Source organism: Streptomyces sp. F001, from assembly GCF_004187715.1.
Lineage (GTDB): Bacteria > Actinomycetota > Actinomycetes > Streptomycetales > Streptomycetaceae > Streptomyces > Streptomyces flavusporus.
Genome location: NZ_QZWF01000020.1, coordinates 1 through 57,671, shown reverse-complemented (window position 1 = coordinate 57,671; position 57,671 = coordinate 1). Strand labels below are relative to the sequence as shown.

At 70.2% G+C, this 57,671-nt stretch carries 46 protein-coding genes and 4 pseudogenes (1 of these 50 running past the window's edge); 31 read left to right on the top strand and 19 right to left on the bottom strand.

Annotated elements, in window-relative coordinates:
* Both StrepF001_RS36765 and StrepF001_RS36760 read right to left on the bottom strand, forming a co-directional pair.
* On the bottom strand, positions 1 to 396 hold the beginning of the coding sequence (locus StrepF001_RS36765) for a dihydrodipicolinate synthase family protein (protein WP_129802509.1). 774 nt of this gene lie to the left of the window's left edge; 396 of the gene's 1,170 nt are visible here — the first part of the coding sequence; it begins with the start codon at positions 394 to 396; its stop codon lies beyond the left edge, outside the window.
* 84 nt (positions 397 to 480) lie between these two features.
* Positions 481 to 639: an Arc family DNA-binding protein gene (locus tag StrepF001_RS36760; protein ID WP_129802508.1), complete on the bottom strand. Its 159-nt coding sequence runs from the start codon at positions 637 to 639 to the stop codon at positions 481 to 483.
* Between the two features lie 29 nt (positions 640 to 668).
* On the opposite strand from StrepF001_RS36760, the gene StrepF001_RS36755 reads away from it, so the two are divergent.
* Positions 669 to 1,871, top strand: coding sequence for an RNA-guided endonuclease TnpB family protein (locus tag StrepF001_RS36755; RefSeq protein WP_129802507.1), 1,203 nt, complete (start codon positions 669 to 671; stop codon positions 1,869 to 1,871).
* Positions 1,872 to 1,905: 34 nt separating this feature from the next.
* On the opposite strand, the pseudogene StrepF001_RS36750 reads toward StrepF001_RS36755, so the two are convergent.
* Positions 1,906 to 3,041 (bottom strand): annotated as a pseudogene (locus tag StrepF001_RS36750) (Gfo/Idh/MocA family oxidoreductase).
* A gap of 307 nt (positions 3,042 to 3,348) precedes the next feature.
* Between StrepF001_RS36750 and StrepF001_RS36745 the strand changes: the two are divergent.
* A pseudogene (locus StrepF001_RS36745) lies at positions 3,349 to 4,392 on the top strand (LacI family DNA-binding transcriptional regulator).
* 157 nt (positions 4,393 to 4,549) lie between these two features.
* On the opposite strand, the gene StrepF001_RS36740 reads toward StrepF001_RS36745, so the two are convergent.
* Positions 4,550 to 5,398 (bottom strand): NAD(P)H-binding protein, encoded by an 849-nt coding sequence (locus StrepF001_RS36740; RefSeq protein ID WP_129802506.1) that lies wholly within the window; start codon positions 5,396 to 5,398, stop codon positions 4,550 to 4,552.
* Between the two features lie 138 nt (positions 5,399 to 5,536).
* Here StrepF001_RS36740 and StrepF001_RS36735 point away from each other — a divergent pair, with 138 nt between their 5' ends.
* The 7 genes from StrepF001_RS36735 to StrepF001_RS36705 all read left to right on the top strand — a co-directional run bounded on the left by StrepF001_RS36735 (position 5,537) and on the right by StrepF001_RS36705 (position 12,006).
* Positions 5,537 to 5,935 (top strand): helix-turn-helix domain-containing protein, encoded by a 399-nt coding sequence (locus StrepF001_RS36735; protein ID WP_129802505.1) that lies wholly within the window; start codon positions 5,537 to 5,539, stop codon positions 5,933 to 5,935.
* Positions 5,936 to 6,008: 73 nt separating this feature from the next.
* Positions 6,009 to 6,455 (top strand): nuclear transport factor 2 family protein, encoded by a 447-nt coding sequence (locus StrepF001_RS36730; RefSeq protein WP_129802504.1) that lies wholly within the window; start codon positions 6,009 to 6,011, stop codon positions 6,453 to 6,455.
* 158 nt (positions 6,456 to 6,613) lie between these two features.
* Complete coding sequence (locus StrepF001_RS36725; protein ID WP_129802503.1) at positions 6,614 to 7,213, top strand: dihydrofolate reductase family protein; 600 nt, start codon at positions 6,614 to 6,616, stop codon at positions 7,211 to 7,213.
* Between the two features lie 77 nt (positions 7,214 to 7,290).
* Positions 7,291 to 8,241, top strand: a complete 951-nt coding sequence (locus tag StrepF001_RS36720; protein ID WP_129802502.1) for a helix-turn-helix domain-containing GNAT family N-acetyltransferase — start codon at positions 7,291 to 7,293, stop codon at positions 8,239 to 8,241.
* 31 nt (positions 8,242 to 8,272) lie between these two features.
* The gene (locus StrepF001_RS36715; RefSeq protein WP_129802501.1) at positions 8,273 to 9,073 is read left to right on the top strand and encodes a sugar phosphate isomerase/epimerase family protein; all 801 of its coding nucleotides are present in this window, start codon (positions 8,273 to 8,275) and stop codon (positions 9,071 to 9,073) included.
* A 336-nt stretch (positions 9,074 to 9,409) separates the two neighbouring features.
* Positions 9,410 to 11,239, top strand: a complete 1,830-nt coding sequence (locus tag StrepF001_RS36710; protein ID WP_129802500.1) for a glycoside hydrolase family 3 protein — start codon at positions 9,410 to 9,412, stop codon at positions 11,237 to 11,239.
* 131 nt (positions 11,240 to 11,370) lie between these two features.
* Entirely contained in the window at positions 11,371 to 12,006 is a 636-nt protein-coding gene (locus StrepF001_RS36705; RefSeq protein WP_129802499.1) for a hypothetical protein, read from the top strand.
* 34 nt (positions 12,007 to 12,040) lie between these two features.
* On the opposite strand, the gene StrepF001_RS36700 is transcribed toward StrepF001_RS36705, so the two are convergent.
* The 5 genes from StrepF001_RS36700 to StrepF001_RS36680 all read right to left on the bottom strand — a co-directional run bounded on the left by StrepF001_RS36700 (position 12,041) and on the right by StrepF001_RS36680 (position 19,823).
* A complete protein-coding gene (locus StrepF001_RS36700; RefSeq protein WP_129802498.1) occupies positions 12,041 to 13,459 on the bottom strand; it encodes a S28 family serine protease in 1,419 nt (472 codons plus the stop codon).
* A 95-nt stretch (positions 13,460 to 13,554) separates the two neighbouring features.
* Positions 13,555 to 13,947, bottom strand: a complete 393-nt coding sequence (locus StrepF001_RS36695) for a hypothetical protein (protein ID WP_206307054.1) — start codon at positions 13,945 to 13,947, stop codon at positions 13,555 to 13,557.
* An 80-nt stretch (positions 13,948 to 14,027) separates the two neighbouring features.
* Positions 14,028 to 17,798, bottom strand: a complete 3,771-nt coding sequence (locus StrepF001_RS36690; protein WP_129802497.1) for an ABC transporter ATP-binding protein — start codon at positions 17,796 to 17,798, stop codon at positions 14,028 to 14,030.
* A gap of 77 nt (positions 17,799 to 17,875) precedes the next feature.
* Entirely contained in the window at positions 17,876 to 18,892 is a 1,017-nt protein-coding gene (locus StrepF001_RS36685; RefSeq protein ID WP_129802496.1) for an esterase-like activity of phytase family protein, read from the bottom strand.
* 76 nt (positions 18,893 to 18,968) lie between these two features.
* Positions 18,969 to 19,823, bottom strand: a complete 855-nt coding sequence (locus tag StrepF001_RS36680; protein ID WP_129802495.1) for a serine hydrolase — start codon at positions 19,821 to 19,823, stop codon at positions 18,969 to 18,971.
* 139 nt (positions 19,824 to 19,962) lie between these two features.
* Here StrepF001_RS36680 and StrepF001_RS36675 point away from each other — a divergent pair, with 139 nt between their 5' ends.
* The 4 genes from StrepF001_RS36675 to StrepF001_RS36660 all read left to right on the top strand — a co-directional run bounded on the left by StrepF001_RS36675 (position 19,963) and on the right by StrepF001_RS36660 (position 22,871).
* Positions 19,963 to 20,334, top strand: coding sequence for a hypothetical protein (locus StrepF001_RS36675; protein WP_129802494.1), 372 nt, complete (start codon positions 19,963 to 19,965; stop codon positions 20,332 to 20,334).
* A 133-nt stretch (positions 20,335 to 20,467) separates the two neighbouring features.
* Positions 20,468 to 21,061: a TetR/AcrR family transcriptional regulator gene (locus StrepF001_RS36670; RefSeq protein ID WP_129802493.1), complete on the top strand. Its 594-nt coding sequence runs from the start codon at positions 20,468 to 20,470 to the stop codon at positions 21,059 to 21,061.
* Positions 21,058 to 21,900, top strand: coding sequence for an alpha/beta hydrolase (locus StrepF001_RS36665; RefSeq protein ID WP_129802492.1), 843 nt, complete (start codon positions 21,058 to 21,060; stop codon positions 21,898 to 21,900). Before StrepF001_RS36670 ends, StrepF001_RS36665 begins: the two co-directional genes overlap by 4 nt.
* A 167-nt stretch (positions 21,901 to 22,067) precedes the next feature.
* The gene (locus StrepF001_RS36660; protein WP_129802491.1) at positions 22,068 to 22,871 is read left to right on the top strand and encodes an endonuclease; all 804 of its coding nucleotides are present in this window, start codon (positions 22,068 to 22,070) and stop codon (positions 22,869 to 22,871) included.
* 84 nt (positions 22,872 to 22,955) lie between these two features.
* Here the strand turns inward: StrepF001_RS36660 and StrepF001_RS36655 are convergent.
* The 5 genes and pseudogenes from StrepF001_RS36655 to StrepF001_RS36635 all read right to left on the bottom strand — a co-directional run bounded on the left by StrepF001_RS36655 (position 22,956) and on the right by StrepF001_RS36635 (position 30,925).
* Positions 22,956 to 23,808, bottom strand: a pseudogene (locus StrepF001_RS36655) (maleylpyruvate isomerase family mycothiol-dependent enzyme).
* A gap of 755 nt (positions 23,809 to 24,563) precedes the next feature.
* The gene (locus StrepF001_RS36650; RefSeq protein ID WP_240797829.1) at positions 24,564 to 26,573 is read right to left on the bottom strand and encodes a transposase; all 2,010 of its coding nucleotides are present in this window, start codon (positions 26,571 to 26,573) and stop codon (positions 24,564 to 24,566) included.
* 178 nt (positions 26,574 to 26,751) lie between these two features.
* A complete protein-coding gene (locus StrepF001_RS36645; protein WP_129802490.1) occupies positions 26,752 to 28,437 on the bottom strand; it encodes a thiamine pyrophosphate-binding protein in 1,686 nt (561 codons plus the stop codon).
* On the bottom strand, positions 28,434 to 29,402 hold the full coding sequence (gene speB / locus StrepF001_RS36640; RefSeq protein WP_129802489.1) for an agmatinase: 969 nt from the start codon (positions 29,400 to 29,402) through the stop codon (positions 28,434 to 28,436). The genes StrepF001_RS36645 and speB overlap by 4 nt, the downstream gene beginning before the upstream one ends.
* Positions 29,403 to 29,467: 65 nt before the next feature.
* Entirely contained in the window at positions 29,468 to 30,925 is a 1,458-nt protein-coding gene (locus tag StrepF001_RS36635) for a sodium:solute symporter (protein WP_129802488.1), read from the bottom strand.
* A 183-nt stretch (positions 30,926 to 31,108) separates the two neighbouring features.
* On the opposite strand from StrepF001_RS36635, the pseudogene StrepF001_RS36630 reads away from it, so the two are divergent.
* Together StrepF001_RS36630 and StrepF001_RS36625 are read left to right on the top strand one after the other, a co-directional pair.
* Positions 31,109 to 32,808 (top strand): annotated as a pseudogene (locus tag StrepF001_RS36630) (PucR family transcriptional regulator ligand-binding domain-containing protein).
* A 76-nt stretch (positions 32,809 to 32,884) separates the two neighbouring features.
* The gene (locus StrepF001_RS36625) at positions 32,885 to 33,673 is read left to right on the top strand and encodes a phosphatase (protein WP_129802487.1); all 789 of its coding nucleotides are present in this window, start codon (positions 32,885 to 32,887) and stop codon (positions 33,671 to 33,673) included.
* Here StrepF001_RS36625 and StrepF001_RS36620 read toward each other — a convergent pair.
* The 3 genes from StrepF001_RS36620 to StrepF001_RS36610 all read right to left on the bottom strand — a co-directional run bounded on the left by StrepF001_RS36620 (position 33,666) and on the right by StrepF001_RS36610 (position 36,434).
* A complete protein-coding gene (locus StrepF001_RS36620; RefSeq protein ID WP_129802486.1) occupies positions 33,666 to 34,538 on the bottom strand; it encodes an acyl-CoA thioesterase II in 873 nt (290 codons plus the stop codon). The genes StrepF001_RS36625 and StrepF001_RS36620 overlap by 8 nt on opposite strands.
* 35 nt (positions 34,539 to 34,573) lie before the next feature.
* On the bottom strand, positions 34,574 to 35,731 hold the full coding sequence (locus tag StrepF001_RS36615) for an acyl-CoA dehydrogenase family protein (RefSeq protein ID WP_129802485.1): 1,158 nt from the start codon (positions 35,729 to 35,731) through the stop codon (positions 34,574 to 34,576).
* A 112-nt stretch (positions 35,732 to 35,843) separates the two neighbouring features.
* Complete coding sequence (locus StrepF001_RS36610; protein WP_129802484.1) at positions 35,844 to 36,434, bottom strand: TetR/AcrR family transcriptional regulator; 591 nt, start codon at positions 36,432 to 36,434, stop codon at positions 35,844 to 35,846.
* A gap of 86 nt (positions 36,435 to 36,520) precedes the next feature.
* Here StrepF001_RS36610 and StrepF001_RS36605 point away from each other — a divergent pair, with 86 nt between their 5' ends.
* The 14 genes from StrepF001_RS36605 to glmS all read left to right on the top strand — a co-directional run bounded on the left by StrepF001_RS36605 (position 36,521) and on the right by glmS (position 54,005).
* On the top strand, positions 36,521 to 38,137 hold the full coding sequence (locus tag StrepF001_RS36605) for a carboxyl transferase domain-containing protein (protein ID WP_129802483.1): 1,617 nt from the start codon (positions 36,521 to 36,523) through the stop codon (positions 38,135 to 38,137).
* Positions 38,138 to 38,145: 8 nt separating this feature from the next.
* A complete protein-coding gene (locus StrepF001_RS36600; RefSeq protein ID WP_129802482.1) occupies positions 38,146 to 40,062 on the top strand; it encodes a biotin carboxylase N-terminal domain-containing protein in 1,917 nt (638 codons plus the stop codon).
* Positions 40,059 to 41,006, top strand: coding sequence for a hydroxymethylglutaryl-CoA lyase (locus tag StrepF001_RS36595; RefSeq protein ID WP_129802481.1), 948 nt, complete (start codon positions 40,059 to 40,061; stop codon positions 41,004 to 41,006). Before StrepF001_RS36600 ends, StrepF001_RS36595 begins: the two co-directional genes overlap by 4 nt.
* A gap of 6 nt (positions 41,007 to 41,012) precedes the next feature.
* Positions 41,013 to 42,173 carry an acyl-CoA dehydrogenase family protein gene (locus StrepF001_RS36590; RefSeq protein ID WP_129802480.1) on the top strand — a complete coding sequence of 387 codons (1,161 nt, stop codon included), beginning with the start codon at positions 41,013 to 41,015 and terminating at the stop codon, positions 42,171 to 42,173.
* 102 nt (positions 42,174 to 42,275) lie between these two features.
* Positions 42,276 to 43,178: a hypothetical protein gene (locus StrepF001_RS36585; RefSeq protein WP_129802479.1), complete on the top strand. Its 903-nt coding sequence runs from the start codon at positions 42,276 to 42,278 to the stop codon at positions 43,176 to 43,178.
* Between the two features lie 404 nt (positions 43,179 to 43,582).
* On the top strand, positions 43,583 to 44,629 hold the full coding sequence (locus StrepF001_RS36580; RefSeq protein WP_129802478.1) for an ABC transporter substrate-binding protein: 1,047 nt from the start codon (positions 43,583 to 43,585) through the stop codon (positions 44,627 to 44,629).
* Between the two features lie 138 nt (positions 44,630 to 44,767).
* A complete protein-coding gene (locus StrepF001_RS36575) occupies positions 44,768 to 45,658 on the top strand; it encodes a siderophore-interacting protein (protein ID WP_129802477.1) in 891 nt (296 codons plus the stop codon).
* Positions 45,659 to 45,812: 154 nt separating this feature from the next.
* Positions 45,813 to 47,255 carry a lysine decarboxylase DesA gene (gene desA / locus StrepF001_RS36570; protein WP_129802476.1) on the top strand — a complete coding sequence of 481 codons (1,443 nt, stop codon included), beginning with the start codon at positions 45,813 to 45,815 and terminating at the stop codon, positions 47,253 to 47,255.
* On the top strand, positions 47,239 to 48,516 hold the full coding sequence (locus StrepF001_RS36565; protein WP_240797828.1) for a lysine N(6)-hydroxylase/L-ornithine N(5)-oxygenase family protein: 1,278 nt from the start codon (positions 47,239 to 47,241) through the stop codon (positions 48,514 to 48,516). Before desA ends, StrepF001_RS36565 begins: the two co-directional genes overlap by 17 nt.
* A complete protein-coding gene (locus tag StrepF001_RS36560; RefSeq protein ID WP_129802474.1) occupies positions 48,513 to 49,061 on the top strand; it encodes a GNAT family N-acetyltransferase in 549 nt (182 codons plus the stop codon). Before StrepF001_RS36565 ends, StrepF001_RS36560 begins: the two co-directional genes overlap by 4 nt.
* Complete coding sequence (locus tag StrepF001_RS36555; RefSeq protein ID WP_129802473.1) at positions 49,058 to 50,827, top strand: IucA/IucC family siderophore biosynthesis protein; 1,770 nt, start codon at positions 49,058 to 49,060, stop codon at positions 50,825 to 50,827. Before StrepF001_RS36560 ends, StrepF001_RS36555 begins: the two co-directional genes overlap by 4 nt.
* A gap of 116 nt (positions 50,828 to 50,943) precedes the next feature.
* On the top strand, positions 50,944 to 51,828 hold the full coding sequence (locus StrepF001_RS36550; RefSeq protein WP_129802472.1) for a DUF4429 domain-containing protein: 885 nt from the start codon (positions 50,944 to 50,946) through the stop codon (positions 51,826 to 51,828).
* Between the two features lie 86 nt (positions 51,829 to 51,914).
* On the top strand, positions 51,915 to 52,172 hold the full coding sequence (locus StrepF001_RS36545; RefSeq protein WP_129802545.1) for a hypothetical protein: 258 nt from the start codon (positions 51,915 to 51,917) through the stop codon (positions 52,170 to 52,172).
* A gap of 15 nt (positions 52,173 to 52,187) precedes the next feature.
* Complete coding sequence (glmS, locus tag StrepF001_RS36540; protein WP_129802471.1) at positions 52,188 to 54,005, top strand: glutamine--fructose-6-phosphate transaminase (isomerizing); 1,818 nt, start codon at positions 52,188 to 52,190, stop codon at positions 54,003 to 54,005.
* A 173-nt stretch (positions 54,006 to 54,178) separates the two neighbouring features.
* Here the strand turns inward: glmS and StrepF001_RS36535 are convergent, their stop codons facing one another.
* Both StrepF001_RS36535 and StrepF001_RS36530 read right to left on the bottom strand, forming a co-directional pair.
* Positions 54,179 to 54,745: a GPR1/FUN34/YaaH family transporter gene (locus StrepF001_RS36535; protein ID WP_129802470.1), complete on the bottom strand. Its 567-nt coding sequence runs from the start codon at positions 54,743 to 54,745 to the stop codon at positions 54,179 to 54,181.
* A gap of 150 nt (positions 54,746 to 54,895) precedes the next feature.
* Positions 54,896 to 55,423: a universal stress protein gene (locus StrepF001_RS36530; protein ID WP_129802469.1), complete on the bottom strand. Its 528-nt coding sequence runs from the start codon at positions 55,421 to 55,423 to the stop codon at positions 54,896 to 54,898.
* A 399-nt stretch (positions 55,424 to 55,822) separates the two neighbouring features.
* Between StrepF001_RS36530 and StrepF001_RS36525 the strand changes: the two genes are divergently transcribed.
* Entirely contained in the window at positions 55,823 to 56,092 is a 270-nt protein-coding gene (locus tag StrepF001_RS36525) for a hypothetical protein (RefSeq protein WP_129802468.1), read from the top strand.
* A 377-nt stretch (positions 56,093 to 56,469) separates the two neighbouring features.
* Positions 56,470 to 57,671 (top strand): helix-turn-helix domain-containing protein (locus tag StrepF001_RS36520; protein ID WP_129802467.1); only part of this gene is annotated, 1,202 nt, incomplete at its 3' end.

Sequence of the window (57,671 nt, the reverse complement as noted above, 5' to 3'; positions counted from 1 at the left end):
CAGGCTGTAGGGGTACCCGATCTCGGTGACGGTCAGCTGGTCCGTGCCCACCCCGCACGCGATACGACCGCCCACACTCCGGGCCTCCGCTGCCGACCGCCGGATCAGCTCGGCCGCGCCCGCCCAGTCCAGGCCCATCCCGCGCTGGGCGGTGTCCATGGCCTCGGCGACGCCGAGCCCGTGGGACCACAGGTGGCAGCGGAAAGCGAGGGTGGCGTCCCAGTCGACGGCGGCGGGTGAGTCGGGTGACACGTCGGCGTACGGGTCGGCGACGACGTGCGCCGCCGAGAAGACCGTACGGGAGGTGAAGGGCGCGCCCGGAATGAGGGCTAGAGACTCCTGGCGGGGCTCGTACGCCCGCAGGCCACCCTTGAAGGTGGGGAGTTGGATGGTCACCGGGAACCTCCGAGGTTGGCTCGGCCTTCAGGCCGGAGGGGAATCGGGTCCCTGCAGAGCAGGGAAGGGAAAGGCGAATCGCTGTTAGCGCGATTCGCCGTCCGCCTCAGTAGCGGCGCGCTCGCCTTCCAAGCGATACACGATCTCGGAGTTGAGAGACCGGCGGGCGGACTTGGCCTGAGCAACCAGCCATTCGTGAAGGCCGGCGGGCAGCCTGAGCGTGATGCGTACTTCATGGTCCATGACCTCAACTGTAGTGCTAGCGTGGTGTCATGACGACACCAAAGTCGGCTAGAGAAACCGGGCATGCCCGGTACACCTACCGGCTTCGTATGTCCTCGACGGCTCGCGCGGCGCTTCGCGCAGAATGGGACCGGTGCCGGTGGCTCTGGAACGAGTGTGTGGCCCGGTCGAAGAAGGCCTACGCCGGGGGTGAGCCGTGCGGCCCGGCCCGGTTGGACCGGATGCTGACCGAGGCCCGGTCGATGGCACCGTGGTTGGCTGAGGGTTCTTCGGTGCCGCAGCAGCAGCTCATCCGGGACTTCGGCAAGTCCCGCGCGAAGGCGCAGAAGGACATCAAGGAACGGCTGCCGGTACATCGTCGGGCCGGAATGCCGAAGTACAAGACGAAGCGCGAAGCCTTGCCGACGCTGAACTACACCCGGCGTGGGTTCCGGCTGAAGGGCAATCGCCTGCACCTTGCGGGCGGGATCGCGCTGACAGTGGTGTGGTCGCGGGACCTGCCCGCAGACCCTTCCTCGGTGCGGGTATACCAGGACAGCGTCGGGCACTGGTACGCCTCGTTCGTCGTGCCCGCCGAGGTGCAGCCGCTGCCGGAGACCGGCCGGGTGCTCGGGATCGACTGGGGCGTGAAGGAGACCGCGACCACCACCTCGGAGGCCCACGACCTCCCGCACGCCCAGCACGGGAAGAAGGCCCAGGCCAAGCTGACCCGGTACGACCGGATGATGGCCCGCCGCAAACCGAAGAAGGGGCAGGCCGCCTCGAAGGGCTACCGGGAGGCGAAGAAGTGGCGGGCGAAGACCTACGCGAAGATCGCCCGGCAGCGACAGGACACGGGCCGCAAGTGGGCGAAGAAGGTCGTGACCGACCACGATGCCATCGCCGTGGAGGACTTCAAGCCGAAATTCCTCGCCAGGTCCTCGTTGGCGCGCAAGGCGGCGGACGCCGCGATCGGTGCCACGAAAAAGGCCCTGATTGAGATGGGCCGCAAGCACGGACGGGATATCCGTCTGGTGCATCCCGCGCACACCACCATGGACTGCGCGTCGTGCGGAGCGAGAACCAAGCACGCACTTCCTCTTTCGGAACGCATATACACCTGCACCGTGTGCGGAGTCGCGTCCTCCAGGGACAAGAACTCCGCCCGCGTGATGCTCGCCCGGGCTGGTCTGAACCCGGCTGGTGTCGAGGGCGTAAGACCTCCGGGAGCGCAGCTCCCGGAGGCAGCCTGAGCCAGGAATCCCCTCCCTGAAGGGAGGGGAGCGGTCAAAGCGCGATCTCCGGTACGTCGATACGGCGGCCCTCGGCCGTGGACTTGAGGCCCAGCTCGGCGAGCTGGACACCACGGGCGCCGGCGAGCAGGTCCCAGTGGTAGGGGGCGTCGGCGTAGACGTGCTTGAGGAACAGCTCCCACTGGGCCTTGAAGCCGTTGTCGAACTCGGTGTTGTCCGGGACCTCCTGCCACTGGTCGCGGAAGGAGTAGGTGGCCGGGATGTCCGGGTTCCAGACCGGCTTGGGGGTGGCGCTGCGGTGCTGGACGCGGCAGTTGCGCAGGCCGGCGACCGCCGAGCCCTCCGTGCCGTCCACCTGGAACTCGACCAGCTCGTCGCGGTTGACGCGCACGGCCCACGACGAGTTGATCTGGGCGATCGCGCCGCCCTCCAGCTCGAAGATGCCGTAGGCGGCGTCGTCGGCGGTGGCGTCATAGGGCTTGCCGTTCTCGTCCCAGCGCTGCGGGATGTGGGTGGCGGTCAGGGCCTGGACGGAGCGCACCCGGCCGAACAGTTCGTGCAGGACGTACTCCCAGTGACGATGCCGCCGCCGTCCTCGGCGCGGTAGTTCCAGGAGGGGCGCTGGGCGGGCTGCCAGTCGCCCTCGAAGACCCAGTAGCCGAACTCGCCGCGCACGGACAGGATCCGGCCGAAGAAGCCGCCGTCGATGAGCCGCTTGAGCTTCAGCAGGCCCGGGAGGAAGAGCTTGTCCTGGACGACGCCGTGCTTGATGCCCTTCCCGGCCGCCAGGCGGGCCAGTTCCAGGGCACCCTCGAGTCCGGTGGCCGTGGGCTTCTCCGTGTAGATGTGCTTTCCGGCCGCGATCGCCTTCTTGATGGCCTCCTCGCGGGCCGAGGTGACCTGGGCGTCGAAGTAGATGTCCACGGTGTCGTCGGCGAGGACCGCGTCCACGTCCGTGGAGAGGTGTTCCAGGCCGTGCCGCTCGGCGAGTGCCTTGAGGGCGTGTTCGCGGCGGCCGACGAGGATCGGTTCCGGCCACAGCACGGTGCCGTCGCCGAGGTCGAGGCCGCCCTGTTCGCGGAGGGCCAGGATGGAGCGGACGAGGTGCTGGCGGTAGCCCATGCGCCCGGTCACACCGTTCATGGCGATACGCACCGTCTTGCGTGTCACGTCGTTCCCTTCGTGGGCGTCTGGTCCGCCCCGTCGATCGTCTGGATTCCCTGGATTCACTGATGTCACCGGTGCTACTGGTAAGCCGTACAGCAAGCGCTTTCTATCCCATGAGAAGCTAGCCTCTGACCAGCGGTCGAGACAAGGCCGTGACCGTCTCGAGTTGTTCGAGGGGGCGAACAAGTGGGGTTCCGGGCCTTATGGTCTGCACGAAACCGTGGCCCGTGCACTGCACGTGTATGACGACGTACGAGCACCGCACGTGTACGACGACGTACGACAAGACGCGCGACCGGAGGACGACGAGATGACGGTGACCCTGGCGGACGTGGCGGCCCGCGCGCAGGTCTCGCCCGCGACGGTGTCGCGCGTGCTGAACGGGAACTACCCGGTGGCCGCCTCCACCCGGGAGCGGGTGCTCAAGGCGGTCGACGAGCTGGACTACGTGCTCAACGGCCCCGCCAGCGCGCTCGCCGCCGCGACCTCCGACCTGGTCGGGATCCTGGTCAACGACATCGCCGACCCCTTCTTCGGGATCATGGCGAGCGCGATCCAGTCCGAGATCGGCGGGCCGGGCGGGCGCGCGGGCGGTGAGCGGCTGGCCGTCGTCTGCAACACGGGCGGCTCCCCGGAGCGCGAGCTGACCTACCTCACCCTGCTCCAGCGGCAGCGGGCCGCTGCGGTCGTCCTGACCGGCGGCGCGATCGAGGACGCCTCGCATGTGGCGGCGGTCTCCGCGAAGCTGCGGAAACTGACGGACGCCGGGACGCGGGTGGTGCTGTGCGGCCGGCCGCCGGCGCCGGACACGTCCGCGGTCGCGCTGACCTTCGACAACCGGGGAGGGGGCCGGCAGCTGACCGAGCACCTGATCGGCCTCGGCCACCGGCGGCTCGGCTACATCGCGGGCCCGGAGGAGCGCACCACCACCCGCCACCGCCTGGAGGGGCATCGGGCGGCGCTGGAGGCGGCGGGGATCCAGGAGGACCCGCGCTGGACGGTCCACGGCCGCTACGACCGCCGGTCCGGCCACGAGGCCACCCTGGAGCTGCTGCGCCGGGACCCGTCCCTGACGGCCGTCGTCGCCGCGAACGACTCCGTCGCGCTGGGGGCGTGCGCGGCGCTGCGGGAGTCGGGGCTGCGGATCCCGGAGGACGTCTCGGTGGCCGGCTTCGACGACCTGCCGTTCAGCATCGACGCGGTGCCTTCACTGACGACGGTACGGCTGCCGCTCGCGCAGGCGGGGCGCGGGCCGGGCGGATCGCCATGGGGCGGGAGGAGCCGCCGCCCGGGGGATCGCGACGGTGCGGGGGAGTTGATGGTGCGGGGATCTTCGGGGGTGCCGCGGGAGTGAGGCGTGCCGCCCCGGGGAAGGGGCGGCTTTCCAGCCAGGTCACCTCGATGGTGCAGGAGGAAGGCGAGGGATGGGTCTGCGACTTTCCCCGCGCCTTCTCCGACAGAAGCCGGCGACGGGCGGTCCGGCGGACTGAAGGCCGGCTGAAGGGCAACGCCTATCGGAAGGCGGCGACGTGGCGCCGCGCCCAGTCCGCGAACGTGCCGGGCGTACGGCCGAGGACCCGCTCGACGTCGGGGCTGATCCGCTGCTCGGCGGGCGTGGGCTCGCCCAGGATGCTCAGCGTGGTCTCGACCACCGATTCGGGCATGAACCGCAGCATCTGGGCCCTGGCCTCGTCGCGGGTCTGCTCGGCCAAGCGGACAGGTTCACCGAGCGCGTCCCCGAGAGCCTCGGCCTGCTGCCGGGGCGTGATGAGGGCGGGACCGGTCAACTCGTAGGCCTGCCCCGCATGCCGGCCCCCTTCGCGCAGCGCCGCCGCGGCGACCTCGGCGATGTCGTCCGGGTCGATGACGGGCAGCCCGACATCACCGAACGGCGCGGCGACGGTCCGCCGGGTGCGGACCGACTCGGCCCAGGCGTAGGTGTTGGAGGCGAAGCCGCCGGGCCGTAGGACGGTCCACTCCAGCCCGGACTGCCGTACCGCGTCCTCGATGGCCCGGGCGATCTCCCCGTGCGAGGCCGATCCGGGCCGGGTCGCGACCCCTTGGGAGGACAGCAGCACGATCCGCCGCACACCGCCTGCCTTGGCGACGTCCACGAGATCCCGGGGGCTGAGCAGGTGTGCGCTGGGGCCGCCGTTCTGCAGGAACAGTGCGTCGGCGCCGTCGAGGACCGGCCGCAGACTCTCCGCGTCGACGAGATCCGCCGGCCGCCGCAGCACCGCCTGAGGCAGATCCGCGTCGGCGATCCTGCGCGAGGTCGCGGTCACCGGCTCGCCGGCCGCGACCAGGATCCGTACAAGCGAACGTCCCACATTGCCGGTCGCACCCGTCACTACGATCATGTCCAACTCCCATATTTAGCAGGGCATTTGAATCTGCCGAAAGGGCCCCGGAGGCCGGCTCTCCGGGCGATGGAAGGACGCTAACACCGTCGGTATAGTAGGTACCTATAGGAAAGTGGCTACCCCAGGGGGATGCGCATGGCGCCCGACACGACGACCTGGACGCCGGCCGGGGCCGCCGAACCGGAACTCGCCTGCCCGATCAGCCCGGTCGTGGACATCGTCTTCAGCCGCTGGACCACACCGATCCTGTGGACGCTCCACACCCACGGCCGGCAGCGCTTCGTCGAACTGGAGCGGCGCATCGCAAAGATCACGCCCAAGGTGCTGACGCAGCGGTTGCGGCAACTGGAGCGCGACGGCCTGATCGTGCGCACGTACCACCCGGAGGTCCCCCCTCGGGTCGAGTACGAGATCAGCGAACTCGGCCGCAGCCTCGCCCCGCTCTTCGCGCACCTGGCCGAATGGGCCGCCGAGAACCTGGACAGGGTCGAACAGGCCCGGCACGACTACGACACCGAACCGGCTGCCCGCTAGCAGGCTTGCATGGGGTTCGGTTCGGGAGTCGCACCCTTGACCTCAAGTCCACTTGACGTATGACCCTCTCCCCATGACCGATCACCACAGCACCATGGACATCCACACCCTCGTCCATCGTCTCTTCCGCGCCCTGGACGCCCGTGACTTCACCCCCGGCTGGATGGACGCCCTCTTCACCGCCGACGCCCGCATGGAGACGCCCCTCGGGACCGCCGAGGGGGCGGAGGCCGAGCAGGCTGCGAAGGAAGCGCTCGGGCGGTACGCGCGGACACAGCACGTCGCCTCGGGGATCCTCGCCGACGTGGACGCCGGGGCGGGCCGGGGCAGCGTCTCCTGGAACGCGCTGATGTTCCATGTACACGAGGATGACTCGGTGTTCACGGTCGGCGGGATCTACGAGGGCGACCTGCGCCGCACCTCGGACGGCTGGCGCTTCAGCCGGGTCTCGGTGCGGGCCGTGTGGACGCAGGGGCGGCCGCCGATGTTGCCGGACGCCGAAGCTCGAGCTGTTTCTTGATCACTACTGAATGAGGGATTCCGCAGCGAGGCTGGTGCCCGGCAGCGCGGTGGACGCGGTGTCGCGCGATCTTTTCGCGGGGCGGCGATGAGTTTCCGGCGGGGCGTCGGTCTTCATCGGCGTCAGCTCAGGAACCGACACAGGAGTGAGTGAGCCCCATGCGCATCGTGGTCACCGAGTTCATCAGCATCGACGGAGTCGTGCAGGCGCCCGGCGGGCCCGAGGAGGACACCGACGGGGGCTTCGCCCACGGCGGCTGGTCGCATCCGTACTTCGACCCGGAGGTGCTCGGCCCGGTCTTCGACGGGGGGCTGAGCAGGGCCGAGGCGCTGCTGTTCGGGCGGCGTACGTGGCAGACGATGGCCGCGGCGTGGCCCGAGCGGGCGGGCGACGACCCGTTCGCCGACCAGATGAACTCCCTCAAGAAGTACGTCGTTTCCAGCACCCTCACCGACGCCGACCTGACCTGGAACAACTCCACCCTCGTCCCCGGCGGCGAGGCCGTGGCCCGGATCCGGGAACTGCGCGCGGCCGAGGGCGGCGACCTGGCGATGATGGGCAGCCCCACGCTGGTCCGGACGCTGCTGAGCGAGGGTCTGGTGGACGAGCTCCAGCTGATCGTGATGCCGGTGCTGCTCGGCGGCGGCAAGTCGATCTTCCCGGAGGACGGCGGGAAGCGGCCGTTCGAGCTGGTCTCCACGGTCACCGGGAAGACGGGCGTGAACGTGTGCGTCTACCGGCCGGCCGCCGAGGGGTAGCCGCGGGGGGCGCGGGAGTCCTACGCTCAACCCGACGGTATCTCTGACTGAGTCAACGATCCGGAGGGTCGGCGATCATGACCGTCCAGGACATCCGCGCCTTCAACCGCTTCTACACCAACGTCATCGGCGCCCTCGACTACGGCCGCCACCTCTACGCTCCGTACACCCTCACCGAGGCCCGCGTCCTGTACGAGCTCGCGCACTCGGCGGGCACGGACGCCGCCGATCTGCGTGCCGAACTCCATCTGGACGCGGGGTATCTGAGCCGCATCCTGAACAGGTTCGAGAAGGACGGGCTGATCGAGCGCGGACCGTCGGAGCGGGATCCGCGGCGCCGCCGTATCACCCTCACCGCGCCCGGCCGGGAGGCGGCCGGTCTGCTCGACGAGCGGGCGCGGGAGACGGTCGGGGCGCTGCTGGCCACGGTGCCGCCGGAGGACCGGCCGCGGCTCGTGGAGGCGATGCGGACGGTCCGTACGATCCTGGGCGGCGGCCGGGCAGCGCACCCGGAGGTCCCCGAGGACCCCAAAGACGTCGTGCTGCGCGAACCCGGCCCGGGCGACCTCGGCTGGATCGTGCAGCGCAACGGCGCGCTGTATGCCACCGAGTTCGGCTGGAACACCGACTACGAGGGCCTGGTGGCGAGGATCGTCGCCGACTTCGCCGAGGACCACGATCCGCATCTGGAGCGGGCGTGGATCGCCGAGCTGGCCGGGCGGCCGGTGGGGTGCGTGATGTGCGTACGGGACGAGGTGCCCGGCACCGCCCGGCTGCGGCTTCTGCTCGTCGAGCCGGACGCGCGCGGCCTCGGCATCGGGGACCGGCTCGTCACGGCGGTCGTGGACTTCGCCCGCGGTGTCGGCTACCGCGACCTGGTGCTGTGGACGAACGACGTCCTGACCGCCGCCCGGGGCATCTACCAGCGCCACGGCTTCGTCCTGGTCGCCGAGAGACCGCACCGTTCCTTCGGCAAGGACCTGGTCGGCCAGGACTGGCGGCTGGATCTGCGCGCGACCCCGGAGTGACGGGAACGCCGGTGTGTATGAAGCTGGGTACATGAAACTGGCGTTCTCCACTCTCGGCGTCCCCGGCCTCCCCGTACCGGAGGTGGCCCGGCTCGCGGCCGCCCACGGCTACCACGGCGTCGAGCTGCGCGCGCACCCGGAGGAGCCGGTCCACCCCGGCCTCGATCTCACCGCACGGGCCGACACGGTCGCCGAGTTCAAGGCGGCCGGCGTCGAGATCCTGGGCCTCGCCGGGTACGCGCGCGTGGCCGCGCCGGGCGCCGACGGGCCCGTGCTCGCCGAGATCCGCGACCTCCTCGACCTGGCCCGCGACCTGGGTGCCCCGTACATCCGGGTCTTCCCCGGAGGCGGCCCGGACCAGGAGCCCGCCGAGGCGGACGCGACCGCCGCACGCCGCCTGGGCACGGCCGCCGAGTACGCCGCCGACGCCGGCGTGCGCATCCTCCTCGAGACCCACGACTCGCACCGCACCGCCGCCGACGCGATCCGCGTCCTCGGGCAGGTCGGCCACCGCCAGGTGGGCGCCCTGTGGGACGTGATGCACACCTGGCTGGGCGGCGAGCAGCCCTCGGAGAGCTATGCGGCGCTGTCCCCCTACCTGGGCTACGTCCAGGTCAAGGACATCGCCTCCGCCACCGACACCACCCCGCTCCCCCTCGGCGCGGGCGTCCTCCCGCTTGCCGAGTGCGTCGAGATCCTCTCCCGGCACGGCTGGGAGGGCTGGCTGTGCTGGGAGTACGAGAAGCGCTGGTACGAGGCGGCCGCGCCGCTTCCCGGTCTGCTGGACGGAGGCCGGGACCACCTCGGACGCCTCCTCAACGACTCGGCGTGACCGGCCACTGCTCCGGAGGGTCCCTGCGGCGGAGTGCCCAACTTCCCTGAAACCGTGCGGAATGGGAACCCGCCCCGTACCGCTGTCGTCCAAGGGCCAGGCTGCCGGATGAGTCTCCTCGGTGCGGTGTCGGCCTCGCTGCTGGCTGCGAACGCTGACCACCCTCTCCGCCGTACCGCGGCCGGCACCCCGCCGCCATCGGCGCGCCCCCCTCCCATGCGCCGATGGCGGCCCCTCGCCCCTTCCCTGTGCGTCCCCTTGACCGGCAGAAACTTCCCGGATATTGGTGGCACTTTGGAAGTTTCCTTCAGCGGACCTCCTCCGGAAGGAGCGCACGTGCACCACACCAGCACGGGAAGCACGGGAAACACCGCGATCCCCTCCAGACGCACTGTCCTCGCCGCCACCGCGGGCGTGACCGCGGCCCTCACGGTCGGCCCCCGCGCCCACGCCCGCGCCGACGACCGCCCGCTGCGCCGCCTCATCTCCCGTATGACGTTGGAGGAGAAGGTCGGCCAGCTCTTCGTCTCCCGGGTCTACGGTCACTCGGCGACCGCCCCCGACCAGGCCGACATCGACGCCAACCTCAGGGAGTTCGGCGTGCGGACGGCCGCCGAGCTGATCGCCAAGTACCGCCTGGGCGGCGTCATCTACTTCGTGTGGGCGCACAACACCCGCGACCCGCACCAGATCGCCGACCTCTCCAACGGCATCCAGCGGGCGTCCCTCGCACTGCCGCGCGGACTGCCCGCGCTCGTCTCCACCGACCAGGAGCACGGCATCGTCGCCCGCGTGGGCAAGCCGGCCACTCTGTTCCCGGGCGCGATGGCGATGGGCGCCGGCGGCTCCCGCTCCGACGCCCGTACGCTCGGCCGGATCGCGGGCGAGGAACTGCGCGCGATGGGCATCCAGCAGGACTACACGCCGGTCGCCGACGTGAACGTCAATCCCGCCAACCCGGTCATCGGCGTCCGCTCCTTCGGCGCGGATCCGGCCGCGGTGGCCGGCCTCGTCGCCGCCGAGGTCGCCGGATACCAGCGCTCGAAGGTCGCGGCGACCGCCAAGCACTTCCCCGGGCACGGCGACACCGAGGTCGACAGCCACTACGGCTTCCCCACCATCAAGCACACCCGGGAACAGTGGGAGACGCTCGATGCTCCGCCCTTCCGCGCGGCGATCGAGGCCGGCATCGACTCCATCATGACCGCGCACATCCTGGTCCCCGCGCTGGACGACTCCGGCGACCCGGCCACCCTCTCCCGCCCCATCCTCACCGGCATCCTGCGCGAGCAGCTCGGCTACGACGGCGTCGTGGTCACCGACGCCCTCGACATGGCGGGCGTACGGACGAAGTACGGCGACGACCGGGTGCCGGTGCTGGCGCTGAAGGCGGGCGTGGACCTGCTGCTCAACGCACCCAAGCTGGACGTCGCCTGGAACGCGGTCCTGGGGGCCGTGCAGGACGGCGAGCTGACCGAGGAGCGGCTCGACGAGTCGATCCTGCGGGTGCTGCGGCTGAAGGCGAAGCTGGGGCTGTTCGACGATCCGTACGTCAGCGCGCGCGGCGTCGACCGCACGGTGGGCACGAAGGCGCACCTGGCGGCGGCCGACCGGATCGCCGAGCGCACGACGACCCTGCTCGTCAACGAGGGGCGGCTGCTGCCGCTGTCCCGGCGCGAGCATCCCCGGCTGCTCGTCGTCGGCGCCGACCCGGCCTCGCCGTCGGGCACCACGGGCCCGCCCACCGGTGTGCTCGCGGGCGCCCTGACCGAGCTGGGCTTTACGGCGACCCCGCTGTCGACCGGCATCAATCCGTCGGCGACGGCCATCGACCAGGCCGTGACGGCGGCCGGGGACGCGGACGCCGTGGTGGTCGGCACGTACAACGTCACGGCGAGCAGCGCACAGAAGACGCTGGTCGAGCGGCTGCTGGCGACCGGGAAGCCGGTGGTCGCGGTGGCGGTCCGCAATCCGTACGACGTGGCCCGACTCCCCGGGGTGCGCGCCTACCTGGCCGCGTACTCCTGGACGGACGTCGAGCTGCGGGCGGCCGCCCGGGTGATCGCCGGGCGGGTGGAGCCGCGCGGGAAGCTGCCGGTGCCGGTGCAGCGGGCCGACGATCCGGCGCGGGTGCTGTATCCCATCGGACACGGGCTGACGTACTAGCCGTCAATTGGACGTAGGGCGCCGTACGCCGCACACCCGAAGCAACACCCCCAACGTGCGCAAAGCACCCTGCTTGTCTGGCGTGGGCCCGCCGCGGCGGGTCACGCTGGACGGGGGTGGGGGGAATGACCATGCGTGGGAAAAGTGCGGTGGGGGCTGCTCTGCCGGTCCTGCTGGCGGCCGTACTGATGGGCTGTCAGGCGCCCGCGAACGGGGGGTCCGAGGACGATCCGCCGGGCGCTGGGGGGACGGCGTCGGCCTCGGCGATGCGGCCCTCCGGGTTCGGGGCGGTGTTCCTCGCGGTGGACGAGTGCAGTTCCTTCGGTACGAGCAGCTTCACCGAGGTCTCCTGCACCAGTGAGCGGGCGGCGGCGCGGGTCGTGGCGCGGCACGACGGCAGGGTGAGCGAGGGGCCGCCGTGCCCGGCGACCACGGACTTCGTGCTGCACATCAGCGAACAGCGCCCCTCGCACGACGAGGACGGCGACGGCGCGGTCCCGCAGGGCTACGCCTGTATGCGCAAACTCCAGCCGCCGCACCCCGGCGATCCCGGCGGCGGGGGCGGCCCCCGCACCATCGTCGGCGACTGTGTCTACGACTCCGGCGGCGGCCAGGTCCGGGAGACCGCGTGCAACGGCAGGGGCAAGCAGCAGCCGGAGTACGAGGTGACCGAGGCCGTCGCCACCCGCACCGACTGCCCGGCGTCGACGGCCCTTTACGTCGAACTGGGCGGCGAGAACCCGGTGGGCTGCGCCCGCCCGCTGTAGTCGACGGGCGGGCACAGCACCGGGGTTGCACGGGTTACGGACGCAGGGTCCGCTCCGCGCCGCGCTTGTCCAGCTTCGCGTCGTACTTGGCCAGCGGCTTGGCCGCCGCCGGGTCCGACTGGACGGTGGCGGACGCGACGCCCGCCCACTTCAGGATCTTTGCCGTGGCGAGCGCCTTCTCGTCGGCGACGAGGCCGGCCACGTTGGCGCCGTGGTTGGCGCCGGGGGCGGTGAAGACGTACGCGTCACGCGCGCCCTTGCCGAGGCGGAACGGCTCGGCACCCCACGGGTCGTTCTCGCCGTAGACGAAGAGCATCTGGTGCGCGTTGTGGCGGACCCAGCTGTCCACGTCCCGCATCACACCCGGCTGGAAGCGCATCTCGATGTCCCGCGGCACGAAGTAGCGCGGCGGCAGGTAGCCGTAGCGGATGTACTTCTTCTCGATGTGCGGGAACCCGATCGTCGGCGCGCCCAGCTGCGTGCCCGCCTGGTAGTAGTACGGCGTGTACGGCTCCAGGCCCTGGTCCGTGTAGAAGGAGAACCCGGCGATCGTGTCGATCGAGTTCCAGATCTCCTCGTCGGTGGCGTTCTTCGCGTCCGCGGGGATCGTGTCGCAGTCGGACAGCAGGCTGTACTGCCAGAAGCCCCACACGTAGTCGAGCACCGTGGCCTCGTAGGCCTTGTCGAGGCTGCCGACGGTGTTGAAGGTGTAGCCGTTCTCGGCCGCGTACGCCGCGTACTTCTGCTCCATCGGCTCCCGGCGCACGAGCGCCTCGCGCTGGACGCCGTTCAGCCGGTCGCGGCACTCCTCGGTGCCGACGTGCGCGAAGAACTCGTCGTACGCCGAGTCCTCCTTGTTCACGACGTCGTTGGGGGCGACGTAGGCGACGACGCCGTCCATGTCGCGCGGGTAGAAGCGCTCGTAGTACGTGGCGGTCATGCCGCCCTTCGAACCGCCCGTGGAAATCCACTTCTTGTCGTAGATGGGCTTGAGCGCCTTGAAGATGCGGTGCTGGTCGCTGGCGGCCTGCCAGATGTCCAGCTTCGTCCAGTCGGCCGGGCTGGGCCGGGACGGGGTGAAGAAGCGGTACTCCATGGAGACCTGGTTGCCGTCCACGATCTGCGTCGGCTCGCGGCGGCTGGGGTTCGTGGAGACGTTGTAGCCGCCGGTGTAGAAGACCGTCGGGCGGGAGACGTCCTTGTGCAGCACGGTGATCCGCTGCTCGAACGTGCCCTTGGAGGGCCTGCGGTGGTCGATCGGCTGGGTGTAGTTGAGGACGAAGAAGCGGTAGCCGGTGTACGGCTTCTCCTCGACCAGCCGCATCCCCGGTATGGAGAGCAGCCGGTCCTTGATATCCGTGGCCTCCGGCTGAGCGGCGGTGGCCGCCCCCGCCGTGCTCAACGTGCCTATGAGCACGGTGAGCGCGAGCAGCCATCTGAGCGCCTTGCGCATGCACCCTCCCTGTGAGAACAGATGTGCGCCGGAAGCTATCGGAGCAACTCCGTTCACACCAGAGGGGTTTCAGGCACGCACGCCTGACCAGGGGTTCAGCACAGGATCCAGCCCGAACTCACCGAGCCCCCGCTCACCGAGCCCTTGACCCACACGCACCGGTTCCCCACGTACACGAGCGGCGTGCTGATGCGGCGGGTGCGCTTGTCCTTGCGGACCACCGGGCGGTGGCCGCGCGCCTGCACGCTGGCCGACATCGTCCGCTCGCGGCCGGGGTTCTTGGCCAGCGTGACGGCGCAGACGTAGCGGCCCTGCTTGTAGACGTGCACGGTGCCGGTGGAGAAAGGGAGGGTCCTGACCTTGCGGCCGGTGCAGGAGGCGGCCGCCTGTGCCTCGGCCGGTGCCGCGAGTGCGAGCAGTCCGGACGCGGTCAGTACGGCCATGCCGAGCGCGAGCCCCCGCCGTATCCCTGTCGCTCCCTTGTCCACTTCGCCCGTCCCTCCCGTACCGCGACACATGGCGTACGGGTGTACGGACGCACGACGTATGTCGGATGGTTGCACGACCGTCAATGAGACGCGGCTACCGGCTCCTCCGGCTCCGGTGCACCGACGAACGTCCGCCACAGTTCGGCGTATTGTCCGCCGCGCGCCAGCAGTTCCTCGTGTGTGCCGTCCTCCACGACGCGGCCGTGGTCCATCACCACGACCCGGTCGGCCCGGGCGGCGGTGGTCAGCCGGTGCGCCACAATCAAGGTGGTGCGCGCGTAAGCGCTCGATGAGGGGTGGTGGTCGGGCGACGGGCGGGCCGTACGACGCCCTGCCAGCCGGTCCGTCGCCTGGTTGACCTGTGCCTCCGTCGCCAGGTCCAGTGCGGCCGTCGCCTCGTCGAGGAGCAGCACGTCCGGGTCGACCAGCTCGGCGCGGGCCAGCGCGATCAACTGCCGTTGCCCGGCGGAGAGGTTGCGGCCGCGCTCGGCTACCTCGTGGAGGTAGCCGCCCTCCAGCGTGGCGATCATCTCGTGTGCGCCCACCGCGCGGGCCGCCGCCTCCACCTCGGCGTCGGTGGCGTCCGGGCGGCCGTAGGCGATGGCGTCGCGGACGGTGCCGGGGAAGAGGTACGCCTCCTGCGGGACGACGCCGAGACGGTGCCGGTACGAGGTGAGGTCGAGGGCCCGCAGGTCCTGGCCGTCGACGGTGACCCGGCCGCTGGTGGGGTCGTAGAACCGTGCCACCAGTTTGACGAGGGTCGACTTGCCCGCGCCGGTCTCGCCGACGAACGCGACGGTCTGCCCGGCGGGGACGGTCAGGTCGATGCCGCTGAGGGCCTCCTCCTCGTCCCCGTAGGCGAAGTGCACGTCCTCGAAGGCGATGTCGCCGCGCAGGGAGCGGACGTCGCGGGGTTCGCCGGCCGGCTTCGTGGACGTCGGCTCCTGCAGCAGCTCCTGGATACGGCCGAGCGAGACGGACGCCTGCTGGTAGCCGTCGAAGACCTGGGAGAGCTGCTGCACGGGGGCGAAGAACAGGTCGATGTACAGCAGGTACGCGACCAGCGCGCCCGCGGTCAGCGTGACCGCCTCGACCCGCCCGGCACCCGCGATCAGCACCGCCGCCGCGGCGACCGACGACAGGAACTGCACGAACGGGAAGTACACGGAGATCAGCCACTGGCCGCGGATACGGGCCTGCCGGTAGCTGTCGCTGCGCTCCGCGAAGCGCCGCCCGCCGTCCCGCTCACGCCGGAAGGCCTGCACGATCCGCAGCCCGGACACCGTCTCCTGAAGGTCGGCGTTGACCGACGACACGCGCTCACGGGCGAGTTCGTACGCCTTCACGCTCGCGCGGCGGAAGAAGTAGGTGGCGATGATCAGCGGCGGCAGCGTGGCGAACACGACCAGCGCGAGCTGTACGTCGATCACCAGCAGGGCGACCATGATGCCGAAGAAGGTGACGACCGAGACGAACGCCGTGACCAGGCCCGTCTGCAGAAACGTCGACAGGGCGTCGACATCGGTCGTCATCCGGGTCATGATCCGGCCGGTCAGCTCCCGCTCGTAGTAGTCGAGTCCGAGCCGCTGGAGCTGGGCGAAGATCTTCAGCCGGAGCGAGTACAGCACGCGTTCGCCGGTCCGGCCGGTCATCCGCGTCTCGCCGATCTGCGCGGCCCACTGCGCGAGCACCGCGAGCAGCGCCAGCAGCGAGGCCGCCCACACGGCGCCGAGGGCGGCCTGGGTCACGCCGCTGTCGATGCCGTGCCGGATCAGCACGGGCAGCAGCAGTCCCATGCCGGCGTCGACGGCGACGAGGCCGAGGCTGACCAGCAGGGGCAGTCCGAAGCCTCGCAGCAGCCGCTTCAGCCCGTACGACTCCTCCGGCCGGACCGCGCGCGCCTCGTCGACCTCGGGGGTGTCGGTGGCCGGGGGCAGGGCGTCGACCTGGGTGAGGAGTTCGGGGGTGGCGGGGGTCCCGGCGAGCGCGGTGTCCTTCGGCTCGCGGTCGCCGGTCCACAGGCGGGGGGTGACCCCGCGCTCCGCGTCGAACTCGGCGTCCAGTTCGTCGCGTACGGAGGTGTCCTCCGGCGGGACGGCGGGCTGGGCGTGGCCCGGGGAGACGCCGCCGAGTCCGTCGGGGTCGGTGAGCAGGCGGCGGTAGAGGGCCGAGCGGCGCTGGAGCTCCTCGTGGGTGCCGAGGTCGGCGAGGCGGCCTGCGTCGAGGACGGCGATGCGGTCGGCGAGGTTGAGGGTGGAGCGCCGGTGCGCGATCAGCAGCGTGGTCCGGCCCTGCATGACGTGCCCCAGCGCCTCGTGGATCTCGTGCTCGACACGGGCGTCCACGGCGGACGTGGCGTCGTCGAGGACGAGCAGACGCGGGTCGGTGAGGATGGCGCGGGCGAGCGCGATGCGCTGACGCTGGCCGCCGGAGAGGGTCAGGCCGTGCTCGCCGACCGTGGTGTCGTAGCCGTCGGGGAGCTCGGCGATGAAACGGTCCGCCTGGGCGGCACGGGCGGCGTTCTCGATCTCCTCCTGGGTGGCGTCCGGGCGGCCGTACGCGATGTTGTTGCGGACGGTGTCGGAGAACAGGAACGAGTCCTCGGGGACCAGCCCGATCGCGGACCGGAGGGAATCGAGGGTCAGCTCACGGACGTCGTGGCCACCGACGAGGACGGCGCCGCGCGTCACGTCGTAGAAGCGCGGCAGGAGCAGGGAGACGGTCGACTTTCCGGAGCCGGAGGAGCCGACGACGGCGAGGGTCTCGCCGGGGCGGATCTCGAAGCTGAGCCCCTGGAGGACCGGCTTGGAGTCGTCGTAGGCGAAGGAGACGTCGTCGAACTCGACGGTCGCGGGGGCGTCGGCGGGGAGTTCCTTGGTGCCGTCGCTCAGCGAGGGCTCGGTGTCGATCAGCTCCAGGACGCGTTCGGTGCCGGCGCGGGCCTGCTGGGCGACGGTGAGGACCATGGCCAGCATGCGGACCGGGCCGACGAGCTGGGCGAGGTAGGTGGAGAAGGCGACGAACGTGCCGAGCGTGATGTGGCCGCGCACGGCCAGCCAGCCGCCGAGCGCGAGCATCGCGACCTGGCCGAGGGCGGGGACGGCCTGCAGGGCCGGGGTGTACTTGCTGTTCAGACGGATGGTGCGCAGCCGCCCGGCGTACAGCTTCCGGCCGACCTCGCGCAGCTTGCCGGTCTCCTGGTCCTCCTGCCCGAATCCCTTCACCACGCGGACGCCGCTGACGGCACCGTCGACCACGCCCGCGACGGCGGCGGCCTGGGCCTGCGCGTACCAGGTGGCGGGGTGGAGCTTGGAGCGGGAGCGCTTCGCGATGAACCAGAGAGCGGGGGCCACGGCCAGGGCGACCAGCGTGAGCGGCAACGACAGCCACGCCATGATCACGAGGGAGATCAGGAAGAGCAGGAGGTTCCCGATGGTCATCGGGAGCATGAAGAGCAGGCTCTGGATCAGCTGGAGGTCGCTGGTGGCCCGGCCGACGACCTGACCGGTGGACAGCTCGTCCTGACGGCGGCCGTCGAGCCGGGTGATCGTCCCGAACATCTCCGTCCGCAGGTCGTGCTGGACGTCGAGGGCGAGGCGGCCGCCGTAGAAGCGGCGGATGTAGGTGAGGACGTAGACGAGCAGCGCGGCGCCGATGAGGGCACCGGCCCAGGGGGCCATGCCCCGGGTGCGGTCGCCGATCACATCGTCGATGATCACCTTGGTGATCAGGGGGACCAGGGCCAGGACGGCCATGCCGGCGAGCGAGGAGCCCAGGGCCAGGACGACGTCCTTGGGATATCGCCAGGCGTAATCCCACAGTCTCCGTGCCCATCCCCGTTGCGGTGCCACGCCGGTGCCCTCCTGCAGATCTGATCTTCCGGAAGGCACCAACGCGGATCGAACCGGATTTCATCCCTCCGCAACAATCACGTACGCACGCGCAGCGAGTAGAACCGCGTCGTCTGGACCGCGTTCTGGTTGTCGTCGCTGGCCAGGAGGACGTTCAGACGGCCGTTGCGGTGGCCCGTGATCGTCATGGCCTCGATGTTGTCGAGGAGCGGGTTGGGCTGGGGCTGCTTGGCGGTGGCTCCGAGATCGGGGCAGTCGGCGATGTCGGCCAGCAGCGTCTTCTTGATCAGTCGTACGCCGTCCTGTCCCGTCAGGTTGCCGATCCCGCTGGTGTCCGTGGCGCGGCGCGGGTCGGCGAGGTACAGGCGGACGGTGTTGCCGACGCCGGGGGTGAAGCCGCGCTCCAGGACGAGCAGACGGCCGTCGCGGGTCGCGGTGACCTCGGGGACGCCGAGGCCTGTGTCGGCGCGGTAGGCGTACTGGGCGCCGAGCGCAAAGCTGCCGTGGTGACGCTTCCAGGTCTGGAGGCGGACGATGCCCGCACTGTCACCGGAGAGCGCGTACTCCATGGAGGCGATGAGCGTACGGCCGCCGGGCAGCATGGTCAGCCCCTCGAAGGTGCCGTTGCCGACGGCACGGCCGGCCGGGGCGACCCGGAGCGCGTCGGGGACGGGGAGCCGGTCGAGGATCCGGCCGTCGCGGGAGTAGCGGCGTACGGAGGGCTCGGTCTCGGAGGAGACGAGGTACGTACCGTTCCAGTCGAGGACCAGACCCTCGGAGTCGAGCGCGGCCCCGCTCTCGTCGGCGAGCTGGACGACGCCCTTCGGCTGGAGGGTCCTGCCGTCCAGGGCGAACAGCGCGGAACGGTCGGACAGCGCGGCGAGCGTGCCGTTCCAGTCGGAGGCGAGCGCGGAGAAGTTGCCGGCGTAGGTGCCCTCGTACGTCGTCTTGTCGAGGGCGTCGGAGAAGCCGGCGATGGAGACGGAGGGTGAACAGGCGTTGCTCTCTTGGGCGTTCGCCGGGCCGACGGCGGTCAGGCAGGTGGCCGCAGCCAGGCCTGCGGCGGCGGTCGCGAATACGGTTCTCAGGCGCATGCGCGTCACCGTAGGGCGAGTCGGTGACGGAGGGGCGGCGTCCTCATGAAACGTCGTACTCACGAAGCTCGAGGCGTCAGCTCGCGGCCAGGTCCCGGTGGATGACCTTGGCGACGCCCTGAATGGTCGTAATGCCGTAGTTCATGGTGCTGTTGCCGTGGGTGAGCACCGTGACCGTGTAGTCGTGCCCACCGCCTTTGAAGGCGCCGACGCTATGCACCCGCCAGCCGTAGGTGGCGCGCTGCAGCCAGCCGTTCTTCACGTGCACGGAGACCGTGGAGGGCGCTCCGTACGGTGTGCCCCAGCGCTGCGAGGAGACGACCTGGCCCATCAGCTTCAGGGTGTACGCGCGGGAGTTGTCGCTGAGCACCGTGTTCTTGACGGTGATGAGCTTGAGGAGCTTCTGCTCGTCGGTGACGGTGATCTGGGTCAGTCCCCAGTAGCCGTTCGCGCCGGGCTTGGTCTGGGTCATGCCGGCGGCGGTGAGAAAGCCCTTGATCTTCGTCAGGCCGAGCTGTTTCCAGAGCGTGCTGGTCGCGGCGTTGTCCGACTTGGTGATCATGGCTTTGGTGAGGGAGACCTCGCGGTCGGTGAGATAGCGACCCTGCTTCTTCGCGTCCCACAGCAGCGTCGCCAGCACGGTGACCTTGACGATGCTGGCAGAGTCGTAGGCGGTGGAGGGCCTGAGAGTGCAGGTGGTGTTCGTGGAACGGTCGTGGAGGCCGACCGCGATGCTGCCCGTGCGGCCCGCGAGGGCGGCGGTGATGTCCTTCTTCAGCTTGTCGGCGAGACCAGCCTTGGCGGACGTACAGCTGACGGTGGGCGTGGTCGCCGCGGCGGCGGGCGAGGCGGCCGCGACGCACGGTATGAGCACCCCGGCGCCGGCGCTTGCAGCGAAGACTCTGACGCGTCTGGATATCCGGTGAGTCATGGAGGTTTCCCATCCCCTTGAGCGTGTCGAGCGCATCCGTGCACGCTCGCCTCCCCTTGACTCGCCGAGGTGGCCGAAAGTTGTACACACGCCCTCGGGGCGAGAGTTCGAGAGCCCGACTCATGGCAATGAATTGACCATGGCAAAAGAAGAGCTGCTCGATCACTCCTCGTCCGGAAGGCTGCTCGCCGCGCTGTGGACACTGCGCCTCCTGGCCCAGTCGGACGAGACACCTCCCGAGCGGGACGAACTCCTCGCGAAGAAGCAGCCTTCGGAGAGTCTCGGCAAGCTGCTGCCGTCCATGGCAAATCACCTCATGAGGGCGAGGAAGCTGGGAGGCGACCGATGGAAGGCCGCGGTCGAGGTGTTCCGCGACATCCCCGACCTCGTCCCGGCGGGCCAGGTGCCTGACAAGACCATGAGCCCGGACAAGCAACGGGCCTTCGCGGACGGATATGACGAACAACGCTCCAAGTACGCGGAGAAGTTCGGCCGGCTCCTGGGGACATGACCAGGCCACTTGTGTTGATGACCAGTTCTGATTACCCGTCATATGCAACAGCAGCACCTGCGTGAATGCGCCCTGTTAGGCTTCCTAGGGCTCCTAGGTTATATCTAGATACCCTAGGATTTGGGGAGGACGCATGGCGCGGGCCGGGCTGACGGCGGAGCGGGTAACGATCGCGGGCGCCGAGCTGGCGGACGAGGTCGGGCTCGAGCAAGTGACCATGTCGCAGGTGGCACGGCGGCTCGGCGTGAAGGATGCGAGCCTCTACACGCACGTCCGCAGCCTGGAGGATCTGCGCGGACGGATCGCGCTGTTGGCGGCGGACGAGAAGACCATCCGTATCGCGGAGGCGACCGCCGGGCGGGCAGGCAAGGACGCGCTGGTCGCGTTTGCGAACGCCTGGCGGGACTACGCCCACCAGCATCCGGGCCGCTACATGGCGACGCAGACCCCGATCCAGATCGACCCTGAGCTGGCCGCCGAAGCGCCCGGACCACGGCGCGCGGTCGAGCTGACCTACGGCATGCTGCGCGGCTACCGACTGGCCGAGCCCGACCTGACCGACGCGGTCCGGCTGCTGCGCAGCACGTTCCACGGGTTCGTCGCCCTGGAGGCCGCGGGCGGCTTCGCACACGAGCGTTCTCCACAGCAGTCCTGGAGCCGCGCCCTCGACGCCCTGCACGCCGTGCTGGAGCACTGGCCCCCGTCCCGAGAAGGAGACTCCGCATGACCGACCCGACCATCGGCAGCCTGCGCGTGAACGGCGCGACCCTGCACTACGAAGTACGCGGCCAGGGCCCGCTCCTTCTGCTGATCCCCGGCGGGACGGGCGGCGCGGCCTCCTTCGACGGCATTGCCGACGACCTGGCCGCTGAATACACCGTCGCGAGCTACGACCCGCGCGGCATGTCCCGAAGCACACTGGACGACCCCGAGGCCGAGCAGCGAGTGGCCGAGCACGCCGATGACGCGTTCCGAATGCTGGAACTGCTCTCGCCCGGTGAGCCCGCCCGGGTGTTCGGCGCCAGCTCCGGCGCGATCGCCGCCCTGCACCTGCTCATCACCCATCCCGAACGCATCGCATGCGTCGTGGCGCACGAGCCGCCGGCGGTGGAGGTCCTGCCCGACGCCTCCGAACACCGCGCGCTCATCGCGCGCGTGCAGGAGACGTTCCACGCTCAAGGGCTCATGCCGGCGATGGCCATGTTCGCTGCGGGCCTGAAGAAAGACGGCGACACCACCGAGCCGAAGGCCGAGATCAAGCTTCCACCCCAACCCGCGGCGCGGGCCGAGCAGACGATGGCCAACCTGCCGTACTTCGTCGGACGCATCGTGCCCAGCTTCATGTCCTATGCCCCGGACGTCCACCGGCTGGAGGCGCTGTCGGGCCGGCTCGTGCTCGCCTGCGGCCAGGACTCACGCGGCGAGCTGCCCTACCGTCCGGCCGCTTTCCTGGCCGAGCGTCTCGGCACGGAACTCCAGCACTTCCCAGGCGGGCACACCGGCCTGACCACGCACCCCGCCGAGTTCGGCGAACTCCTCAGGAAGACCTTCCGCGCCAAGGCCTGAATCCCACTCGCCCTGGTGCCGATCGGCGCGTCAACTCGCGTAAATAAGAGGCGATTTGCCGATTCCCGTCACCCAATAGACACGTACCGACCCTCGACGCCGCCAGCATGTGCATGCCACTCTCCCGTTTGCCGCCTCATTCAACCCGCGTAGATGGGACACCCCACATGCTGGCGACACGCATACGCAGCTGGAAGTCAGTGGCGCTGACCACCGCCGCCGTCCTGGTCGGCCTCACCACCCCGGCGCTCACCGCGACTCCGGCCGCTGCGACGACCACTGCGTACGACGACACGTACTACCAGGACGCGATCGGCAAGACCGGCACAGCCCTGAAGGACTCGCTGCACACGATCATCAGCGACCAGACGACGATCTCGTACTCGGCCGTCTGGAACGCCCTGAAGGTCACCGACCAGGACCCGAACAACAGCAGCAACGTGATCCTGCTGTACTCCGGCATCTCCCGCAGCAAGTCCCTCAACGGCGGCAGCACCGGCAGCTGGAACCGCGAGCACGTGTGGGCCCAGTCCCACGGCGACTTCGGCACCTCCGCCGGCCCCGGCACCGACCTGCACCATCTGCGCCCCGAGGACGTGCAGGTCAACTCCATCCGCGGCAACAAGGACTTCGACAACGGCGGCAGTTCGTTCACCAATAGCGGCGGCAGCCTGACCGACTCCAACTCCTTCGAGCCCCGCGACGCCGTCAAGGGCGACGTGGCCCGCATGATCCTCTACATGGCCGTCCGCTACGAGGGCGACGACAGCTGGCCCGACCTGGAGCCCAACGATGCCGTCACCAACGGCAGCGTCCCGTACCACGGCCGTCTCTCGGTCCTGAAGGCCTGGAACGACGAGGACCCGCCGGACGCCTTCGAGGAGCGCCGCAACGAGCTCATCTACGACACCTACCAGGGCAACCGCAACCCGTTCATCGACCACCCGGAGTGGGTCGAGGCGATCTGGTAGCCCCGGTCGGACACCAGGGAGGGCGAACTCCCGCGAAAGCTGGGAGTTCGCCCTCCCATGGATATGAACCTCGACGAGCAAAGCTCAGTAGACGATGGACACGATCTGACAGGCGGCTTCGGCAAGCTGACGCTGTCCGCTGATGCGGACGCGGGCAAGGGCAGTCCCAAGACCAATGCCTCGGGTGCACAGGCGCCAGGCGATCTCAGCGTCCAGCCACACGGATGCAGTCGGCCGACCCCTGGCTGCTTCGGCCAGTGACCAGCGGTCCCCGGTGAGAGTTACGGTCCAGGTGCCGCCCGGCGGCCCATCGATGACCAACCTGGACTTGCGTCCCGACGGCTGCGTGCGTGTCGCGCAACGTGTGGGGCAGGGCCCGCATGAAGGTGTCCAGGACCGTGGACAGGGCGCGGGGCTCTGGGTCTGTTTCCCGGCCGGTGGCATGCCGGATCTGTTGGCGGTGGGTCCAGTACTCAGTGAACTCCCGGGCGATGTCCAGCCACTTCGGCGCCGGATCGACCCCTGCCCAGGACACTCACAGCCCCGTCGCGTCAAGATCGGCCCTCTCGAATTGACGGGTGACCTGGGTCCCGGCCAGTGCCAGGGTGTCGATGAGGGCGGCTGGGCTGTGACCGGCGTGGAGGTCGATCCATTCCTGGTTGACGCGATGGATGAACGCTTCCAGCGGCTCTCCGGCCGCGAATGCGCGCCGGTGTCCGTCTGTGCTCCAGCCGAGACGGCCGTGGTAGTCGCCGAGGATGTGAGCGGCGAGATCGTGCACGCTCCAGCCCGGGACCGCCATCTTGCTCCACTCAGCGGGCCGTAGATCGCGCAGCACATCGAGCAGGGACGTCAGCTCCGCCCCGAACAGCGGGCGAGCGTCGATCGGCTCGCCGAGCCAGGAGGAGTCCGATACGCCGTTGAGCTGAGGCCTCATGGGCAGAGCCTGGCAGTCCGCGGACCGGGTCCGCCATTGAATACCCCCCTCACGGAGGGGCGCTGCCATGCTGGTCGCCGTCCGTGAGCAGTCTGGGGAAGTGGCAGCGCCGCAGTAAGTCCTGCCATCGCGGCGGTACTGTCAGAATCTCCGCACAGCACACAAACGGCCCACACGAGGAGATCCCAGTGGCCGACGCTCCTGTCCCCCGCCGGAGCCCACCGCCTCACCGGACGAGGCCGTCACCGTGACACTCACCCATACCGGCGCACAAGCCGAAGTGCTCCGCACGATCGCCCTCCTCTAAGGACGCACCCCCGAGGAAGTGGCACTGGACCACATCGCCTGTGGCATCCCGTTGACGTTCTCGTCCCCCTTGGGTGACGACTCGGAGGCAATGGCCGCACTGGGACAGGCCATGTTCGACGGTCCCGCCGGCCTGTCGGCCAACTCCAGAGGCTGAATCGGGCAGGCCACGCCACCCCGCCGGGACGACGGCAACGCCTCGGCAATTCCGCCGGGGCGCACCGGAGTTCCCGGAGGGGTCCCATGAAGCTTCGTTCCTGGTCCGTCGCCGCCGCCCTCGCACTGACCGCCTCGTCCTGCCGACCCTCGGTGCCACCGCAGCCAAGGCCGCCGCCCCGCCCTCCTGCCCGGACGGGTCGGTGTGCTTCTGGAGCGGCGAGGGCTCTTCGACGGCAACTACTGGGAGTGGACCACACGCAGCGGCTTTCGCGACATGCCGCCCAGCGTCTCTAATCGGCTTGGGTTTCCTGGGCGATCCCGCGTGTCCGGGACCGCTCGGGAGAGTGACTCGGCCATCCCCGGGTGGGGGTGGTGTGGGCGTGGCGGTGGAAGCCTGCCCCGAGTCTGGCCCCGTCCGGCTGATGCCGTACGGGGGTGCCGATCGCGTTCGGTCCCTGCTGCCGTGACCACCGCCGGCTGCGGTGTCTCGGGTGCGTGGGGGTCCGCCCCGCCGGACGCTTGCCACCCCGCCGTGCCGTGGGGCCACGGTTGCCGGGTGGGGCGGGGACCCTGCGCCGCTTCCCGGGCACAGGGCGTTTGTTCGTGGGGCCGCTCTTGGTGCGGTCCCGGGTCTGATGCTGGACCGTGCCGGTGCGGTCCAAGGCCTCGACCACGCTGCGGATCACGAAGACTCCGGCGGTGCGGTCGAGGCGGGTCTGGTGCTGGTGGGTCAGGCCGCGGGCGCCAATGCGCTGCCAGGCGGCGTTGTCCCGGCCGGTGCTGTAGCCGCACGCGATGTTCGGGCAGGTCGCCCAGGCCCAGCCCGCCGCCCGACGGTTGGGGGCCTTGTGGTGGCGGAATTCGGTCAGACACCGGGGGCAGTGCTTCGACGTGCCCTGGGGCGGGACGATGACCACCGCGATGCCGTGGGCGGCGGCCCGGTGGCGGACGTGGGTGACGAAGGCGCCACGTACCGTCTGGGAAAGGCGGGTGTTGAGCGTGCGGCCCTTGCCGCGCGCTTGCATGTCGCGGAGATCTTCGAGGTAGATGACCGAGGCTCCGGCGGCGATCGCGTGGTCGGTCATGAAGCGGGCAGCGGCCTTGGCGAGGGCCGCGTTCAGCCGGGTACGGCGCCGGGCCACCCGGTCCCGCTCGGCTTCCAGGGCGGCGAGCTTCGCCACCAGCCAGGGATCCGGGCGCATCCCGCGTTCCTGCCGGGAGGTGATCAGGGTGCGCAGCCGGTCGATGCGGGCGCCGATCCGCTCTGCGTGGATGCGCAGCCGGTCGGCCTTGGCCAGCACCCCTGTCGCGCGGAAGTACACTGGGCGGGCGTCGGTCACCACCCGCGGCTGGGCCTCATCGGTCAGGTATAGGGTGCCGCCGGTGAGCAGGGTGTTCAGCCCCCAGTCGAAAGCCACCGCCCGCCGGTGTCCGGCCCGCTCCGGTTTCAAAACCGCCTGGGCGTAGGGCACATCGAGAAGCAGCCGCCCCTCGCGGACGCGCAGGGTCGGCGGGCGCAGCACCGCGGCGGCGGGTACGTGGGGCGGCAGCCGGAACCGAATACGCACCGGATGCCAGTCGGCCCGGCAGGCGGGATCGGGCCGCAGAGGCATCCGCAGGGTCAGCACCGCGTAGCGGAACGGGTCTTCCGGGCAGCGCTGAAGGGTGGCCAGTTGCCTGTCGGCCGCCGCGAGCACCACCTGCCCGCCCGCCCCCGGCGCCGACTCACACTCGGTCACGTCCGCAGGCAGCCGACTGTGGCGGGCCTGGAACGCAGCGATCTGCCGAGTGCGGGCCAGCAACACGCCGCTCGCCACCGCCCCGCCGTCGGGCAGCGCGGCGCGCAGCGCCTCCCACTCGCCCTCGGTACGCCGGGCAGGGTCGGCGGGCCAGGTCGCCAGCAGCGCGGCGGTGACCTCGGCACGCCACCAGGCCGAACGCAGCACCCGCCCGGCCTGCTCCTGCGCGATGCGCACCACCCGGTCCGGGACGTACACCCCCTGCGGAACGGTCACCGGCCAGCCCAGACGCCGCAACGCCATCCACCCCTGCGACGGCAGCGATGCACCCGAACGGTCGACCCCAGAGGCGAGCCGGGCCAGATCGGCCCCGCTCCAGTGCTCCTGGACCATGCCCTGAGCCAGCGACCCGACCAGAGCGCTCAGCCAGCCCGCCCGCTCCACCAAAGCTGCCTCGCCGAGCCGCTCGCCACTCACCACATCCACACCCCGCAGCGCGCGGGCACAGGCCGCCGCGACCTGCTGCACCTCCCCCTCACCCACCACGACCCTGCGCCGCACCCGCCCTCCCCTCACACACCCCGCACCGACTGACGATCACCTCAACGACCAAACCTCCGTACGGGTTACGCATCTCTGTGCGGCATACTCCAGGAACCCAGGCGACTGGCGCTCGCGCTACCTCGGCGACTTCGGCGGACGTATCGACGGGGTCGGTCCGGGCGCCTGTTAGCGTGCGTCAGCCCAGGTGCGTCGGCGCGAACATCCGCAGTACCGCCGGGAGGACGACCACCGACGGCCCGGGTGACGCCAGCGCCTTCGCCAGGTCCTGTTCCAGCGTCTCGGGGGTCGTCCGTACCCCCGGGACGCCGAAGGACTCCGCGAGGGCCACATAGTCCGGTCGGGTCAGTTCCGTCGCCGTGGCCTGGCCGAAGGCGTCCGTCATGTACTCGCGCAGGATGCCGTAGCCGCCGTCGTCGACGATCAGCCAGGTGACGTTCAGGTCGTACTGGCGGGCCGTCGCCAGCTCGGCGATCGAGTAGAGCGCGCCGCCGTCGCCCGACACCGCCAGCACCGGGCGGGTGGGGTCGGCGGCGGCCGCGCCCAGGGCCGCCGGGAAGCCGTAGCCGAGGCCGCCCGCGCCCTGGGCGGAGTGCATGGTGTTGGGGGCCTTCGGGTCGAAGGCCGACCAGGCCCAGTACGCCAGGATCGTCATGTCCCAGAAGGACGGCGACTGCGGCGGGAGCGCCCGGCGGACCGACGCCAACACCTCTTGTTCCAGGGTGAGTTCCTGGGCGGCGATGCGCTCACCCACACGGGACAGCAGGCCCCTCACCCGGTCCGGGGCCGTGTCGTCCTCCCGCTCCGAGACCGTCTCCAGCAGCGCCTGAAGAGCGAGGCGGGCGTCCGCGTGGATGCCGAGTGCCGGGTGGTTGGACTCCAGCTTCCCGAGGTCCGCCTCGATCTGGACGACCCGGCCGCGCGGTTTGAACGTGTGGTAGTTGGAGGACAGTTCGCCGAGGCCCGAGCCGATCACCAGGAGGACGTCCGCGTCCTCCAGGAAGTCCGTGGTGTACCGGTCCTCGATCCAGGACTGGAGCGACAGCGGGTGCGTCCAGGGGAACGCGCCCTTGCCACCGGGGGTCGTGACGACCGGTGCCTGGAGCCTCTCCGCCAGCTGCTTCAGCTTGCCCGAGGCGTCCGCCCGTACCACTCCTCCACCCGCGATGATCGCCGGACGTTGCGCACGGGACAGCAGGTCGGCGGCCACTGCGGTCAGTTCGGGGCGCGGGGGCAGCTCCTCGGGGAAGGCGTCGCCGCCCGTGACCACCGGGATCGCCGTCTCGGCCAGCAGTACGTCCTGCGGGATCTCCACCCACACCGGCCCGTGCGGGACCGTCAGCGCCGACTTCCAGGCCGCCTCGATGGCGGACGGGATCTGCGACTGGGTGCGAACGGTGTGGACGGACTTCACCACGCCCCGGAACGAGGCCGCCTGGTCGGGCAGTTCGTGCAGATAGCCGTGCCGGCCGCCGCCCAGCCCCGCCGTCGGGATCTGGCTGCTGATCGCCAGCACGGGGGCCGAGGCGGCCGCCGCCTCCTGGAGCGCGGCCAGCGAGGTCAGCGCCCCCGGCCCCGTCGACAGCAGCAGCGGCGCCGCCTCACCCGTGATGCGGCCGTACGCGTCCGCCGCGAACCCGGCGTTGTTCTCCACCCGCAGACCGATGTACCGCAGATCCGAGCGGCGCAGCGCGTCGAACATGCCCAGCGCGTGCTGGCCGGGCAGGCCGAAGACGGTCGTCGCGCCGAGCCCGGCCAGCGTCTCCACGACCAGGTCTCCGCCGTTGCGGCCGGGGGGAGGGTTCAGCGCGGCCTCCGTCTGGGCCGCGGTCGGGCGGAGTACCAGGTCGTGGTCGTGGGTCACTTCGAGCGCGCCTCAGCAATCTGGCGGGACATGATCGTGGTCAGTTCGTACGCCGTGTGGGAAGCCGCCACCGACGTGATCTCGGCGTGGTCGTAGGCGGGGGCCACCTCGACGACGTCCGCCGAGACCAGGTTGCAGGATGCCAGCCCGCGCAGGATCTCGAGGAGTTCGCGGGAGGTCATGCCGCCGGCCTCGGGGGTGCCGGTGCCGGGCGCGTGCGCCGGGTCGAGGCAGTCGATGTCGATGGAGATGTACAGCGGGCGGTCACCGATGCGCTGGCGCAGCTGGTCGGCGATCTCGTCGACGCCGCGCCGCATCACATCCGCCGACGTGACGATGCCGAAGCCCATCTTGGCGTCGTCGTCCAGGTCCTGCTTGCCGTACAGCGGGCCGCGCGTACCGACGTGCGACAGCGCCGACGTGTCGAGGATGCCCTCCTCCACGGCACGCCGGAAGGGAGTCCCGTGCGTGTACTCGGCGCCGAAGTACGTGTCCCAGGTGTCGAGGTGGGCGTCGAAGTGCAGCAGGGCGACGGGGCCGTGCTTCTTCGCCACCGAGCGCAGCAGCGGCAGCGCGATGGTGTGGTCGCCGCCGAGGGTCATCAGACGGGCGCCGGTGCCGAGCAGGTCGTCGGCGGCCGCCTCGACGGTCTCCACGGCCTCGTTGATGTTGAACGGATTGACGGCGATGTCGCCGCCGTCGGCGACCTGGGCGAGGGCGAACGGGGAGGCGTCCTGCGCCGGGTTGTAGGGGCGCAGCAGCCGGGACGCCTCGCGGATCGCGTTGCCGCCGAAGCGGGCGCCCGGCCGGTAGGAGACGCCCGAGTCGAACGGCACGCCGACCACGGCGACGTCGGCGCGGCCGACCTCGTCGAGGCGCGGCAGCCGGGCGAAGGTCGCGGGACCGGCGTACCGCGGGATGCGGGACGAGTCGACGGGGCCGCGGGGCGTCTCGTTGCTGCTCATCGGGAACTGCCTTCTTTCTTACGCTTCATCGCGTATGTACAGCTATGTACTACTGCCATACGACTCTACTGGTGTGCCGGGACCGCCTCGGCCACGGGTTCGGGTGCCCGCCCGGCCAGTCGTTCGCGCCAGGCGGCGAGGACGGCCTCGTCGGTGGCGGGAGTTGCCAGGGAGACGATCAGGTATGCGGCCAGCGAGGACAGCAGGCCGTAGTAGACGGGCTCGTTGGCGAGGATGCCGAAGGTCGCCATCAGCACGATCACCGCGACGCCGCCGACGGCGACCGAGGCGAGGGCGCCCTGGGCGGTGCCGCGCTTCCACAGCAGCCCGCCGAGGATCGGTACGAGCAGCCCGCCGACCAGCAGGTTGTACGCCACCGTCAGCGCCTCGACGACGTTATTGAGCGCGATCGCCGTGCCGATCACGGCGAGGCCCATGAGGAGGATGAAGGCGCGGTTGTCCTTGACCTCGTCGTGCTCGCCGTCCGGCCGGACGATGCCCCGCAGCCGCGACCAGATGTCGTTGTTGGCGACGGTGGCGCAGGCGATGAGGGCGCCGGAGGACGTCGACATCACGGCGGCGAGCGCGGCGGCCAGCACCAGCCCGCGCACGCCGACGGGGAGTTCGTCCTTGACTATGGTGGCGAAGGCGTCGTCGGCGCTGGCCAGGTTGGGGTAGAGGACCTTGGCCGCGGTGCCGATGACGGCGCCGGCGAGGGCGTACACCAGGCAGTACGTGCCGGCGACCGTGCCGCCCCACTTCGCCGTCGTGTCGCTGCGCGCGGTGAAGACGCGCTGCCAGATGTCCTGCCCGATGAGCATGCCGAACGTGTAGATCAGCACGTAGGTGAAGATCGTCTCGCCGCCGATGCCCAGCGGGTCGAAGTACTCCGTGGGCAGCTGCGCCTTCATCTCGCTGAAGCCGCCGGCCTTGACGACCGCGATGGGCAGCAGGAGCAGCAGGACCCCGATCGTCTTGACCACGAACTGCACCATGTCGGTCAGCGTGATCGACCACATGCCGCCGAGCGTGGAGTACGCGACGACGATCGAGCCGCCCAGGATGATCGCGAGGGTGCGGTTGATGTCGAAGAGGACGTCGAAGATCGTGGCGTACGCGATGGTCGACGTCACCGCGAGCATGAGGGTGTACGCCCACATGACCACGCCCGAGATCACGCCGGCCCGGCCGCCGTATCTGAGATCCAGCATCTCGGAGACGGTGTAGACCTTCAGGCGGGCGATACGGGCGGAGAAGAAGATGCTCAGCGCGAGCAGGCCAAGGCCGATGGTGAACACCATCCACGCGCCGGAGAGCCCGTACTGGTAGCCGAGCCCGACGCCGCCGATGGTGGACGCGCCGCCGAGGACGATCGCCGCCATGGTGCCGGAGTACATGGAGGGGCCGAGGCGGCGGCCCGCCACCAGGAACTCGCTCTTCGACTTGGCGCGGCGCATGCCCCACCAGCCCACGGCCAGCATGCCGGCCAGATAGACGACGATCACGATGTAGTCGACGGCCATGGGGGGCCTCCTTCACGCGCTCTCGGTGGCGTGTCGTGCAGATGGGGTGTGCGGTGGCTTCTCGCGGGGACATCCGCCCGTACCCGCGGCCACCGGTCCGGACCGACACTAGGTGGCCGGAAAGCGACTGCGAAGTGTACGTTTCATCCATCCAGGCCGAACGGGATGGAGGGAATGCACACCATGCCGGACCCAGCGGTTCCCCCCACGCCACCCGTGCCCCTCGCTTCACTCCTGGCCCGCGAGGACCTGGCCCTGCGCCAGATCGCCGGGCCGTCCGGTCCCGGCATCGTCATCCACTGGGCGCACACCTCGGAGATGTCGGACCCGTATCCCTACCTCCTGGGCGGCGAGCTCCTGCTCACGGCCGGCGTGCACATCCCGGAGGCGGCGGGCTCAGGGACATACTTCGACGACTACGTCTCCCGGATCGTCGCGGCTGGCGGTGCGGCGCTCGGCTTCGGTGTGGCGCCCGTGCACGACACGGTGCCGCGGGCGCTGGTCGCGGCCTGCGACACCCACGAGCTGCCGCTCCTCGAGGTCCCGCCGCAGACCACCTTCTCCGGCGTGGCCCGCGCGGTCTGGCAGCTGATGGCCCAGGCCCGGCATGCCGAACTGCGCCGCGTCACCGAGGCCCAGCAGAGCCTGGCCGCGGCGGCGGCCCGCCCGGACCCGGTGGCCTCGGTACTGCGACAGCTGGCCCAGCGGATCGGCGGGTGGGCGGTGCTGTACGGGCCGGAGGGGGCCCGGATCGCCGAGGCGGCCGGGCTCCGGAGGGCGGGTGAGCGGGGTGCTGGCGGAGCTGGCGGCGGTGGTACGTCCGGACGCCATGCGCGCGACGCCGGGCGAGGCGCCGGGAAGCCCGCCGACAACGCAGGTGGCCGCCGGCCCGCACCACGTCCCCGGCCGTCGCGACCGGCCGCGCCACCCCCACCTCGGCCACCACGACCGGTCGCGCCATCCCCACCTCAGCCACCGCGACCAGCCGCACCCCGGCCACCGCGACCGGCCGCGCCATCCCCACCTCAGCCACCGCGACCAGCCGCACCCCGGCCACCGCGACCGGCCGCGCCATCCCCACTTCGGCCACCGACACCGTCGCCGGCACCCACCTCGCCGCCTACGCCCTCGGCTCCGGCCAGGGTTTCGTCCTCGGCGTCGCCGCACCGCACCGCGAACCCGGCGCTCACGCCATCGCCTCGGTCGCCGCCGTGCTGCTCTCCCTCCTCACCGGCGAACAGCAGAGCGGTACCGGAGCGGCCAGGTCGTCGGCGCTCGTACGGCTGCTGCTGGGCGCCGAGCCGGAGGCGGTCGCGCCGCTGCTCGGCGGGGATCGGTGGCTGGTCGTGCACGCCCGGCCGGACGCGCACGCTCCCGACCAGGTGGCCGCCTCCGCGCTGGGCGCGGCGCTCGGTTCGCCGCTGGTCGACCTGGCCGAGGACGTCGTACGGATCCTGCTGCCGGCGGACCGCGAACCCGCCCCGCACCCCGGCTGGACCCTGGGCGTCAGCGCCCCCGTCGCCCCGCACGACTGGCCCGCCGCCGACGCCCGGGCGGCCCGCGCCCTGGCCCGCGCCCGCGCCACCCGCGCCGCCCTGGTCCGCCACGACCCCCGCCCCGGCCTGACGGGCCTGGTCCCCCCGGCCGAGGCGGAGGCCCACGCCCGCACCCTGCTCGCCCCGGTCACCGCCGCCCCGGCCCTGACCGAGACGCTGCGCACCTGGCTGTCCCTGCACGGCAGTTGGGACCGCACGGCGGTGGCCCTGTCGGTGCACCGCAACACCGTGCGGCAGCGCATCGCCCGGTGCGCGGCGTTGCTGGAGGCGGACCTGGACGATCCGGACGTACGGATGGAACTGTGGTTCGCGCTGCGGTTGTTGTGACCTGGGACAAGTGACCCACGTCCCAGCGTGCGGGACGTCGGGGTCGGGCACCGGGACGTGCCTCACAATGGGAGCCATGCCGATACCCGGGACACCCAGCCGCGCCGAGCTCGTCGAGCACCTTGTGAAGACCCGTATCGCGGGCGACGTCGCCACCCCGCGTGAGAACAACCTCTCCCACTACCGCCAACTGTCGAACGGCGTCCGCAACTTCTGGCTCGGCCTGGAGCTCGGCGACCGCTGGACCGACGAGCAGGACGTGCTCGCGGTGATGGCCGAGCGGGTCGGCGTGAACGACGACCCCGAGTACCGGTACGGCCAGGACACCATCGACCCCGAGCTCACCGTCGCCGCCCTGGAACGGCTCGCGGCACGGCTGCGCAAGGCGGCCGACAGCAAGCAGCGGGTGCTGTTCGCCACCGGCCACCCCGGCGGCCTGCTCGACGTGCACCGCGCCACGGCCGCCGCGCTGCGCGCCGCCGGCTGCGAGATCGTGGTGATCCCGGACGGGCTGCAGACGGACGAGGGCTACGTCATGCAGTTCGCGGACGTGGCGGTGCTGGAGCACGGCGCGACCCTGTGGCACACCCACTCGGGCGAGCCGATGAAGGCCATCCTCACCGCCATGGAACAGGGCGGCCGCGCCCTGCCCGACCTGGTCGTCGCCGACCACGGCTGGGCGGGCTACGCCGGCCAGCACGGCATCGACTCCGTCGGCTACGCCGACAGCAACGATCCGGCCCTGTTCCTCGCGGAGGCGGAGGGAACCGTCCAGGTGACGGTCCCCCTCGACGACCATGTGGTCAGCCCCCGGTACTACGACCCGATGACGGCGTATCTGCTGTCGGAGGCGGGGCTTACCTAGCCCGCGGTGCCCGCACGACACCTTCCTGGATCACCGAGATGGCGAGGTGGCCGTCCTGGGTGTAGATGCGGGCCTGGCCGAGACCCCGGCCGCCGTACGCCGACGGGGACTCCTGGTCGTACAGGAGCCACTCGTCGGCGCGGAACGGGCGGTGGAACCACATCGCGTGGTCCAGCGAGGCCCCGACCACGTCACCGACGGCCCAGCCGCCGCGGCCGTGCGCGAGCAGCACGGAGTCGAGGAGCGTCATGTCGGAGACGTACGTGGCGAGGACGATGTGCAGGAGGGGATCGTCGGCGAGTTTGCCGTTGGCGCGGAACCAGACCTGCGAGTGCGGCTCGCGCGGCTCGCCGAACTGCCCGTACGGCGGCTCGTCGACATAGCGCAGGTCGACGGCGGCGCGCGCCTCGAGGAACCTCTCGACCACCTGCGGGTCGATGTGGCCGTACCCGCTCAGCCGGTCCTCGGAGGTGGGGAGCGTGACCGGGTCGGGGGCCGGGGGCATCGGGGCCTGGTGGTCGAAGCCTTCCTCGTACTTCTGGAAGGACGCGGACAGGGCGAAGATCGGCTGCCCGTGCTGGATCGCGACGACCCGGCGGGTGGTGAAGGAGCGACCGTCGTTCATGCGGTCGACGGTGTAGACGATGGGCGCGCCGGGGTCGCCGGTGCGCAGGAAGTACGCGTGCAGGGAGTGCGGGGCCCGGTCCGCGGGGACCGTACGTCCGGCGGCGACGAGCGCCTGGGCCGCGACCTGCCCGCCGAAGACGCGCGGGACGACGGCGGACCGGGACTGGCCGCGAAAGATGTTCTCCTCGATCTGCTCCAGGTCGAGCAGATCGAGGAGAGACTGAAGTGCCTGGTTCATGGCCACTTTTCTACTGGCCAGTATTTTCCGGAACCTTACAGGCCCATGTCTTTTGCGATGATCGTCTTCATGATCTCGCTGGTCCCGCCGTAGATACGGTTCACGCGGTTGTCCGCGTACAGGCGGGCGATCGGGTACTCGTTCATGAAGCCGTAGCCACCGTGGAGCTGGAGGCAGCGGTCGATGACGCGGTGCGCGACCTCGGTGCAGAACAGCTTGGCGCTGGCAGCCTCGGCCGGGGTCAGTTCACCGGCGTCGAGGGCCTCCGTGGCGCGGTCGGCGACGGCCTCGGCCGCGTCCACCTCGGCCTGGCAGGCGGCCAGCTCGAACTTGGTGTTCTGGAAGTGGGCGACCGGCTTGCCGAAGACGGTCCGCTCCTGCACGTACTGCTTGGCGAACCGGACGGCGGCCTTGGCCTGGGCGTACGCGCCGTAGGCGATGCCCCAGCGCTCGGAGGCCAGGTTGTGGCCGAGGTAGTAGAAGCCCTTGTTCTCCTCGCCGAGCAGGTCCTCGACGGGCACCTTGACGTCGACGAACGCCAGCTCGGCGGTGTCGGAGGTCTTCAGGCCGAGCTTGTCGAGCTTGCGGCCGACGGAGTAGCCCTCGGCCTTGGTGTCCACGACGAAGAGGGATATGCCGTGGCGGCGGTCCTCGGCGGTGGGCGCGGCGGTGCGCGCGCAGACGATCATGCGGTCGGCGTGGACGCCACCGGTGATGAAGGTCTTGGCGCCGTTGAGGACGTAGTGCGTGCCGTCCTCGCTCAGCTTGGCGGTGGTCTTCATGCCCGCGAGGTCGGAGCCGGTGCCCGGCTCGGTCATCGCGATCGCCCACATCTCCTCACCGGAGACGAACTTCGGCAGGAAGCGCTTCTTCTGCTCGTCGGTGGCCAGCATCTTGATGTACGGCAGGCCGAGCAGCACGTGCACGCCGGAGCCGCCGAAGGTCACGCCCGCGCGGGCGGTCTCCTCGTAGAGCACGGCCTCGAACTTGTACGAGTCGATGCCTGCGCCGCCGTACTCCTCGTCCACACGGATACCGAAGACGCCGAGCTCGGCGAGCTTGTAGTAGAACTCGCGCGGCGCCTGCCCCGCGGCGAACCACTCGTCGTACACCGGTACGACCTCGGCCTCGATGAAGGCGCGCAAGGTCTCCCGGAACGCCTCGTGGTCCTCGTTGAACACAGTACGGCGCACCGCCGCCACCTCCACGGGTACATGTCTAAGCGCTTGCTCACTCAACCGTACCGGCGAGTACGAACCCGCGTCCAGAGTGCGCCCCCCGTAACGCTCGTCACGCCGCCCGGCGCTACTCCCCCGCCGCCGCGAACGCCCCCCGCGCCATCCGGTGCAGCAGCTCCGCCGTGGCCCCCCGCCCCGGAAGCGACCCCGGCCTGCCCAGGTGCGGGGTCGAGTTCAGCAGGCCGAAGACCGAGTGGACGGCCGAGCGGGCCGTCGGTTCGGACAGGCCCGGGTAGAGCTCGCGGACCACCTCCACCCAGAGTTCGACGTACTGCCGCTGGAGCTGGCGGACCAGCTTGCGGTCGCTGTCCCGGAGGCGGTCCAGCTCGCGGTCGTGCAGGGTGATGAGCGGGCGGTCGTCGAGCGCGAAGTCGATATGGCCCTCGATGAGCGAGTCGAGGACCGCCTCGGGGTTCCCGTCCGCCTCGGCGACCCTGCGCTTCCCGCCGGTCAGCAGCTGACCGCTGATGCCGACGAGCAGCTCGGCGAGCATCGCGTCCTTGCCCGCGAAGTGCCGGTAGAGACCGGGGCCGCTGATCCCGACCGCGGCGCCTATCTCGTCGACTCCGACCCCGTGGAAGCCGCGCTCGGCGAAGAGCCGGGCGGCCTCCTTGAGGATCTGCTCGCGGCGGGTGGGGGCGTCGGTTCTGGTGGCCATGGACTTGATTCTAGACAGGGAGGTTAGCGCTCGTTAACCTGAAGGAAATGCGTTAACGCTCATTAACAAGGTGAGGGGACCGCAGGATGCTTCAGGCACCGGAGCTGCACAGCGCGGCAGATCCCGCGTCGCAGGCCTGGCGCGCCAACGAGGAGGCGCACCGCGCCCTCGTCGCCGAGCTGCGCGCCAAGCTGGCCGCCGCCCGGCTCGGCGGCGGGGAGAAGGCCCGCGCCCGGCACACGGCGCGCGGCAAGCTGCTGCCGCGCGACCGCGTCGACGCCCTCCTGGACCCGGGTTCGCCGTTCCTGGAGCTGGCCCCGCTGGCGGCCGACGGGATGTACGACGACCAGGCCCCCGCGGCCGGAGTGATCGCCGGGATCGGGCGGGTGAGCGGCCGGGAGTGTGTGATCGTCGCCAATGACGCCACCGTCAAGGGCGGGACGTACTACCCGATGACGGTGAAGAAGCACCTGCGGGCGCAGGAGGTGGCGTACGAGAACCGCCTGCCGTGTGTGTATCTGGTCGACTCCGGCGGCGCCTTCCTGCCCATGCAGGACGAGGTCTTCCCGGACCGGGAGCACTTCGGGCGGATCTTCTACAACCAGGCGCGGATGTCCGGCGCCGGGATCCCGCAGATCGCCGCCGTGCTGGGCTCGTGCACGGCCGGCGGCGCGTACGTTCCCGCGATGAGCGACGAGGCCGTGATCGTCCGGAACCAGGGGACGATCTTCCTCGGCGGCCCCCCGCTCGTGAAGGCCGCCACCGGCGAGGTCGTCACCGCCGAGGAGCTCGGCGGCGGCGACGTGCACGCGCGCGTGTCCGGTGTCACCGACCACCTCGCGGAGGACGACGCGCACGCCCTGCGGATCGTGCGCACGATCGTCTCCACCCTCCCCGCGCGCGGGCAGCTGCCCTGGGAGGTGCAGCCGGCCGTCGAACCGAAGGTGGACCCGTACGGGCTGTACGGCGCGGTGCCGGCCGACCCCCGCACCCCCTACGACGTGCGCGAGATCATCGCGCGCGTGGTGGACGGCTCCCGTTTCGCCGAGTTCAAGGCCGAGTTCGGGCAGACCCTCGTCACCGGTTTCGCCCGGATCCACGGCCACCCGGTCGGCATCGTCGCCAACAACGGCATCCTCTTCTCCGAGTCCGCGCAGAAGGGCGCCCACTTCATCGAGCTGTGCGACCAGCGGGGGATCCCGCTGCTGTTCCTGCAGAACATCTCCGGGTTCATGGTGGGCAGGGACTACGAGGCCGGGGGCATCGCCAAGCACGGCGCCAAGATGGTCACGGCCGTCGCCTGTACACGCGTACCGAAGCTGACGGTGGTGGTCGGCGGCTCGTACGGCGCGGGCAACTACTCCATGTGCGGCCGGGCCTACTCCCCCCGCTTCCTGTGGATGTGGCCGAACGCCAAGATCTCCGTGATGGGCGGCGAGCAGGCCGCCTCCGTGCTGGCCACGGTCAAGCGGGACCAGCTCGAGGGGCGCGGAGAGTCCTGGCCCGCCGAGGAGGAAGAGGCTTTCAAGGCCCCGATCCGTGCGCAGTACGAGCGTCAGGGGAATGCCTACTACGCGACGGCCCGCCTCTGGGACGACGGGGTGATCGACCCCCTGGAGACCCGGCAGGTGGTCGGCCTGGCCCTGACCGCGTGCGCCAACGCGCCTCTGGGTGAGCCCCAGTTCGGCGTCTTCCGGATGTGAGGGGACCGATGTTCGACACCGTTCTTGTGGCCAACCGCGGCGAGATCGCCGTCCGTGTCATCCGTACGCTGCGGTCGCTCGGCGTGCGCTCCGTTGCCGTCTTCTCCGACGCCGACGCCGACGCCCGGCACGTACGCGAGGCCGACTCGGCGGTACGGATCGGTCCGGCACCGGCGGCCGAGAGCTATCTGTCGGTGGAGCGGATCCTTCAGGCGGCGGCTCGGACCGGCGCGCAGGCCGTCCACCCCGGGTACGGCTTCCTCGCCGAGAACGCCGGTTTCGCGCGCGCCTGCGCCGAGGCTGGGCTCGTCTTCATCGGGCCGCCCGCCGACGCCATCGCCCTGATGGGCGACAAGATCCGCGCCAAGGAGACGGTGAAGGCGGCCGGCGTGCCGGTCGTCCCCGGCGGCCGGGACCCCGAACTGTCCGAGGCCGCCCGGGAGCTGGGTGCGCCCGTGCTGCTCAAACCGAGCGCGGGCGGCGGCGGCAAGGGCATGCGCCTGGTGCGGGACCTGAGCGGGCTGGACGAGGAGATCGCGGCGGCGCGGCGTGAGGCGGCGGCTTCCTTCGGCGAGGACACCCTCCTCGTGGAGCGCTGGATCGACCGGCCCCGGCATATCGAGATCCAGGTCCTGGCCGACGGCCACGGGGGCGTCGTCCACCTGGGCGAGCGCGAGTGCTCGTTGCAGCGGCGGCACCAGAAGATCATCGAAGAGGCGCCGAGCGTGCTCCTCAGCGAGGAGACCCGGGCAGCAATGGGCCGAGCGGCCGTGGAAGCGGCCCGCTCGTGCGGATACGTCGGCGCGGGCACGGTCGAGTTCATCGTCCCGGGCGTCGACCCGTCGTCGTACTACTTCATGGAGATGAACACCCGCCTCCAGGTGGAGCACCCGGTCACCGAGCTGGTCACGGGCCTGGACCTGGTGGAGTGGCAGCTGCGGGTCGCGGCGGGCGAGCGACTGCCGTACGCACAGGACGACATCCGGCTCACCGGCCACGCCATAGAGGCCCGGATCTGCGCCGAGGACCCCACCCGCGGCTTCCTGCCGTCCGGCGGCACGGTGCTGAGGCTGCGCGAACCGCAGGGCGACGGTGTCCGTACGGACTCCGGGCTGAGCGAGGGCACGGAGGTCGGCAGCCTGTACGACCCGATGCTGTCCAAGGTGATCGCATACGGGCCGGACCGCGCGACCGCCCTGCGGAAGCTCCGTGCCGCCCTCGCGGAGACGGTCACGCTGGGCGTGCACACCAACGCCGGTTTCCTGCGGCGGCTGCTGGCCCATCCGGCGGTCGTCAGCGGCGACCTGGACACCGGGCTGGTCGAGCGGGAGGCCGAGGGGCTGGTCTCGACGGAGGTACCGGAGGAGGTGTACGAGGCGGCGGCGGCCGTACGTCTCGATGCGCTGAAGCCTCGCGCACAGGGCTGGGAGGACCCGTTCTCGGTCCCGAGCGGCTGGCGCCTGGGCGGCGCACCGAAGCCCGTCGGCTTCCATCTGCGGGTCTCCGACCCCGTGGAGTACGTCCCGCGCGGCACCCATATCATCGCCGAGGACCACGTCTCCGTCGCCCTCGACGGCGTACACCACACCTTCCACCGCGCCGCCGACTGGCTGGGCCGCGACGGCGACGCCTGGCACGTACGCGACCACGACCCGGTCGCTGCGTCCCTCGTCCGCGCCGCCCACTCCGGCGCCGACTCGCTCACCGCCCCCATGCCGGGGACGGTGACGGTGGTGAAGGTCGCCGTCGGCGACGAGGTGAGCGCCGGTCAGAGCCTGCTGGTGGTGGAGGCGATGAAGATGGAGCACGTCATCTCCGCCCCGCACGCCGGCACCGTCACCGAACTCGACGTCACGCCCGGCACGACGGTCGCCATGGACCAGGTGCTGGCGGTCATCGCCCCGGCAGCACAGGAGACGCCATGAGCACCCCGGCACTGGGCCTCCCCATGGTCGTACCGGCCCCGGACCTGCCCGCCCGGGTGCGGATCCACGAGGTCGGCGCCCGCGACGGACTGCAGAACGAGAAGGGCGCCGTCCCGACGGAGGTGAAGGCGGAGTTCATCCGCCGCCTGGCCGACGCGGGCCTGACCACCATCGAGGCCACGAGCTTCGTCCATCCCCAGTGGGTGCCCCAACTGGCGGACGCGGAGCAGCTGTTCCCGCTCGTCCGGGATGTGCCGGTCGAGCTCCCGGTCCTCGTGCCGAACGCCCGCGGACTCGACCGGGCGCTGGCGCTGAACGCGACCCGCGTCGCCGTCTTCGCCAGCGCCACCGAGTCCTTCGCGAAGGCCAATCTCAACCGCACGGTCGACGAGGCGCTGGCCATGTTCGCGCCGGTGGTCGCGCGGGCGAAGGCCGAGCAGGTGCACGTCCGCGGCTATCTGTCGATGTGCTTCGGCGACCCGTGGGAGGGCCCGGTCCCGATCCACCAGGTCGTGCGCGTCAGCAAGGCCTTGATGGACATGGGCTGCGACGAGCTGAGCCTGGGCGACACGATCGGCGTGGCGACGCCGGCCCATGTGCAGGACCTGCTGTCCCAGCTGAACGAGGAGGGCGTGCCGACCTCGGCGATCGGCGTGCACTTCCACGACACCTACGGCCAGGCCCTGGCCAACACCCTGGCCGCCCTCCAGCACGGCGTCACCACCGTCGACGCCTCCGCGGGTGGCCTCGGCGGCTGCCCGTACGCCAAGTCCGCCACGGGCAACCTCGCCACGGAAGACCTCGTGTGGATGCTGCAGGGCCTCGGCATCGACACCGGCGTCGACCTCGGCCGTCTCACCGCCACCAGCGTGTGGATGGCCGGCCACCTGGGCCGACCCAGCCCGTCCCGCACCGTACGAGCCCTCTCCCACCAGGAGCAGTGACGCACCATGGACCACCGACTCTCCCCCGAGCTGGAAGAACTCCGCCGTACCGTCGAGGAGTTCGCACACGATGTGGTCGCCCCCAAGATCGGCGACTACTACGAGCGGCACGAGTTCCCGTACGGGATCGTCCGCGAGATGGCCCGCATGGGCCTGTTCGGGCTGCCGTTCCCGGAGGAGTACGGGGGCATGGGCGGCGACTACCTCGCCCTGGGCGTCGCGCTGGAGGAACTGGCCCGCGTCGACTCGTCGGTGGCCATCACCCTGGAGGCGGGCGTCTCGCTGGGCGCGATGCCGATCTTCCGTTACGGCACCGAGGAGCAGAAGCGGCAGTGGCTCCCCCGGCTGTGCACGGGCGAGATCCTGGGCGCCTTCGGTCTGACGGAACCCGACGGCGGCTCGGATGCGAGCGCGACCCGTACGACGGCCCGGCTGGACGAGTCGACGAACGAGTGGGTGATCAACGGCACCAAGTGCTTCATCACCAACTCGGGTACGGACATCACGGGTCTGGTGACCGTGACGGCCGTGACGGGCCGGGGAGCCGACGGCAGGCCGCAGATCTCGGCGATCATCGTCCCGTCCGGCACCCCTGGCTTCACGGTGGCGGCCCCGTACTCGAAGGTCGGCTGGAACGCCTCGGACACCCGGGAGCTGTCCTTCGCCGACGTCCGGGTCCCGGCGGAGAACCTGCTGGGCGAACAGGGCCGCGGCTACGCCCAGTTCCTGCGCATCCTCGACGAGGGCCGGATCGCCATCGCGGCCCTCGCCACCGGCCTGGCGCAGGGCTGTGTGGACGAGTCGGTGACCTACGCGAAGGAACGCCACGCCTTCGGCCGCCCGATCGGCGCCAACCAGGCCATCCAGTTCAAGATCGCCGACATGGAGATGAAGGCCCACACGGCCCGCCTGGCCTGGCGCGACGCGGCGTCCCGCCTGGTGTCCGGCGAACCCTGCAAGAAGGAGGCGGCCCTGGCGAAGCTCTACTCCTCCACGATCGCCGTCGACAACGCCCGCGACGCCACCCAGATCCACGGCGGCTACGGCTTCATGAACGAGTACCCGGTGGCCCGTATGTGGCGCGACTCCAAGATCCTGGAGATCGGGGAGGGGACGAGCGAGGTGCAGCGGATGCTGATCGCGCGGGAGTTGGGGCTGGCTGGCTGAACACCCGGCGGTCTCGGCATAGACCACAGGCAAAGTCACCCATACGGCTGAACCCGCTCCGTTCACCCGCCGGAACGCACGCGTCCCACTACGTTCCGTCACATGGTCAGCTCAGCACACGAGGCGTTGCACCAGATCTTCAGGGAGGACCCGGGCCTGCTCGCCCGGGCCCTCCCGAAGGCCGGCATCGCCTTCCCGGAACCCATGGCGATCCAGCGTCTGGACACCGATCTCACGGAGATCAAGCCGCTGGAACGCCGTGTGGACACCCTGTTCCGGTTCGACACCGCGGACGCCGGAAGCTATCTGCTCGCCGTGGAGTCCCAGGGCAGGAAGGACCCGGACAAGCTCAACAGCTGGACGTACTACTTGGCACACCTCTACGCCAAGTACGAACTGCCGCCGATCCTCCTGGTCATGTGTCAGGACAAGGCCACCGCGTCCTGGGCCGCGGAGCCGATCCGGATCGGCCTGCCCACCTGCACCAGCATGGCGGTCTTCCCGCTGGTCCTGGGCCCGGACAACCTCCCGGCAATCACCGACCCGGACGTGGCGGCGCACGACATCCCCCTCTCCGTCTTCTCCGCCCTCACCCACGCCAAGGACCCCGCCCTCCCTGCGATACTTGACGCGCTGGCAACGGCGCTCGCCAACACCGGTGGCGAGACCGCGCAGAACTGGGCGGAATACACCGAGATCGGCCTGGGCGACGCCCAGACCCGCGCATTCTGGAGGCACCTGATGGCCACGTACACCCCTCGCTTCCCGGGCCGCGGCACCATCATCGAGGAATCCATCAACAAGGGCATGGCCGAGGGCAAGGCCAAAGGCCGCGCCGAGGGCCGCGCCGAGGACATCCTCCGCATCCTCCAGCTCCGCGGCATCGACATCCCCGAAGCCGCCCGGGAGCGCATCACCAGCTGCACCGACCTGGACACCCTCGGCACCTGGTTCGACCGGGCGCTCACCGCCGCCAGTGCGGAAGAGCTGTTCGGGGAGGCGTAGCCGCAAGCGCCGTAACGCAGCCAAGGCGCCGGCCCCGTAAGCAGACGGCTGCCGCTTGGCATACACCACGGCCGTCGGCGGCGGTGGTCTTGCAGCTGGTACCGCCGTATGCCGTCCATCAACTGCCGCGTCCACACCGGCGGACGGCCCGACTTGATGCCCTGCGGCAATAACGGCTCCAGCCGGGACAGGCCCTGGTCGAGAGGGGAAAGGCGACCTGAACGAATCCCAACAACCATTGATTCCAATGGAGTTGGGCCTCACCCCGTGAAGCAGCGAAGCCTATGAGGGACTCACAGGTTTCGATTGCCAGGGGCCCACCCCTGGACAAGATCTGAGGTTAGGCTAACCTACCTTCGAATTGTCCGGCGGGTGATCCGCCCCGTTCGAAAGCAGCCACACCCATGCCCAACGCCCGTGCCACCCACCTCACCCGCCGCGGCATACTCGCCGCCGGTGGCGCCCTCGGCCTCGGCGCCGTGCTCGCAGCCTGCGGCGACGAAGACACGAACAGCGGCGGCTCGGACTCGACGGCGTCCGCCAAGGCCTCCGGCCCCTGGTCCTTCAAGGACGACCGAGGCACCACGGTGAAGCTCGACAAGGTGCCCGCGAACATCGTCGCGTTCACCGGTGTCGCCGCCGCCCTCTACGACTACGGCATCCAGGTCAAGGGCGTCTTCGGCCCGACCACGACCACGGACGGCAAGCCCGACGTCCAGGCCGGCGATCTGGACGTCAGCAAGGTCACGGTCCTCGGTAACGCCTGGGGCAAGCTCAACGTGGAGAAGTACGCTGCCCTTTCGCCGGACGTGCTCCTCACCACGACGTTCGACGACGCGGGCACCCTCTGGTCCGTGCCCGAGGAGTCCAAGGACCAGATCGCCAAGCTCGCCCCGAGCGTCGCCATCTCCGTCTACGACCGCCAGATGACCGAGCCGCTGCAGCGCATGTGGGGGCTGGCCGAGTCGCTCGGCGCGGACATGAAGGCCGACAAGGCCGTCCAGGCGAAGAAGAAGTTCGAGGAGGCCGCCGCCCGGCTGCGTGCCGCCGCCAAGGCCAAGCCCGACATCAAGGTGCTGGCCGGCTCCGCAAGCGATCAGCTCTTCTACGTCTCCGGCACCAACTTCTCCATCGACCTGGAGTACTTCAAGGCCCTCGGCGTGAACTTCGTCGAGCCCTCGGAGAAGGCCAAGGAGGCGACCGGCGGCTGGTTCGAGTCCCTGAGCTGGGAGAACGTCGACAAGTACGCGGCCGACATCATCATCATGGACGACCGCTCCTCCACCATCCAGCCCGCCGACATCACCGAGAGCACCTGGAAGAAGCTGCCCGCGGTCAAGGCCGGGCAGGTCATCGCGCGTTCACCCGAGCCGATTCTGTCGTACGACAAGTGCACGCCGTTGCTGACGAGTCTGGCCGAGGCGATCGAGAAGGCGAAGAAGGTCAGCTGAGCGCTCCGCTGGAGAGCCGAATGAGCGCCGTGGGTGCCATTCGTCGTGGGTGAACTGCGGGACGCCAGTGGCTGGTCGCGCAGTTCCCCGCGCCCCTGAGGGGCGCGACCAACCCCCTGACATGACTCAGGAGCCTTGATGTCGACCGGCGTAGCCGACCCGTTCCGTTTCTTTTCTCTTCAGGTCGTACGGACGAAGCGGCTCGGGCCGTCTCTCGTCCGGGTCACCTTTGGCGGGCCCGATCTGAGGGACTTCCGCTCCGACGGGTGTGATCAGTCCCTGTCGCTGTTCCTGCCCCACCCGGGGCAGAGTGAGCCGCAGGTTCCCATCGAGCTCGGTGATCACTGGTGGCAGGGCTGGCGCGCGCTGCCCGATGACGTGCGGGCGGTGATGCGTTCGTACACGCTTCGGGCGCTGCGCCGCGACCCCGATGAGATCGACATCGATTTCGTGCTCCACGGTGTCGAAGCCGGCGCCGCCGTGCCCGCCGGTCCCGCCTCCCGGTGGGCCGCGCGGGCCGCCGCCGGTGACCGGGTCCTGCTGCTCGGCCCGGCGATCGCGGACAACCGGGCGATCCGGTTCCGGCCGCCGGAGGACACCGACCTGATGGTGATCTGGGGTGACGAGACCGCCGTACCGGCCGCCGCCGCCATCCTCGAGTCGCTGCCGGCCGGCACCCGCGCCCGGGTCTGGCTGGAGGTGCACCATGCCGAGGACATCCAGGACCTGGTGACCGAGGCCGACGCCGAGGTCACCTGGCTCGTCGAGGACGAGTCGCGCGGCGAGGTCCCCCACCGCCTCAAGGGCGTGGGAGGTGCCCCCATCCCCATGGCCCTCGCCGCGCTCAGGGCTACCCAGCTCCCGCCCGCCGAGCACCCGTACGTGTGGATCGCGGGCGAGTCGTCCTGCGTGAAGCAGCTGCGCCGGCACTTCGTCGGCGAACGCGGCATCGACCGCCGTCGGGTCACGTTCGTGGGCTACTGGCGGCAGGGGCTGACCGAGGAGCAGCTGCGCGAGCAGGGCGAGTAACCGCTGCCCCGCAGGCCGCGGTTCGGAGTGATCGTGATCACGGTGGGGCCGACGTTTCGCAAGTGATACTTAGGTTAGGCTAACCTAAATTAAGCCGGGCGGGCCCCGCCTCTCACCCGTCCCGCACGGACCGTCCCCACCGGAGGACCCCCACATGCGCTCGCACCTGCTCAATGACACGACCGCGGAGCAGTACCGCCGCTCCGTGACCGAGGGAGTCGAGCGGGTGGCGGCCAAACTCGCCACCACCACCCGTCCGTTCACCGGCGTCACGGTCGACGCCCTCTCTCCCCGCATCGAGCAGATCGACCTCGACAAGCCGCTGCACGACACCGCCGCGGTCCTGGACGAACTGGAGGACGTCTACCTCCGGGACGCGATCTACTTCCACCACCCCCGCTACCTGGCCCACCTCAACTGCCCGGTCGTCATCCCGGCCGTGCTCGGCGAGGCGATCCTCTCCGCCGTCAACTCCTCCCTCGACACCTGGGACCAGTCGGCCGGTGGCACCCTCATCGAGCGCAAGCTCATCGACTGGACCGCCGAGCGCATCGGCCTCGGCCCGGCAGCCGACGGTGTGTTCACCTCCGGCGGCACCCAGTCCAACCTCCAGGCGCTGTTGCTGGCCCGCGAGGAGGCCAAAACCCACTCCTTCGCCGAACTGCGCATCTTCGCCTCCGAGGTGAGCCACTTCAGCGTCAAGAAGTCGGCGAAACTGCTCGGCCTGAGCCAGGACTCCGTGGTCTCCATCCCCGTCGACCACGACAAGCGCATGCAGACGGTCGCGCTCGCCCATGAGCTGGAGCGCTGCAAGAGGGACGGTCTCGTCCCCATGGCAGTGGTCGCCACCGCCGGCACCACCGACTTCGGCTCCATCGACCCGCTGCCCGAAATCGCCGAGCTGTGTGCCCAGTACGGCGCCTGGATGCACGTCGACGCCGCCTACGGCTGCGGACTGCTCACCTCGCTCACCCGCCGCGCCCTCCTCGACGGCATCGAGCGAGCCGACTCGGTCACCGTGGACTACCACAAGTCCTTCTTCCAGCCGGTGAGTTCGTCGGCGGTCCTGGTCCGCGACGCGGCCACGCTGCGCCACGCCACCTACCACGCGGAGTACCTCAACCCGCGCCGCATGGTGCAGGAACGTATCCCCAACCAGGTCGACAAGTCCCTCCAGACCACCCGCCGCTTCGATGCCCTCAAGCTGTGGATGACGCTGCGCGTGATGGGCGCCGACGGCATCGGGCAGCTCTTCGACGAGGTCTGCGACCTGGCGGAGGAGGGCTGGAAACTGCTCGCCGCCGACCCGCGCTACGACGTCGTCGTCGAGCCGAGCCTGTCCACCCTGGTCTTCCGCTACATCCCTGCGTCCGTCACCGACCCCGCCGAGATCGACCGCGCCAATCTCTACGCCCGCAAGGCCCTGTTCGCCTCCGGCGAGGCCATCGTCGCGGGCACCAAGGTGAACGGCCGTCACTACCTGAAGTTCACCCTGCTCAACCCCGAGACGAAGGCGTCCGACATCGCCGCCGTCCTCGATCTGATCGCCGGCCATGCCGAGCAGTACCTGGGAGAATCCCTTGACCGCGCTTCCTGACACCACGAAAAAGACCTACGACTTCGTGGGGATCGGGCTCGGCCCGTTCAACCTCGGCCTCGCCTGCCTCACCGAGCCCATAACCGAACTCGACGGGGTCTTCCTGGAGTCGAAGCCCGACTTCGAGTGGCACGCCGGCATGTTCCTCGACGGCGCCCATCTCCAGACGCCGTTCATGTCGGACCTGGTCACCCTGGCCGACCCGACATCCCCGTACTCCTTCCTCAACTACCTGAAGGAGCAGGGCCGCCTGTACTCGTTCTACATCCGCGAGAACTTCTACCCGCTGCGTGTCGAGTACGACGACTACTGCCGCTGGGCCGCGAACAGAGCGAGCAGCATCCGCTTCAACACGACGGTCACCGAGGTGACGTACGAGGACGACCTGTACGTCGTGAAGACACAGACCGGCGACGTGTACCGCGCCCGCCACCTGGTCCTCGGCACCGGCACCTCGCCGTACATCCCCGAGGCCTGCCGTGACCTGGGCGGCGACTTCCTCCACAACTCGCGCTACATGCAGCACAAGGCGGAGTTGCAGCAGAAGGAGTCGATCACGCTGGTCGGCAGCGGCCAGTCCGCCGCCGAGATCTACTACGACCTGCTCAGCGAGATCGACGTCCACGGCTACCAGCTGAACTGGGTGACGCGCTCCCCGCGCTTCTTCCCCCTGGAGTACACCAAGCTCACGCTGGAGATGACCTCCCCGGAGTACATCGACTACTACCACGCGCTGCCGGAGAAGACCCGCTACCGTCTCATGGCCGAACAGAAGGGCCTGTTCAAGGGCATCGACGGCGACCTGATCAACGAGATCTTCGACCTGCTCTACCAGAAGAACCTCGGCGGCCCGGTCCCGACGCGGCTGCTCACCAACTCGTCCCTGAACAGCGCGTCGTACGACAACGGCACGTACACCCTGGGCTTCCGTCAGGAGGAGCAGGAGCGGGACTTCGAGATCACCTCGCAGGGCCTGGTCCTCGCCACCGGCTACAAGTACATCGAGCCGGAGTTCCTGGCGCCGATCCGCGACCGGCTCGTCCACGACTCCCAGGGCAACTTCGACGTCGCCCGCAACTACGCCGTCGATGTCACCGGCAGAGGCGTCTTCCTCCAGAACGCCGGCGTCCACACCCACAGCATCACGTCCCCCGACCTGGGCATGGGCGCGTACCGCAACAGCTACATCATCCGCGAGCTGCTCGGCTCGGAGTACTACCCGGTCGAGAAGACCATCGCGTTCCAGGAGTTCGCCGTATGACCTTCACTTTCCGCCCTCTCGACCCCCTGAAGGACGCGGAGCTCCTGCACGCCTGGGTCACGCACCCCAAGGCGGCCTTCTGGATGATGCAGGGCGCCAGGCTGGAGGACGTCGAGCGCGAGTACATGCGGATCGCGGCCGACGAGCACCACCATGCGCTGCTCGGGCTGCAGGACGGCGAACCCGCCTTCCTCATGGAGAAGTACGACCCCGCACACCGTGAACTGGTCGGCCTCTACGAGCCCCGGCCCGGAGACGTCGGCATGCACTTCCTGGTGCCGCCGACGGACACACCGGTCCACGGGTTCACCCGGTCCGTCATCACCGCCGTCATGGCGCACCTCTTCGAGGACCCGGCGGTGGAACGCGTCGTCGTCGAGCCGGACGTGTCCAACAAGGCCGTGCACGCCCTGAACGAGGCCGTCGGCTTCGTGGCCGAGCGCGAGATCCAGAAGCCGGAGAAGAAGGCGTTGCTGAGCTTCTGCACCCGTGAGCAGTTCTTTGAAATTCAACACAGTCTGGCGGCGACGGGGGTGGCCGCATGAGCCTCGCCGACGCCGTGGCCCACCTCTCCCCCGAGCGCTGGGAGCAGGCCAACCGCCTGCTGATCCGCAAGGCCCTCGCCGAGTTCGCGCACGAGCGGCTGATCACCCCCGAGCAGGACGGCGACGAGTACGTCGTCCGTAGCGACGACGGGCTGACGCGGTACCACTTCACCGCCACCCGCCGCGCCCTCGACCACTGGCAGGTCGACGCCGGCTCCATCACCCGCCACCGGGACGGCACCGAGCTCCCGCTCGCCGCGCTGGACTTCTTCATCGAGCTGAAGCAGGCGCTCGGTCTGAGCGACGAGATCCTCCCCGTCTACCTGGAGGAGATCTCCTCCACCCTCTCGGGCATCTGCTACAAGCTCACCAAGCCGCAGGTCCCGGTCGCCGAGCTCGCGAAAAGCGGCTTCCAGGACATCGAGACCGGCATGACCGAGGGCCACCCCTGCTTCGTCGCCAACAACGGGCGGCTCGGCTTCGGGATCCACGAGTACCTGTCGTACGCCCCCGAGACCGCGAGCCCGGTCCGGCTGGTGTGGCTGGCCGCGCACCGGTCGCGGGCGGCGTTCACGGCCGGCATCGGGATCGAGTACGAGTCCTTTCTGCGGGACGAGTTGGGCGATGTGACGCTGAACCGTTTCCGCGACACACTCTCGGACCAGGGCCTCGACCCCGCCGACTATCTCCTCATCCCCGTCCACCCCTGGCAGTGGTGGAACAAGCTCACCGTCACCTTCGCCGCCGAGGTGGCGCGCGGATACCTGGTGTGCCTCGGTGAGGGCGACGACGAGTACCTGGCCCAGCAGTCCATCCGCACCTTCTTCAACCGGTCCCACTCCGAGAAGCACTACGTGAAGACGGCCCTGTCCGTCATCAACATGGGCTTCATGCGCGGACTGTCCGCCGCCTACATGGAGGCCACCCCGGCGATCAACGACTGGCTCGCCCAGCTCATCGAGGGCGACCCGGTGCTGAAGTCGACGGGCCTGTCGATCATCCGCGAGCGGGCGGCGGTCGGCTACCGGCACCTGGAGTACGAGAAGGCGACGGACCGCTACTCGCCGTACCGCAAGATGCTGGCCGCGCTGTGGCGGGAGAGCCCGGTGCCGTCGCTCCAGGAGGGCGAGTCCCTCGCCACCATGGCCTCCCTGCTCCACCTGGACCACGAGGGCGCCTCCTTCGCGGGCGCGCTGATCGAGCAGTCGGGGCTGGCGCCGCAGGAGTGGCTGCGCCGCTACCTGCGGGCGTACTTCACCCCGCTGCTGCACAGCTTCTACGCCTACGACCTGGTCTTCATGCCGCACGGCGAGAACGTCATCCTGGTGCTGAAGGACGGCGCCGTCCAGCGCGCGATCTACAAGGACATCGCCGAGGAGATCGCGGTCATGGACCGGGACGCGGTACTGCCGCCGACGGTGGAGCGACTGCGCGTGGACGTCCCCGAGGACAAGAAGCTCCTGTCCGTCTTCACGGACGTCTTCGACTGTTTCTTCCGCTTCCTCGCCGCGAACCTCGCCACCGAGGGGATCCTGGAGGAGGACGACTTCTGGGGCACGGTCGCCGACGTCACCCGTGAGTACCAGGCGTCGATGCCCGAACTCGCCGACAAGTTCCGGCAGTACGACATGTTCGCCCCCGAGTTCGCGCTGTCCTGCCTCAACCGGCTCCAGCTGCGCAACAACGAGCAGATGGTGGACCTCGCGGACCCGTCCGGCGCACTCCAGCTGGTCGGCAACCTGAAGAACCCCATCGCAGGGCGCTGAGCCCCTCGGACGGACGGGCACCCCGGAGTACGGTCCTCCGGGGTGCCCGTCAGCGTTCCCTGAGCTCCCACAGGTGTGGACCACTCTCTCGTGAGCCGGGTGGAACAATCCCCCTCATGGTGGAAATCATCCAGAAGGACGGCACATGGGTCTTCGACGGCGACGCCCTGCGGCTGACCCCAGGGCGGGACAAGAACGTCGGTCTGCTGCGCAAGGCGCTGGGTGAACTCGTCGTACCTCTGGGGGCGTTGGCAGGCATATCCTTCGAACACGGCCGTAAGACGGGACGGCTCCGGCTGCGGCTGCGGGACGGCGCCGATCCGCTGCTGCACGCGACCGGCGGCCGGCTGACCGAACCCCACGACCCGTACCAGCTGATCGTCGACTCCGACCGCTACGGCGTCGCCGAGTACGTCGTGGACGAGGTGCGCAACGCCCTTCTGCTGGACCAGGTGCCCTCCGACCCGGTCTCCCAGTACCTGCTGCCGGGCCCGGCGGTCCCGCTGTCGGCCGCCGCCGGCGACGGCACCGCGAGTTTCGACGGCGAGCAGGTGCGCCTGGAGTGGAACTGGAAGACGGAGGACGCCAAGTCGGCCGCCGGCACCCGCGTCCTGGCGGTCACCGACATCGCGGCCGTGGAGTGGCATCCGGCGGCCGGCCTGGAGAACGGCTACCTCCGCTTCACCGTGAAGAACGCCCCCACCAATGCCCCGCCGAAGTACGACCCCAACTCCGTGGAGCTCTGGGGCTTCAAGAAGGACCCGCTGATGGCCCTGGTCGCGGCGGCCGTACAGGCCCGCCTCCCGCATCCGGCCGCGGCCGCCGCGGACGCCCCCGCTCCGGACGCGGCACCGCCCGCGCAGGCCGCCCCCGCGACCGAGGACGACCATGACGCGCTGCTGCGCCGCCTGCGCGAGCTGGGCGAGCTGCACCGTTCGGGTGTGCTCACCGACGAGGAGTTCGCGCTGGCCAAGCAGGCGGTCCTGAAACGGATGCAGTGAGGGTCGCACACGGGTCACACACAGCTCCTGCCCGGAAACGGGCAGGAATCTTGCGAAACCGTCTCCCGTACTCCAGGATCTACCGGGTGCACGACGAACTCGTTGATCATCTGACGCGGTCCTCGCCCCTCAGCCGGGGCGAGGCGCTGCGCGTGATCCAGGACGTGCTCGCCTACTTCGACGAGACGACCGAGGAATACGTCCGTCGCCGCCACCGCGAGCTCCAGGCGCAGGGCCTGGTGAACGCGACGATCTTCGAACGGATCGAGGCGGACCTGAAATATCGCGCGGTGGCGCCGCCCGAGCTCACGCTCAGGCAGCTCCGGCGCATCGTCTACGGCTGAGGAATACGTATATATATGTGCGGAATCGTCGGATACATCGGGAAGCGTGACGTCGCCCCCCTGCTCCTGGAAGGCCTGCAGCGCCTGGAGTACCGCGGCTACGACTCGGCGGGCATCGTCGTCACGTCCCCGAAGGCGGCCGGCCTGAAGATGGTCAAGGCCAAGGGCCGGGTCCGGGACCTGGAGGCCAAGGTGCCGGCCCGCTTCAAGGGCACCACCGGCATCGCCCACACCCGCTGGGCCACTCACGGCGCCCCCTCCGACGTCAACGCCCACCCGCACCTCGACGCCGAGAGCAAGGTCGCCGTCGTCCACAACGGCATCATCGACAACGCCTCCGACCTGCGCCGCAAGCTGGAGGCGGACGGCGTCGAGTTCCTCTCCGAGACCGACACCGAGGTCCTCGTCCACCTCATCGCCCGCTCCCAGGCGGAGAAGCTGGAGGACAAGGTCCGCGAGACCCTCCGGCTCATCGAGGGCACGTACGGCATCGCCGTCCTGCACGCCGACTTCCCCGACCGGATCGTCGTCGCCCGCAACGGCTCCCCGGTCGTCCTCGGCATCGGCGAGAAGGAGATGTTCGTCGCCTCGGACATCGCCGCGCTGGTCACCCACACCCGCCAGATAGTGACCCTCGACGACGGCGAGATGGCCACCCTCAAGGCCGACGACTTCCGCACGTACACCACCGAGGGCACCCGCACCACCGCCGAGCCGACCACCGTCGAGTGGGAGGCCGCCTCGTACGACATGGGCGGCCACGACACGTACATGCACAAGGAGATCCACGAGCAGGCCGACGCCGTGGACCGCGTGCTGCGCGGCCGCATCGACGACCGCTTCTCCACCGTGCACCTCGGCGGCCTGAACCTGGACGCCCGCGAGGCCCGCCGGATCCGCCGCGTGAAGATCCTCGGCTGCGGCACCTCGTACCACGCGGGCATGATCGGCGCCCAGATGATCGAGGAGCTGGCCCGCATCCCCGCCGACGCCGAGCCGGCCTCGGAGTTCCGCTACCGCAACGCGGTCGTCGACCCCGACACCCTCTACATCGCCGTCTCGCAGTCCGGCGAGACGTACGACGTCCTGGCGGCCGTCCAAGAACTGAAGCGCAAGGGCGCGCGGGTGCTGGGCATCGTGAACGTGGTCGGCTCCGCGATCGCCCGCGAGGCAGACGGCGGCATCTACGTGCACGCGGGCCCGGAGGTCTGCGTGGTGTCGACCAAGTGCTTCACGAACACCACGGTCGCCTTCGCCCTCCTCGCCCTCCACCTCGGCCGCACCCGCGACCTCTCGGTCCGGGACGGCAAGCGGATCATCGAGGGCCTGCGCCGGCTGCCGGAGCAGATCGCCGAGATCATGAAGCAGGAGGAGGAGATCGAGAAGCTGGCCAAGCAGTACGCCGACGCCCGCTCGATGCTCTTCATCGGCCGCGTGCGTGGCTACCCCGTGGCCCGTGAGGCCTCCCTGAAGCTCAAGGAGGTCTCCTACATCCACGCCGAGGCCTACCCCGCCTCCGAGCTGAAGCACGGCCCGCTCGCCCTCATCGAGCCCGCCCTCCCGACGGTTGCGATCGTTCCCGACGACGACCTGCTGGAGAAGAACCGCGCCGCGATGGAGGAGATCAAGGCCCGCAGCGGCAAGATCCTCGCGGTGGCCCACCAGGAACAGGAGAAGGCCGACCAGACGATCGTCGTCCCGAAGAACGAGGACGAGTTGGACCCGATCCTGATGGGCATCCCCCTCCAACTCCTCGCGTACCACACGGCCTTGGCCCTCGGCAGGGACATCGACAAGCCGAGGAACCTCGCCAAGTCAGTAACGGTCGAGTAGAGGCCTTTAGGGGCGCGGGGCTGTATCGATATGCGGCTCCGCCGCGTGGGCGCGACAAGCCCCCACACGCCCGCAGAGGCCATACAAAGAGGACGGCCCCCCACGTGTTGCCACCGAACACGGGGGGTCCGCCCTATTCGCCGGGGAGCCGCCCAACCCCCCAGCCTGCGCAGCTAACCGGTGGCCGTCACTCCCCGGCCCGCCGCGCGTCGCGGAAGAGCCGTCGGCCAGTGCGCAAGTGCCGCAGTCGCGGCGTACCAGGCCACCGCCCCCGCCGCCACGGCGAACCAGCCACCCACCTTGGTCAGACCGTCGCCGTCGGCGAAGTTGGCGATCGCCATGAGCAACAGGGCGACGAAGAACAGCCCGTACGCACCCTGTCCGAGCTGGTCCCCACCCGCGAGGGTGAGAGACAGCGCCACAAGAGCGAACAGCAGCAGGAAGAGCCCCGCCGCGTTGGCGGATACCTGGTTGTCGACGGACACGGCCCACGTGAACCACAGCGCGCCGAGCACCGAGAACGCCGTACCACCGACGGAGTCCCGCTCACGGAAGGCCATCAGCCCGGCGACGAAGAGGGCAATGCCGCCCACGTACTGGGCGATTGATACGGCGTCAGCAGCCGACACACCGTCGATCACGCCGGTGTGGCCAAGCCCGAAGGCCAACAGGGTGATACCCAGGGCGAGTCGGCCGACCACGGTAGTGATTCCGCTTCCCGCAGAGACGTCGTTGTCCACGGCGGGCTCCCTTCATGCATGTGCAGTTGTACGGTGACCGGTATATGCCCTTCACAAAGGCACAAACACATCTACGCGCGAGTAGATTTGTCCAGCGCGCAAAGGGAGTTCGCCGTGCCCACCGGGCATCTCACCTGGGCCAACGGCGAGTTACGGAATCACAACGACGGGCCTCTTGGCCCGCTTGGCGAGCCGCCCGGCGACCGAGCCGAAGATGCGCCCGACGATGCCGTGCGTGGAGCCGACGACGATCGCGTCCGCTTCGTACTCCCGCCCGACCTCCTCGAGTTCGTGGCAGATGTCACCGCCGCGCTCGACGAGGATCCAGGGCACCTCGGCGAGGTAGTCCGCGCAGGCGAGTTCCAGACCCAGGACCTCGGTCCGGTGGTCGGGAACATCCACGAACACGGGTGGCTCGCAGCCGGCCCACACGGTGGTGGGCAGCCGGTTGGCCACATGGACGATGATCAGGCCCGCACGGGAGCGCTGGGCCATGCCGATCGCGTACGCGAGGGCGCGCTCACTGGAGGTCGAGCCGTCGAAGCCGACGACGACGCCGTGCTTGAAGGCGGGGTCGCACGCATGGCGTGACTCTTCCGCCGCCAGGGGATCGGCCGCCGTCGGGTCGGCAACCGGCCGCTTGCGGTCCGCGGGTTCGAAGAATTCGTGACCGGCCATGGCTGTCTCGGCGTTGTGATCCTTATATGGGAGGGACGACAGTGTGCGGCGGAGCTGTGTCCGGGAATCATCTTCCCGACCCCATACCCTCAAGGGTACGGCGGCACGCCTCCTTAGCCCAGATCCCGCGCACGTCCGCGGCGGGTTCCCCGGAGCATGCACGAGGGGGCGCCCGTAACGCAATGGTTGCTGCCCCGTACAGGCGGTTTGCACAGCATTCAATTACATGAGGGTGCGCCTTCCGCCCGGCGACGACCCAGATCAGGCCCCGCCCGAAGCCGGGAGTGACCGACCGGTCGAACAGGCGTTGAACCCCGTGACCATCGCCACAGGGAGCCCGATGTCCGCACCCCCCACGCCCCCGAGGCACACCCCGGGACCCCGCCCGGCCCCGACCCGGTGACCGACCTGATCCGCTGGGCCGCCTTCAGCTGTGCCCTCGTCCCGGTGGTGCTGCTCTGGTACGGAACCTCCCTGGCCGGCGCCGCCGGCACCGCCCTCGGTCTCGCGGTCGTCACCGCCGTCTGCCGGCTTCTGCTGCGCCGCTCTGAGCGCGGCGCCCGGCTGCTCGCCGAGGAAGGTGCGCCCCAGCGGGGCCGGCATCACCGGACCGGCCCGGGGGCGCACCGGGGCGGACGCCGGTCAGGCGGAAATACTCCGGCCGGTTGACCGGTTTCCGCGCACGCGCCCGTATCTTTTCAGCCAACTTCTCAAGGGTGTGCATCACCGACCCCAAGCACCCCTCACCCCCCGTTCGACCTGCACGGAAAGGGTCTCGGGGGGCTCGCGCACCCTACGTGGATTGGCCACTGCTACAAGGCGCACTTCCCTGCACGGCCCGGGAGTGCAACGCTTCGTGATCGAATGCTTTACGCCAAGTTGCCAAGTCGACAATGCGCCCGGTGATGAACCGGCCACGCCGGCACGGCGGAACACAGTAGATTCGATCTTGACTGTCTACGGCGGGGGACTCGTGCAGGACCAAGGGGAAACGTGCAGGAGCGACACAACCGAGGAGCCGCGACCACCAAGGGGGGCTTAGCAGTATGAGCCACGACTCCACCGCCGCGCCCGATGCCGCAGTCCGGAAACTCTCCGGGCGACGCCGCAAGGAGATCGTCGCGGTGCTGCTGTTCAGCGGCGGCCCCATCTTCGAGAGTTCCATACCGCTGTCGGTGTTCGGGATCGACCGCCAGGACGCCGGCGTGCCGCGCTACCGACTGCTGGTGTGCGGCGGCGAGGAAGGCCCACTGCGGACCACAGGGGGCCTGGAACTCAGCGCACCGCATGGCCTGGAGGCGATCGCCCGGGCGGGCACGGTGGTCGTGCCGGCCTGGCGTTCGATCACTTCACCGCCACCGGAGGAGGCGCTCGACGCGCTGCGCCGGGCGCACGAGGAGGGTGCCCGCATCGTGGGCCTGTGCACCGGCGCGTTCGTGCTGGCCGCCGCCGGCCTGCTGGACGGCCGCCCGGCCACGACCCACTGGATGTACGCACCGACCCTGGCCAAGCGCTACCCGTCGGTGCATGTCGACCCGCGTGAGCTGTTCGTCGACGACGGAGACGTACTGACCTCCGCGGGCACCGCAGCCGGGATCGACCTGTGTCTGCACATCGTGCGGACGGACCACGGCAACGAGGCGGCCGGCGCGCTGGCCCGGCGTCTGGTGGTCCCCCCGCGCCGGAGCGGCGGTCAGGAGCGCTACCTCGATCGGTCTTTACCAGAGGAAATCGGCGCCGACCCGCTCGCCGAGGTCGTCGCCTGGGCGCTGGAACACCTCCACGAGCAGTTCGACGTCGAGACGCTGGCCGCGCGTGCGTACATGAGCCGGCGCACCTTCGACCGCCGGTTCCGCTCACTGACGGGCAGCGCGCCGCTGCAGTGGCTGATCACCCAGCGAGTGCTGCAGGCGCAGCGCCTGCTGGAGACGTCGGACTACTCGGTGGACGAGGTGGCGGGCCGCTGCGGCTTCCGCTCGCCGGTCGCCCTGCGCGGCCACTTCCGCCGCCAGCTGGGCTCGTCCCCGGCCGCGTACCGGGCGGCGTACCGCGCCCGGCGCCCGCAGTCCGACCGCCCGTCGGACAGCGAGGGCCCGACCAGCCCGCCCCCACCGATGACCGGACCGCCGGCCCAGGCGGGGCCTCCGGCCGCGCCCCTGCACCCGGAGGCCCCGGTCCCGCTCCAGACCCGCCGCACGGCCGCGAGCGCGGTCGGCTCATCGGCGCCCCTGTCGCCCGACCACGCCCG

Coding starts and splice junctions, on each gene's coding strand:
- StrepF001_RS36760 (WP_129802508.1), bottom strand. CDS start 639: ATGGACCATGAAGTACGCATCACGCTCAGGCTGCCCGCCGGCCTTCAC.
- StrepF001_RS36755 (WP_129802507.1), top strand. CDS start 669: ATGACGACACCAAAGTCGGCTAGAGAAACCGGGCATGCCCGGTACACC.
- StrepF001_RS36740 (WP_129802506.1), bottom strand. CDS start 5,398: ATGATCGTAGTGACGGGTGCGACCGGCAATGTGGGACGTTCGCTTGTA.
- StrepF001_RS36735 (WP_129802505.1), top strand. CDS start 5,537: ATGGCGCCCGACACGACGACCTGGACGCCGGCCGGGGCCGCCGAACCG.
- StrepF001_RS36730 (WP_129802504.1), top strand. CDS start 6,009: ATGACCGATCACCACAGCACCATGGACATCCACACCCTCGTCCATCGT.
- StrepF001_RS36725 (WP_129802503.1), top strand. CDS start 6,614: ATGCGCATCGTGGTCACCGAGTTCATCAGCATCGACGGAGTCGTGCAG.
- StrepF001_RS36720 (WP_129802502.1), top strand. CDS start 7,291: ATGACCGTCCAGGACATCCGCGCCTTCAACCGCTTCTACACCAACGTC.
- StrepF001_RS36715 (WP_129802501.1), top strand. CDS start 8,273: ATGAAACTGGCGTTCTCCACTCTCGGCGTCCCCGGCCTCCCCGTACCG.
- StrepF001_RS36705 (WP_129802499.1), top strand. CDS start 11,371: ATGCGTGGGAAAAGTGCGGTGGGGGCTGCTCTGCCGGTCCTGCTGGCG.
- StrepF001_RS36700 (WP_129802498.1), bottom strand. CDS start 13,459: ATGCGCAAGGCGCTCAGATGGCTGCTCGCGCTCACCGTGCTCATAGGC.
- StrepF001_RS36685 (WP_129802496.1), bottom strand. CDS start 18,892: ATGCGCCTGAGAACCGTATTCGCGACCGCCGCCGCAGGCCTGGCTGCG.
- StrepF001_RS36680 (WP_129802495.1), bottom strand. CDS start 19,823: ATGACTCACCGGATATCCAGACGCGTCAGAGTCTTCGCTGCAAGCGCC.
- StrepF001_RS36675 (WP_129802494.1), top strand. CDS start 19,963: ATGGCAAAAGAAGAGCTGCTCGATCACTCCTCGTCCGGAAGGCTGCTC.
- StrepF001_RS36670 (WP_129802493.1), top strand. CDS start 20,468: ATGGCGCGGGCCGGGCTGACGGCGGAGCGGGTAACGATCGCGGGCGCC.
- StrepF001_RS36665 (WP_129802492.1), top strand. CDS start 21,058: ATGACCGACCCGACCATCGGCAGCCTGCGCGTGAACGGCGCGACCCTG.
- StrepF001_RS36660 (WP_129802491.1), top strand. CDS start 22,068: ATGCTGGCGACACGCATACGCAGCTGGAAGTCAGTGGCGCTGACCACC.
- speB (WP_129802489.1), bottom strand. CDS start 29,402: ATGAGCAGCAACGAGACGCCCCGCGGCCCCGTCGACTCGTCCCGCATC.
- StrepF001_RS36635 (WP_129802488.1), bottom strand. CDS start 30,925: ATGGCCGTCGACTACATCGTGATCGTCGTCTATCTGGCCGGCATGCTG.
- StrepF001_RS36625 (WP_129802487.1), top strand. CDS start 32,885: ATGCCGATACCCGGGACACCCAGCCGCGCCGAGCTCGTCGAGCACCTT.
- StrepF001_RS36620 (WP_129802486.1), bottom strand. CDS start 34,538: ATGAACCAGGCACTTCAGTCTCTCCTCGATCTGCTCGACCTGGAGCAG.
- StrepF001_RS36610 (WP_129802484.1), bottom strand. CDS start 36,434: ATGGCCACCAGAACCGACGCCCCCACCCGCCGCGAGCAGATCCTCAAG.
- StrepF001_RS36605 (WP_129802483.1), top strand. CDS start 36,521: ATGCTTCAGGCACCGGAGCTGCACAGCGCGGCAGATCCCGCGTCGCAG.
- StrepF001_RS36600 (WP_129802482.1), top strand. CDS start 38,146: ATGTTCGACACCGTTCTTGTGGCCAACCGCGGCGAGATCGCCGTCCGT.
- StrepF001_RS36595 (WP_129802481.1), top strand. CDS start 40,059: ATGAGCACCCCGGCACTGGGCCTCCCCATGGTCGTACCGGCCCCGGAC.
- StrepF001_RS36590 (WP_129802480.1), top strand. CDS start 41,013: ATGGACCACCGACTCTCCCCCGAGCTGGAAGAACTCCGCCGTACCGTC.
- StrepF001_RS36585 (WP_129802479.1), top strand. CDS start 42,276: ATGGTCAGCTCAGCACACGAGGCGTTGCACCAGATCTTCAGGGAGGAC.
- StrepF001_RS36580 (WP_129802478.1), top strand. CDS start 43,583: ATGCCCAACGCCCGTGCCACCCACCTCACCCGCCGCGGCATACTCGCC.
- StrepF001_RS36575 (WP_129802477.1), top strand. CDS start 44,768: ATGTCGACCGGCGTAGCCGACCCGTTCCGTTTCTTTTCTCTTCAGGTC.
- desA (WP_129802476.1), top strand. CDS start 45,813: ATGCGCTCGCACCTGCTCAATGACACGACCGCGGAGCAGTACCGCCGC.
- StrepF001_RS36560 (WP_129802474.1), top strand. CDS start 48,513: ATGACCTTCACTTTCCGCCCTCTCGACCCCCTGAAGGACGCGGAGCTC.
- StrepF001_RS36555 (WP_129802473.1), top strand. CDS start 49,058: ATGAGCCTCGCCGACGCCGTGGCCCACCTCTCCCCCGAGCGCTGGGAG.
- StrepF001_RS36550 (WP_129802472.1), top strand. CDS start 50,944: ATGGTGGAAATCATCCAGAAGGACGGCACATGGGTCTTCGACGGCGAC.
- glmS (WP_129802471.1), top strand. CDS start 52,188: ATGTGCGGAATCGTCGGATACATCGGGAAGCGTGACGTCGCCCCCCTG.
- StrepF001_RS36530 (WP_129802469.1), bottom strand. CDS start 55,423: ATGGCCGGTCACGAATTCTTCGAACCCGCGGACCGCAAGCGGCCGGTT.